General features: G+C 71.6%; 55 protein-coding genes and 1 pseudogene. 33 read left to right on the top strand and 23 right to left on the bottom strand.

The features are described from left to right. Positions 1-38 precede the first annotated feature (38 nt). A complete protein-coding gene (locus ACFV9T_RS14520) occupies positions 39-1,574 on the bottom strand; it encodes a DUF1996 domain-containing protein (protein WP_385439915.1) in 1,536 nt (511 codons plus the stop codon). A 20-nt stretch (positions 1,575-1,594) separates the two neighbouring features. Beyond that, positions 1,595-2,236 (bottom strand): DUF4142 domain-containing protein, encoded by a 642-nt coding sequence (locus tag ACFV9T_RS14515; protein WP_385439913.1) that lies wholly within the window; start codon positions 2,234-2,236, stop codon positions 1,595-1,597. 736 nt (positions 2,237-2,972) lie between these two features. Between ACFV9T_RS14515 and ACFV9T_RS14510 the strand changes: the two genes are divergently transcribed. The 8 genes from ACFV9T_RS14510 (at position 2,973) to ACFV9T_RS14475 (ending at position 11,898) form a co-directional block, all read left to right on the top strand. Further along, on the top strand, positions 2,973-3,575 hold the full coding sequence (locus tag ACFV9T_RS14510) for a hypothetical protein (protein ID WP_385439912.1): 603 nt from the start codon (positions 2,973-2,975) through the stop codon (positions 3,573-3,575). A gap of 95 nt (positions 3,576-3,670) precedes the next feature. Continuing rightward, complete coding sequence (locus ACFV9T_RS14505; RefSeq protein WP_385439909.1) at positions 3,671-4,756, top strand: LacI family DNA-binding transcriptional regulator; 1,086 nt, start codon at positions 3,671-3,673, stop codon at positions 4,754-4,756. A 120-nt stretch (positions 4,757-4,876) separates the two neighbouring features. Beyond that, positions 4,877-6,184, top strand: a complete 1,308-nt coding sequence (locus ACFV9T_RS14500) for an ABC transporter substrate-binding protein (protein WP_385439906.1) — start codon at positions 4,877-4,879, stop codon at positions 6,182-6,184. A 61-nt stretch (positions 6,185-6,245) separates the two neighbouring features. Further along, positions 6,246-7,208, top strand: a complete 963-nt coding sequence (locus tag ACFV9T_RS14495; RefSeq protein ID WP_385439903.1) for a carbohydrate ABC transporter permease — start codon at positions 6,246-6,248, stop codon at positions 7,206-7,208. Further along, entirely contained in the window at positions 7,205-8,092 is an 888-nt protein-coding gene (locus ACFV9T_RS14490; protein WP_385439901.1) for a carbohydrate ABC transporter permease, read from the top strand. Before ACFV9T_RS14495 ends, ACFV9T_RS14490 begins: the two co-directional genes overlap by 4 nt. A 65-nt stretch (positions 8,093-8,157) precedes the next feature. Continuing rightward, complete coding sequence (locus ACFV9T_RS14485) at positions 8,158-9,138, top strand: hydroxyacid dehydrogenase (protein WP_385439929.1); 981 nt, start codon at positions 8,158-8,160, stop codon at positions 9,136-9,138. Positions 9,139-9,193: 55 nt separating this feature from the next. After that, positions 9,194-11,143 (top strand): DUF2264 domain-containing protein, encoded by a 1,950-nt coding sequence (locus ACFV9T_RS14480; protein ID WP_385439898.1) that lies wholly within the window; start codon positions 9,194-9,196, stop codon positions 11,141-11,143. Continuing rightward, on the top strand, positions 11,140-11,898 hold the full coding sequence (locus ACFV9T_RS14475) for a sugar phosphate isomerase/epimerase family protein (RefSeq protein WP_385439897.1): 759 nt from the start codon (positions 11,140-11,142) through the stop codon (positions 11,896-11,898). The genes ACFV9T_RS14480 and ACFV9T_RS14475 overlap by 4 nt, the downstream gene beginning before the upstream one ends. 4 nt (positions 11,899-11,902) lie before the next feature. Here the strand turns inward: ACFV9T_RS14475 and ACFV9T_RS14470 are convergent, their stop codons facing one another. Next, positions 11,903-12,445 (bottom strand): hypothetical protein, encoded by a 543-nt coding sequence (locus ACFV9T_RS14470; RefSeq protein ID WP_385439895.1) that lies wholly within the window; start codon positions 12,443-12,445, stop codon positions 11,903-11,905. A 177-nt stretch (positions 12,446-12,622) separates the two neighbouring features. Here ACFV9T_RS14470 and ACFV9T_RS14465 point away from each other — a divergent pair, with 177 nt between their 5' ends. Beyond that, on the top strand, positions 12,623-13,609 hold the full coding sequence (locus ACFV9T_RS14465; RefSeq protein ID WP_385439893.1) for a pirin family protein: 987 nt from the start codon (positions 12,623-12,625) through the stop codon (positions 13,607-13,609). 59 nt (positions 13,610-13,668) lie between these two features. Here ACFV9T_RS14465 and ACFV9T_RS14460 read toward each other — a convergent pair whose 3' ends face one another. From ACFV9T_RS14460 to ACFV9T_RS14445, 4 genes are all read right to left on the bottom strand, one after another. After that, entirely contained in the window at positions 13,669-14,514 is an 846-nt protein-coding gene (locus ACFV9T_RS14460; RefSeq protein ID WP_385439891.1) for a lysophospholipid acyltransferase family protein, read from the bottom strand. An 8-nt stretch (positions 14,515-14,522) separates the two neighbouring features. Beyond that, a complete protein-coding gene (locus ACFV9T_RS14455) occupies positions 14,523-15,281 on the bottom strand; it encodes a GNAT family N-acetyltransferase (RefSeq protein ID WP_385439889.1) in 759 nt (252 codons plus the stop codon). Between the two features lie 140 nt (positions 15,282-15,421). Continuing rightward, on the bottom strand, positions 15,422-16,099 hold the full coding sequence (locus ACFV9T_RS14450) for a peptide deformylase (RefSeq protein ID WP_385439887.1): 678 nt from the start codon (positions 16,097-16,099) through the stop codon (positions 15,422-15,424). Positions 16,100-16,441: 342 nt separating this feature from the next. Further along, complete coding sequence (locus tag ACFV9T_RS14445; RefSeq protein ID WP_385439885.1) at positions 16,442-16,948, bottom strand: winged helix-turn-helix transcriptional regulator; 507 nt, start codon at positions 16,946-16,948, stop codon at positions 16,442-16,444. 93 nt (positions 16,949-17,041) lie between these two features. Here ACFV9T_RS14445 and ACFV9T_RS14440 point away from each other — a divergent pair, with 93 nt between their 5' ends. Genes ACFV9T_RS14440 through ACFV9T_RS14430 form a run of 3 tightly spaced genes read left to right on the top strand, consistent with a single transcriptional unit; the run spans position 17,042 to position 20,074 of the window. Further along, positions 17,042-17,821: a methyltransferase domain-containing protein gene (locus ACFV9T_RS14440; protein WP_385439882.1), complete on the top strand. Its 780-nt coding sequence runs from the start codon at positions 17,042-17,044 to the stop codon at positions 17,819-17,821. Positions 17,822-17,858: 37 nt separating this feature from the next. Beyond that, positions 17,859-18,341 carry an NUDIX domain-containing protein gene (locus ACFV9T_RS14435; RefSeq protein WP_385439880.1) on the top strand — a complete coding sequence of 161 codons (483 nt, stop codon included), beginning with the start codon at positions 17,859-17,861 and terminating at the stop codon, positions 18,339-18,341. Between the two features lie 20 nt (positions 18,342-18,361). Next, positions 18,362-20,074 carry a GAF domain-containing protein gene (locus tag ACFV9T_RS14430; RefSeq protein WP_385439877.1) on the top strand — a complete coding sequence of 571 codons (1,713 nt, stop codon included), beginning with the start codon at positions 18,362-18,364 and terminating at the stop codon, positions 20,072-20,074. On the opposite strand, the gene ACFV9T_RS14425 is transcribed toward ACFV9T_RS14430, so the two are convergent. Then, positions 20,013-20,975, bottom strand: coding sequence for a hypothetical protein (locus tag ACFV9T_RS14425; protein WP_385439876.1), 963 nt, complete (start codon positions 20,973-20,975; stop codon positions 20,013-20,015). The two genes, ACFV9T_RS14430 and ACFV9T_RS14425, sit on opposite strands and share 62 nt — an antisense overlap. 52 nt (positions 20,976-21,027) lie before the next feature. After that, complete coding sequence (locus ACFV9T_RS14420; RefSeq protein WP_385439874.1) at positions 21,028-21,759, bottom strand: response regulator; 732 nt, start codon at positions 21,757-21,759, stop codon at positions 21,028-21,030. A gap of 195 nt (positions 21,760-21,954) precedes the next feature. Between ACFV9T_RS14420 and ACFV9T_RS14415 the strand changes: the two genes are divergently transcribed. Further along, positions 21,955-22,536, top strand: coding sequence for a hypothetical protein (locus ACFV9T_RS14415; protein WP_385439872.1), 582 nt, complete (start codon positions 21,955-21,957; stop codon positions 22,534-22,536). Between the two features lie 63 nt (positions 22,537-22,599). On the opposite strand, the gene ACFV9T_RS14410 is transcribed toward ACFV9T_RS14415, so the two are convergent. The 5 genes from ACFV9T_RS14410 to ACFV9T_RS14390 form a co-directional block, all read right to left on the bottom strand. Beyond that, entirely contained in the window at positions 22,600-23,268 is a 669-nt protein-coding gene (locus ACFV9T_RS14410; protein WP_385439869.1) for a CBS domain-containing protein, read from the bottom strand. 26 nt (positions 23,269-23,294) lie between these two features. Next, the gene (locus tag ACFV9T_RS14405) at positions 23,295-23,996 is read right to left on the bottom strand and encodes a pyridoxamine 5'-phosphate oxidase family protein (RefSeq protein WP_385439867.1); all 702 of its coding nucleotides are present in this window, start codon (positions 23,994-23,996) and stop codon (positions 23,295-23,297) included. 6 nt (positions 23,997-24,002) lie between these two features. Next, on the bottom strand, positions 24,003-25,070 hold the full coding sequence (locus ACFV9T_RS14400; RefSeq protein WP_385439864.1) for an alcohol dehydrogenase catalytic domain-containing protein: 1,068 nt from the start codon (positions 25,068-25,070) through the stop codon (positions 24,003-24,005). A 292-nt stretch (positions 25,071-25,362) separates the two neighbouring features. Beyond that, entirely contained in the window at positions 25,363-26,274 is a 912-nt protein-coding gene (locus ACFV9T_RS14395; protein ID WP_385439862.1) for a universal stress protein, read from the bottom strand. Further along, positions 26,271-26,927, bottom strand: coding sequence for a CBS domain-containing protein (locus ACFV9T_RS14390; protein ID WP_385439861.1), 657 nt, complete (start codon positions 26,925-26,927; stop codon positions 26,271-26,273). The genes ACFV9T_RS14395 and ACFV9T_RS14390 overlap by 4 nt, the downstream gene beginning before the upstream one ends. 162 nt (positions 26,928-27,089) lie before the next feature. Here ACFV9T_RS14390 and ACFV9T_RS14385 point away from each other — a divergent pair, with 162 nt between their 5' ends. Further along, on the top strand, positions 27,090-29,474 hold the full coding sequence (locus ACFV9T_RS14385) for a phosphoketolase (protein WP_385439859.1): 2,385 nt from the start codon (positions 27,090-27,092) through the stop codon (positions 29,472-29,474). Positions 29,475-29,489: 15 nt separating this feature from the next. Here the strand turns inward: ACFV9T_RS14385 and ACFV9T_RS14380 are convergent, their stop codons facing one another. Further along, positions 29,490-30,779, bottom strand: coding sequence for an FAD-binding protein (locus tag ACFV9T_RS14380; RefSeq protein ID WP_385439856.1), 1,290 nt, complete (start codon positions 30,777-30,779; stop codon positions 29,490-29,492). Positions 30,780-31,002: 223 nt separating this feature from the next. Here ACFV9T_RS14380 and ACFV9T_RS14375 point away from each other — a divergent pair, with 223 nt between their 5' ends. From ACFV9T_RS14375 to ACFV9T_RS14315, 13 genes are all read left to right on the top strand, one after another. After that, a complete protein-coding gene (locus tag ACFV9T_RS14375; protein ID WP_385439853.1) occupies positions 31,003-31,875 on the top strand; it encodes an MIP/aquaporin family protein in 873 nt (290 codons plus the stop codon). A 10-nt stretch (positions 31,876-31,885) separates the two neighbouring features. Beyond that, positions 31,886-33,403 (top strand): glycerol kinase GlpK, encoded by a 1,518-nt coding sequence (gene glpK, locus ACFV9T_RS14370; protein WP_385439851.1) that lies wholly within the window; start codon positions 31,886-31,888, stop codon positions 33,401-33,403. 352 nt (positions 33,404-33,755) lie between these two features. Beyond that, positions 33,756-34,286: a hypothetical protein gene (locus tag ACFV9T_RS14365; protein ID WP_385439849.1), complete on the top strand. Its 531-nt coding sequence runs from the start codon at positions 33,756-33,758 to the stop codon at positions 34,284-34,286. Further along, complete coding sequence (locus ACFV9T_RS14360; RefSeq protein WP_385439847.1) at positions 34,286-35,182, top strand: SRPBCC family protein; 897 nt, start codon at positions 34,286-34,288, stop codon at positions 35,180-35,182. The genes ACFV9T_RS14365 and ACFV9T_RS14360 overlap by 1 nt, the downstream gene beginning before the upstream one ends. A 27-nt stretch (positions 35,183-35,209) precedes the next feature. Continuing rightward, a complete protein-coding gene (gvpJ, locus tag ACFV9T_RS14355; protein ID WP_385439845.1) occupies positions 35,210-35,695 on the top strand; it encodes a gas vesicle protein GvpJ in 486 nt (161 codons plus the stop codon). Continuing rightward, positions 35,695-36,501, top strand: a complete 807-nt coding sequence (locus tag ACFV9T_RS14350) for a GvpL/GvpF family gas vesicle protein (protein WP_385439844.1) — start codon at positions 35,695-35,697, stop codon at positions 36,499-36,501. Before gvpJ ends, ACFV9T_RS14350 begins: the two co-directional genes overlap by 1 nt. 2 nt (positions 36,502-36,503) lie before the next feature. Continuing rightward, positions 36,504-36,755, top strand: coding sequence for a gas vesicle protein GvpG (locus tag ACFV9T_RS14345; protein WP_385439842.1), 252 nt, complete (start codon positions 36,504-36,506; stop codon positions 36,753-36,755). A gap of 3 nt (positions 36,756-36,758) precedes the next feature. Continuing rightward, complete coding sequence (gene gvpO, locus ACFV9T_RS14340; protein ID WP_385439839.1) at positions 36,759-37,157, top strand: gas vesicle protein GvpO; 399 nt, start codon at positions 36,759-36,761, stop codon at positions 37,155-37,157. Beyond that, entirely contained in the window at positions 37,154-37,534 is a 381-nt protein-coding gene (locus ACFV9T_RS14335; protein WP_385439838.1) for a gas vesicle protein, read from the top strand. The genes gvpO and ACFV9T_RS14335 overlap by 4 nt, the downstream gene beginning before the upstream one ends. After that, a complete protein-coding gene (locus ACFV9T_RS14330; protein ID WP_385439837.1) occupies positions 37,531-38,331 on the top strand; it encodes a GvpL/GvpF family gas vesicle protein in 801 nt (266 codons plus the stop codon). Before ACFV9T_RS14335 ends, ACFV9T_RS14330 begins: the two co-directional genes overlap by 4 nt. Continuing rightward, on the top strand, positions 38,328-38,528 hold the full coding sequence (locus ACFV9T_RS14325) for a gas vesicle protein (RefSeq protein ID WP_361484548.1): 201 nt from the start codon (positions 38,328-38,330) through the stop codon (positions 38,526-38,528). The genes ACFV9T_RS14330 and ACFV9T_RS14325 overlap by 4 nt, the downstream gene beginning before the upstream one ends. After that, positions 38,506-38,820, top strand: coding sequence for a gas vesicle protein K (locus ACFV9T_RS14320; RefSeq protein ID WP_385439835.1), 315 nt, complete (start codon positions 38,506-38,508; stop codon positions 38,818-38,820). Before ACFV9T_RS14325 ends, ACFV9T_RS14320 begins: the two co-directional genes overlap by 23 nt. Positions 38,821-38,854: 34 nt before the next feature. Then, a complete protein-coding gene (locus tag ACFV9T_RS14315; protein ID WP_385439833.1) occupies positions 38,855-39,946 on the top strand; it encodes a DUF5937 family protein in 1,092 nt (363 codons plus the stop codon). A 23-nt stretch (positions 39,947-39,969) separates the two neighbouring features. On the opposite strand, the gene ACFV9T_RS14310 is transcribed toward ACFV9T_RS14315, so the two are convergent. From ACFV9T_RS14310 to ACFV9T_RS14285, 6 genes are all read right to left on the bottom strand, one after another. Then, positions 39,970-41,835: a CocE/NonD family hydrolase gene (locus ACFV9T_RS14310; protein WP_385439832.1), complete on the bottom strand. Its 1,866-nt coding sequence runs from the start codon at positions 41,833-41,835 to the stop codon at positions 39,970-39,972. An 11-nt stretch (positions 41,836-41,846) separates the two neighbouring features. Next, on the bottom strand, positions 41,847-42,794 hold the full coding sequence (locus tag ACFV9T_RS14305; protein ID WP_385439829.1) for a transporter substrate-binding domain-containing protein: 948 nt from the start codon (positions 42,792-42,794) through the stop codon (positions 41,847-41,849). Between the two features lie 70 nt (positions 42,795-42,864). Then, positions 42,865-44,118, bottom strand: coding sequence for a dipeptidase (locus ACFV9T_RS14300; RefSeq protein WP_385439827.1), 1,254 nt, complete (start codon positions 44,116-44,118; stop codon positions 42,865-42,867). Beyond that, positions 44,115-44,903: an amino acid ABC transporter ATP-binding protein gene (locus ACFV9T_RS14295; protein WP_385439826.1), complete on the bottom strand. Its 789-nt coding sequence runs from the start codon at positions 44,901-44,903 to the stop codon at positions 44,115-44,117. The genes ACFV9T_RS14300 and ACFV9T_RS14295 overlap by 4 nt, the downstream gene beginning before the upstream one ends. Further along, positions 44,900-45,808: an amino acid ABC transporter permease gene (locus ACFV9T_RS14290; protein WP_385439824.1), complete on the bottom strand. Its 909-nt coding sequence runs from the start codon at positions 45,806-45,808 to the stop codon at positions 44,900-44,902. The genes ACFV9T_RS14295 and ACFV9T_RS14290 overlap by 4 nt, the downstream gene beginning before the upstream one ends. Before the next feature lie 93 nt (positions 45,809-45,901). Further along, positions 45,902-47,476 (bottom strand): fatty acyl-CoA synthetase, encoded by a 1,575-nt coding sequence (locus tag ACFV9T_RS14285; RefSeq protein ID WP_385439928.1) that lies wholly within the window; start codon positions 47,474-47,476, stop codon positions 45,902-45,904. A 248-nt stretch (positions 47,477-47,724) separates the two neighbouring features. Here ACFV9T_RS14285 and ACFV9T_RS14280 point away from each other — a divergent pair, with 248 nt between their 5' ends. Together ACFV9T_RS14280 and ACFV9T_RS14275 are read left to right on the top strand one after the other, a co-directional pair. Then, positions 47,725-48,198 (top strand): hypothetical protein, encoded by a 474-nt coding sequence (locus ACFV9T_RS14280; protein WP_385439822.1) that lies wholly within the window; start codon positions 47,725-47,727, stop codon positions 48,196-48,198. Positions 48,199-48,255: 57 nt separating this feature from the next. Then, complete coding sequence (locus tag ACFV9T_RS14275) at positions 48,256-48,729, top strand: hypothetical protein (RefSeq protein ID WP_385439819.1); 474 nt, start codon at positions 48,256-48,258, stop codon at positions 48,727-48,729. Positions 48,730-48,788: 59 nt separating this feature from the next. Here ACFV9T_RS14275 and ACFV9T_RS14270 read toward each other — a convergent pair whose 3' ends face one another. Then, positions 48,789-51,398: a PA14 domain-containing protein gene (locus tag ACFV9T_RS14270; protein ID WP_385439817.1), complete on the bottom strand. Its 2,610-nt coding sequence runs from the start codon at positions 51,396-51,398 to the stop codon at positions 48,789-48,791. 178 nt (positions 51,399-51,576) lie between these two features. Between ACFV9T_RS14270 and ACFV9T_RS14265 the strand changes: the two genes are divergently transcribed. Continuing rightward, positions 51,577-52,320 (top strand): SDR family NAD(P)-dependent oxidoreductase, encoded by a 744-nt coding sequence (locus ACFV9T_RS14265; RefSeq protein ID WP_385439814.1) that lies wholly within the window; start codon positions 51,577-51,579, stop codon positions 52,318-52,320. A 232-nt stretch (positions 52,321-52,552) separates the two neighbouring features. Continuing rightward, a complete protein-coding gene (locus tag ACFV9T_RS14260) occupies positions 52,553-53,008 on the top strand; it encodes a lamin tail domain-containing protein (RefSeq protein WP_385439812.1) in 456 nt (151 codons plus the stop codon). 31 nt (positions 53,009-53,039) lie between these two features. On the opposite strand, the gene ACFV9T_RS14255 is transcribed toward ACFV9T_RS14260, so the two are convergent. Then, positions 53,040-54,296: an SLC13 family permease gene (locus tag ACFV9T_RS14255; protein ID WP_385439810.1), complete on the bottom strand. Its 1,257-nt coding sequence runs from the start codon at positions 54,294-54,296 to the stop codon at positions 53,040-53,042. Positions 54,297-54,480: 184 nt separating this feature from the next. Here ACFV9T_RS14255 and ACFV9T_RS14250 point away from each other — a divergent pair, with 184 nt between their 5' ends. After that, complete coding sequence (locus ACFV9T_RS14250; protein WP_385439808.1) at positions 54,481-55,191, top strand: FadR/GntR family transcriptional regulator; 711 nt, start codon at positions 54,481-54,483, stop codon at positions 55,189-55,191. A gap of 183 nt (positions 55,192-55,374) precedes the next feature. Then, a pseudogene (locus ACFV9T_RS14245) lies at positions 55,375-55,680 on the top strand (VCBS repeat-containing protein); the annotation flags it as partial.

Raw genomic sequence — 55,680 nt, 5'->3', positions numbered from 1 at the left:
GGCCTGGGGGCCGGCGCGCGCCTGGTGTTCGTCACCCATCAGGTGCACTGCTGGCCGTTGTTGATGCAGTCAACAGCCTTGCTCATCAGGTCATCCGGCATCACGTTGATGAAGTCATCGTGATCGGTGATGGGCTTGTGCAACTGCTCGGGGAAGCCGTCCACGGCGAACGGGGTGTCACCCGGGTTCTCGTAGCTGATGGTGTTCACCAGCTGCGGGATGGCCTTGAAGCCGTCCGGGCATGAACCGTCTTCGTTGGCGTTGGCCACGTGGTCACGGTGGTTGGCGCTGTCCGCGTTCTGGCCGTCCCAGCAGCCCTGGAAGTCGAAGACGCGCAGCAGGTCGCTGCCCTCGGGGCAGAGCGGGTACTTGTCCGTCAGCTGACGGTCCTCGAAGCCACTGCAGCTCCAGGCGGCGTTGGCGTTCGCATCACCGTTGGTGAAGGCCTTGGCGTCACCGGTGATGATCCGGAGAAACTTCGGCATCGCCTCGACCTTGCTCTGGGCGTTGCCCTTGAACTCGATCTTGGAGGCCTTGGGGGTCAGGATCGTGCCGACGTTGCCTTCCTGGCCACCGCCCAGCTCGTTGGCGTCCGCCTCGTCCTTGCCGTCCTGGAGACGGACCACGGGCCAGTAGTAGGTCGACTTGTCGCCGTTGGCGCAGGAGGTTCCGGCCTGCTCGAAGGTCTGGTTGTTGGCGAACGCGTCGTTGGCGTCGTTGCCCACGTAGTCGTGCATGTGGTGGGCGCCGTTGGTCACACCCGGGGCGACGATGACGTTGTCGCTGTTGCGCAGGCCCGCCTCGCCGACGCCGCACTCGGAGGTGAAGGTACCGGTCGAGCCGCCCTCCTGGGCCTGCGGCGCGTCCTGGACGTTCGGCTGCACCTGGGTGATGTCGACGAAGTCGTTCTGCGCCGGGCCGTTGCCCGCCTGGCCGCCGGCGTTGCCGGGCACCTCGTTGGCGCCCTCGCCACCGGCCTGCTCGCCGCCCTGGTCACCGCCCTGCTGCTGGTCGCCACCTTGCTGCTGGTCGCCACCTTGCTGCTGGTCACCGCCCTGCTGACCCTGCTGCTGGTCGCCCTGCTGGCCCTGCTGCTGACCGTCCTGCTGGCCCTGCTGGCCCGCCTGCTGCGCGACCGGCTGCATCTGGCACTCGGCCATGCCCTGCATCTGGTTCTGGCCGCCGCCCTGGCCCATCGCCTGGCTCATCTGATTGAGCGTCTGCTGGCGCTGGTCGTTGAGCTTGCTCAGCACGGCGTCGCCGGAAGCCTGGCCCTTGTTCATCTGCTGGTAGGCGGTGGCCACCTGGTTGTCCAGCTCTCCGAGGCCCTTGGCGACCTGGGCCTGGGAACCCTTCGGCACATCGCTCAGCTTCTGGCTCACGTCGGGGCAGCTGATCGTCCCGCCCGCTGATTTGGCTGATACGGCCCCATCTTGAGCGGAAGCGTTCTTGTCACCGCTGGCTGAGGCGTTGGCGGTAATGATCGCGGCCCCGCCGCCGCCCAGTGCCAGTGCGGCGACGATGGCGACCGTTTTGTTCTTGAACCGCCCGCGCTTGTGGGTCTGTTGCCTCATGAGATCACTTCACTTAGTCGTTAGAGGGCGTCGTAGTCGACAAGCCCGGTGTCCTCGAGGACCGTGATGTGGTCGAGAACGATGGTGTTGGCCCTGGTGGCCAGAGACCTGACCATGGAGTTCTTGCTCTGAGCCCGTACCTGCGCCACCAGATTGAACACCTTCCCGTGGGCACTGCGCAGGAATTGCGCGAACAAACGCTCGAATTCAGCGCTGCTCGGTGCCTGGGACATCTCGTTCAGCCAGCCCTGCTGCTGGTCGTTGGGCTGGGTGGGCAGGCTGACGCCCAGGGCCTGGGCGGTCTCGTTGGTACGGCGGTCGAGTTCGGTATGGCCGTCGATGAGGTGCTGGCCCGCGGTCTTGACGGCTGCTGTGGTGCCGCGCTCCTTGCCCATGCGTCCAGAGGGAAGTTCCCAGAGCCCGGCGAGTTTGACTTTGCGTACGAAGTCCCGGTCGGTCGGCGTGAGGGGTCCGTACTGCGTACTGACCGTTCCTCCGCCGTCGTCCGCGACGCCGTTGGGGAGTACCGCGGCGCTGCTCGAACTGAACAGGCTCACGGGGATGAGGATTGCCGCAAGCGTCACGGCGAGCGCACCAATGATGAGCCCGCTGCCCACAGTACGGCTGGATGCCTTGGATCTGCTCAGGATTGCTGATCGCACAGCGCCCTCCTTGCTTCGGAGTGACACCGGACGCTAGTGCCTGGTGTGGCACGGTCGTGGAGACCTCATCACTAGTGAATAAAGCCGGGACAGAGATCTCTTCTTGTTGCTACTCTCCGCGCCCGCGCGTTGGGGGCATCGGATTGCACCCGGATCGCGCCGAAATGGCCGGTAAATCCGTGCCGTTCAAAGTTTTTTTCCGCGGCGTTGAGTACAGCGCGGCGGCCGTACGTACGGCAGGGAGAACCCCTCGTCATCACCACGACAGGAAGGGCCCGAGCCGTGCGAGCGACCGCGATGAACCCGACGCCGGTGACCAGTGTTTCGCGGACCGTCCCGGGAAACCGTCCCGCGCGGACACCGCGGCCGCTGCCATCGGCCTGGGACCGGACCCCGGTGCGGCGGGAGCCCGCGCCCCACGAGCCCGCCGCGGAGGGGACGGGCGCCGCGGTGGTCCGGCTGCTCCCGGGCGGCCGGGGTCTGCCTCCGTACGGTGACGGCGAAGCGGGCCCTGCCCCGGGTTCTCTCCCCTCTCTGCGCCTCGTTTCCGGACCCAGTTCTGTCCCCTATATGGGGGCGAGCCGTTATAGGGGAGAGAACCGGGGCGGGCGGCCCCCCGGAGGACCTGACGCCGCGTAGTCCCGCGGTCTCCCTGACCTGCCGATACGGCCCACCCGTGGCGCAGGTAGCGTGGGCCGGGTCAGCCGGTCGTACAGGGCGCAGCAAGAGGTGGGACGTGGCCGCGGTGCGAGAGATGTTGTCGAAGCGGGTGGCCCAGGCGCGCCAGGAGTTGCCCGGCCACTACGCCCATCTCTTCGACGGGCGGGCCGAGGTGGACATCTGCGCCACCGAACTCCGCCCCGACCAGGCGGTCCAGCTGGCCACCGCGTACGGCTACCGCCACCAGCGCACCCGGGGCTCCAAGTCGCTCCGCTACCGCGTCTTCATACCGGACGAGGACGCCGGGGCGCGGCGCGAGGCGGTGCCGCCCGGCACCCCCTTCGAGGTGGCCGCCCGGCATCCGGCCTTCCACGGCCGCAGCGCCCGCGCCGCCCGGAACCATGCCGAGATGATCGAGCGGGAGCGCAACGTGGTCAGGCTGGTCCCGGCCATGGCGGTGGTGCCGTTCATCGCCATCTGGCTGGTGGTGCAGCTGATACTGACCGGCAAGCCCGTGCTGCTGGTGCCCGCCGTCTTCTTCGTCTTCCTGGAAGCGGCGCTGATCCTGATGGTCCGCTCCGGACGGCGCAAGCAACGCGTTCTGGAGGTGCAGGCCGAGTGGCTGATGCGCCGCTATCCCCCTGATGGCTTCCCCGACAACGCCCCGACCGGTGCGTGATGGCGCCGGTGTGCGGATGTCCCCGCTGCCACTGATCGAATGATCGCTACTATGGCGTTGTTCAGTGGATAACGAAAGCCGATCGGCGGTAGGACATGCGGGAGCCGGCGCGGAAGCGGCAGGCGCGGATCGCGGGCTTGGTGGAGTCCCGGGGGTCCGTGCGGATCACCGATCTCTCGGATGAGCTGGGGGTTTCCGTCGTCACCGTACGGCGGGACGTCGAGGAGCTGGCCCGCCGCGGCGAAGTGCGCCGCGGCCACGGGGTGGCGCGCTCGCTGCAGCCGATGGCCGAGGAGTCCACCGCCACCGGCGACACCGTCGGCATGGTCGTCCCGGAGCGCAACACCTATCTGACCGAGGCCGTGCAGGCGGCCCGGGAGGCCGCCGAGAAGGCCGGGCTGCGGCTCGCGCTGCACATCGCGGCCGACGAGTACGACGCCGAGCGCACCGCGGCGCGCTCGGCGCTGGAGGCCGGTGCGCGCGGACTGCTGCTCTCGCCGCACTGGCGCACGGCGGCCGAGGCGGCGCGGGACCACTCCTGGCTGCGCGCCCTGGACGTCCCTGTGGTGCTGCTGGAGCGCCGCCCCGAGCGCGGCAGCTCCCTCTACGGGCTGGACTGCGTGCGCTCGGACCACGCGTACGGGGTGCATCTGGCGCTCGGCCATCTGACCTCCCTCGGCCACCGGCGCATCGTGCTGGCCGCGCGCGACGACAGCCCGACGGCCCGGGTGATCCGGTCGGAGTTCGCCGCCCAGACGGGCGCCCGGGGGCTGGGCGAGGGCTGTACGGCCATCCTCAGCTCGCGCACCGCTGGCCCCGATCCGCGCGTCCCCGATCCGAGGGCGGTCGACCTGGCGGAGACGCTGCGCCGGACCGGGGCCACCGCGGCGCTCATCCACAGCGACATGGACGCGCTGGTGCTGATCCAGCGGCTGCGGGAGGCCGGGGTCGAGGTGCCGCGCGACTGTTCGGTGGTCGCGTACAACGACGTGGTGGCCGACATGGGCCAGATCGCGCTCACCGCCGTCGCCCCGCCCAAGGCGGAGGTCGGCCGGGCCGCCCTCGGGCTGCTGCTCCGGCAGCTCGACCACGCCCGGGAGGGCCGGTGGCCGGGCGCCGCGCGCCACCTGGAGCTGCTGCCCGGTCTGGTGATCAGGGATTCGACCACTCCCCTCTCCTGAGCGAGCCCGTCTGAGCGTTTGACCGCTTAGGTTTCTTCTGTTCGATGTATTGACGGTATTTCCGTCAAGCGATCAGGATTCCCCCTGACTCCACCGCTCCACCGCGCACAGGGGAGGACCATGCCCGGTCACAGACGAAAGACGGCACTGCTCACACTTCTCGCCCTCCTGCTGGCGGGCTGTTCCGGTGGCGGAGCGAACACCGCCAAGGACGGCCCCGTCCGCCTCACCTTCTGGTCCGCGCTGCGCGGCAGCCAGGAAGTGGTGGACGAGTTCAACCGCACCCACAAGGACATCAAGGTCGACTTCGCGCAGGTGCCCTCGGGGGAGCAGGGCGGCTGGGCCAAGCTCAGCAACGCCGCACGCGCGGGCAACGCCCCCGACGTCGCCACCATCGAATACCCCCAGCTGCCCGGCTTCACGATCGACGGGGTCCCCCGGGACATCAGCAAGCTGCTGCCCGACTCGGTGCGGAGCAAGATCCTGCCGCAGGCGCTGGACCTCACCACCTTCGACGGGCGCACCTACGCCGTACCGGTGGACATCGAGCCGATGGTGTTCCTGTACCGCAAGGACATCTTCACCAAGAACCACATCCCGGTCCCCAAGACCTGGGCGGAGTTCGAGAGTTCGGCCCGCAAGCTCAAGCAGGCCCAGCCCAAGTCCCGTATCGCCAGCCTCTTCACCACCGGCGGCACCCTCTACATGGCCGCGTACGCCTGGCAGGCCGGGGGCCAGTGGTACGACACCTCCGGCGACACCTGGCGCGTGTCCATGGACGACGCCCCCACCCGCAAGGTCGCGGACTACTGGCAGGGTCTGATGGACGACGACCTGGTGCGCGTGGAGCCCGGGTCCAGCCAGCAGTGGCGGGCCCATCTGCGCAGCGGTGAGACGGCCGGTTATCTGGCGGGCGCCTGGGCCGCGGGCTCGATGATGGCGTCCACCCCCGACGGCAAGGGCAAGTGGGCCATCGCGCCGGTGCCGCAGTGGGACGCGGCCAAGCCGAAGGTGAGCACCCAGGGCGGTTCGACCTTCATGGTCACGAAGGACAGCAACCATCCCAAGGAGGCCATGGAGTTCATCTCCTGGATGGTCACCAGCCCCGACGCCCTGCGCGCCAAGCTCTCCAGCGGTGTCAGCAGCGCCTTCCCGTCCGTGCCGAGTCTGCTCCCGGTGGCGCGTAAGGAGATGGACACCAGCTACTTCTCCGGGCAGGACATCTTCGGCCTCTTCGGTGAGCAGGCCAAGCTGATCTCGCCCACCTGGAAGTGGGGACCGCGGATGGTGTCGACGACCACCTCCGGTGACGACGGCCTCGCCAAGGCCGGTGTCGGCAGCGGCAGCGTCCTGGAGGCCCTGCGCGAGGCCCAGAGCAAGACGATGCCCGATCTGAAGAGCCTCGGCCTGTCGGTCACCGAGCGCTGAACCCCCCCTGTGACTCCGCGACGTCAGTGGCTTCCCCTTTCACCGTGAGCCGAGGTATCCCGTGAGTACCGTCATCTCCCCGAAACCGACGGCGCCGCCACCGGCGGCCGCCGCCGAACCACCCTCCAGAGCCGGACGGCGCCAGCAGCGGATCGCCGCCGCCGTCCTGCTGACCCCGTTCACGGCCCTGCTCGTCGCCGTGTTCCTGGTCCCCGTCGGCTACGCCATCTACCTCAGCTTCTTCGCCGAGGACCACGAAGGGCTCGGCTTCGGCGGCGGGCGTACCGTCTTCACCGGACTGCGCAGCTATCTCGCGGTGCTCCAGGACCCGAGCTTCCTCACCGGGTTCGGCACCATCGCCCTGTACTGCGTGATCTTCGTCCCCCTCGTGGTCCTCAGCGCGCTCGCGGTCGCCCTGCTGCTCGACTCGGGCCTGGTGCGGCTGCGGCGTACCGCGCAGATGCTGCTCTACTTGCCGCACGCCGTCCCCGGCATCATCGCGGCCATCCTCTGGCTGTACCTCTACACCCCCGGGCTCAGCCCGATCATCAAGCTCTTCGGCCAGGCCGACATCACCATCGACTTCCTCGGGCTGCACACCGTGCTCCCGTCGATCGTCAACATCGCCCTGTGGAGCGGCCTCGGCTACAACATGATCATCTTCTATGCGGCGCTCCAGGCGCTGCCGCGCGAGGTGCTCGAGGCCGCGACCATCGACGGAGCGGGCGGCATCCGCACCGCGCTCCAGGTCAAGGTGCCCATCATCCGGGGGTCCTTGGTGATGGTGTGCATGTTCTCCCTGATCGGCGCGTTGCAGCTGTTCACCGAGCCCATGCTGATGAACCAGGCCACCCCGATGGTCAACTCCCGCTTCACCCCCAACATGTACATCTATGACGCGGCCTTCCGCCGCAACAACTACGGACTCGCCTCCGCGGCCTCGGTCATCCTGCTCGTCGTCACCTGCGCCCTGTCGTACGCCGTGACGCGCTGGTCGGGCCGCCGGGAACGGAGCGCGCGATGACCACGACCACCCCGACCAGCCCCCTGCGCACTCCCAGATCCGGCGGCCGGTCCCGGCTGACCAGCCGCGGTGTGGCCAACGCCGTCGTCCTGATCGCGGCCCTCTACACCATGCTGCCCGCCCTGTGGCTGGTGCTGGCGTCCACCAAGAACGCCGACGCCCTCTTCGGCAGCGACATCCTCTCCTTCGGCGACTTCTCCCTCGCCAGCAATCTCTCCGACCTGTTCTCCATGGACGGCGGGCTGTACGGCGAGTGGTACGTCAACAGCCTGCTGTACGCGGTCGTCGGCGCCCTGACCGGTTCGCTGATCAGCGTCGCCGCGGGCTACGCGTTCGACAAGTACGAGTTCCGGCACAAGGAGAAGCTGTTCGCCCTCGTCCTCACGGGCGTCATGGTGCCGCCGACCGTCCTCGCCCTGCCGCTGTACCTGGTGGCCTCCGGCATCGGCATGGTGAACACCTTCTGGGCGGTCTTCATCCCCGTCCTCTTCAACCCCTTCGGCGTGTACCTGGCCCGCCTGCTCAGCAGCGGCTACGTACCGAACGAGGTGCTGGAGGCGTCCCGGGTCGACGGCGCGGGGGAGCTGCAGACCTATGTGCGGGTCAGCCTGCGCATGCTCGGCCCCGGCTTCGTGACCGTCTTCCTGTTCCAGCTCACGGCCATCTGGAACAACTTCTTCCTGCCCATGGTGATGCTGTCCGACCAGCACTTGTATCCGCTGAGCCTCGGCCTCTACACCTGGAACAGCTCCGCGACCGTCTCGCCCGAGTACTACCCGCTGGTCGTCATCGGCTCGCTGCTCGCCGTCGTACCGCTGATCGTGGCGTTCGTGATGCTGCAGCGCTACTGGAAGTCCGGACTGACCGCAGGGAGTGTCAAGTGATCGCACCGCAGCAACCCCCGCCGTCGCGGCCGCCGTCCGGCCCCCGCCCGCGCGCCGCCCTGGCCATGACGGAGCGCACCGCCCGCCAGGTGCTCGGCTCCGGCGCGCTGGACCGGCTCACCACGCTCCTCGACCTCGATCCGGACGTCGTCCTCGACGACTTCACCACCCCCGCCGCGCGCCGCGCCCTCGCCGACGCCGAACTCCTCGTCACCGGCTGGGGCTGCCCGCCGCTGGACGGCCGCGCCCTGGCCGCCGCGCCCCGGCTCCGCGCCGTCGTCCACACCGCCGGGACGGTACGCCACCACATCACCGACGCCTGCTGGGAGCGCGGCATCGCGGTCTCCTCGGCGGCCGCGGCCAACGCCGTACCCGTCGCGGAATTCACCCTCGCCATGATCCTGCTCTCCAACAAGCGCGTCCTCGACATGGCCCGCGACTACCGCGCCGAACGGAACGCCATCGACTGGAGCGCACGCTACCCGCGGGCGGGCAACTACCGCAGGACGATCGGCATCCTCAGCGCCTCGGAGATCGGCCGCCGGGTGATCGCGCTGCTGGAGCCGTACGACCTCGACGTCCAGCTGTACGACCCGTACGTCACGGCGCCGGACGCCCGGGACCTCGGCGTACGCCAGGTGGGCCTGCGGGAACTGTTCGCCACCAGCGACGTCGTCAGCGTGCACACCCCTCTGCTGCCCGCCACCCACGGCCTGGTCAGCCGGGAGCTGCTGGCCGCCATGCCGGACGGCGCCACCCTGATCAACACGGCGCGGGGCGCGGTGCTGGACCAGGCGGCGCTGACCGACGAGGTGGTGGCGGGCCGTATCCACGCGGTCCTCGACGTCACCGTGCCGGAGGTCCTGCCTGCCGAGTCGCCGCTGTACACCTGCGACAACGTGCTCCTCACGCCGCATATCGCCGGGTCGAAGAGCGGTGAGCTGCGGCGGCTGGCCGACCTCGCGATCGGCGAGGTCGAGAACTACGTGGCGGGCCGGGACTTCGCGCATCCCGTCCTCCACGAACGGCTGGACCGCTCCGCGTAACCGCCCCCGCGACACGGCCGCCCCGGACGCACCGGACAAGGAGACACACCCCCACATGTTCGTACTCGACCTCCCCGAAGACGACCGCTCCCTCAGCCCGCACACCGGATACACCCGCGCCCACTGGGAAGCCGCCGCCGACGGACTGCTGCGGGCCGCGCTCCGCTTCGCCACCCCCCACCACGCGCTGCTCGACCTGCCGGGGCCGCCGTCCCAGTCCGGGGTCCGCTCCGACGGGCTCGAAGGGTTCGCCCGCACCTTCCTGCTCGCCGCGTTCCGCGCGGCGGGCGACCACGGCAAGGACCCGCAGGGCTTCCTGGAGCGCTACACCGAGGGCATCGACCGCGGCACCCGCACCCCCGGGCGCGACGACGCCGAATCCTGGCCGCTGATCGGACACCACGGGGTGCAGGGCCAGCCCATGGTGGAGTCCGCCTCCATCGCGCTCGGGCTGCGCCTGACCGCGCCGTGGACCTGGGAGGCCCTGACCCCGGACGCCCGGGACCGCACCGAGGAGTGGCTGCGCGGCGCGCTGCGCCACGCGCCCGCGCCCAACAACTGGTACCTCTTCCAGCTCACCGTCGCCGGTTTCCTCGAATCCGCCGGCCGGGGCGACGCGGAGACGACCCGCGCCATCGACCGCGCGCTCGGCCTGCTCGACGGCTGGTACCAGGGGCAGGGCTGGTACTCCGACGGCGACGGACGCGCCTTCGACCACTACAACGGCTGGGCGCTGCACATGTATCCGCTGCTCCACGCCCACCTGGCCGGGGACCAAGCCCTGCTGGACCGGCTCGGCCCCCGGCTGGAGGAATTCCTCGACGGTTTCGGGCTGCTCTTCGACGCGAACGGCGCCCCCATCCACCACGGGCGCTCCCTCACCTACCGCTTCGCCGCCGGAGCCGCCGTGGCGCTCGGCGGGCTCACCGGCCACACCCCGTTCGCGCCCGGCACCACCCGCCGCCTGCTCAGTGGCGCGCTCCGCCACTTCCTCGACCGAGGCGCGCTCACGACGGATGGCATCCTCGGCCTCGGCTGGTACGGGCCGCACCTGCCGACCGTGCAGCGCTACTCCGGACCCGCCTCGCCCTACTGGGCGTCGAAGGGTTTCCTCGGCCTGCTGCTCCCGGCCGACCACCCCGTATGGACCGCCCCCGAGGAGGCCGCCCCGGCCGAGGGGCCCGACCGGGCGCTCGCGCTGCCCGCCCCCGGGCTGCTCGTCCAGACCACCGCGAGTGACGGGCTGGTGCGGCTGCACAACCACGGCAGCTGCAAGGTGCGCCCCTGGGAGGCGGAGCGGCCACCGGCCGAACCCCTCTACGGGCGGCTCGCCTACTCCACCCGCACCGGCCCCACCAGCGCCGACAACATCCCCGACAACCACATCGCGCTCCGGATGCGCGGTGTGCGCAGCGACCGGCTGCGCATCGAACCGCTCGCCTCGGGCCCCGGCTGGCTGGCCTCCTCGCACATCCCGCTCTTCCCGCCCGGCGGCCCCGTCCTGCCCGCGGCGCGCCTCGACAGCCTGACCCTGGTGCGCGGCAGGCTCGAACTGCGGGTCCACCGCACCGTCAACATCCCGGCCGGGACGGCGGTCCACCACACCGGCTGGGCCGTCGCGCTGCCCCCGGGCACGGCCACCGAGACCGACGCGACCGACGGCGCCCCCGAAGTCACCCTCGCCGGGGCGGAGGTCACCGGCCAGCTGCTCGCCCTGCACGGCTGGGACACCTCCCGTACGGTACGGGCGCCCCGGGGCACCGCGTACGGGACCTGGGCCCTGGTACCCGAGCTGACCGGCAGCGTCGGCGAGGGCCCGGACGGCACCCTCTTCGCCGCGCTCGCCTCGCTCACCGGCGAGCCCGGCCCGGCCCCGCTCACCGGGCTCGCCACCGCCGAGGCCGCCGGATACACCGTCACCGTGCGCTGGCCGGACGGCGCACGGACCGTCGTGGACTTCGGCGACGCGAGCACCGCTCCCACCGTGACGGAGGAGACCGCGTGAGCCGGTTGGGCATCTGCTCGGTCACCCTTCGCCACCTCGACCCGGCGGGTGTGATCTCCGCCGTGGCGGGGGCGGGTCTGGAGTGCGTCGAGTGGGGCGGCGACGTCCATGTGCCCCCAGGCGATACGACCGTGGCGCGGGCGGTGCGCGAGGCCACCGTGGACGCGGGGCTCGCGGTCGCCTCGTACGGCTCGTACTACCGCGCCGGGCACACCGACCCGGGGGAGTTCGACGCCGTGCTGCGCTCGGCCGTGGCCCTCGGCGCGCCCCGGGTGCGGATCTGGGCGGGCGTCACGGGCACCGACGCGACACCGCCGGAACAGCGCCGGGTGGTGGTCGAGGACACCCGGCGCGCTGCGGCGCTCGCGGCGGACGCGGGCGTGGAACTCGCCTACGAGTTCCACCGCAACACGCTCACCGACGGCGCCGCCCACACCCTCCGCCTGCTCGACGAGGTGGACCGCCCCGGGGTGCGCACCTACTGGCAGCCGCCGGTCGACCTGCCCGACGCGGAGGCGCTGACCGGGCTCGATGTGCTCGGTGGCTGGGTCGCCGCCGTCCACGCCTTCTCCTGGTGGCCGGGCACCACCCGGCTGCCGCTGACCGCGCGCGCCCCGCTGTGGCGCCGCGCGTTCGAGCGGCTGAGCACCGAGGGCGCGGCGCCGCTGGACGTGCTGCTGGAGTTCGTCCCCGGGGACGACGAACGGCTGCTGCCGAGGGAGGCGGCGACGCTCCGGGCGCTCGCCGCCGTGTGAGCGGTTAGCCGGTGCCGGGCGAGGACGGTGCCGCACCCGATGAGGAGGCGGCGCCCGGGGAGGAGCCGAACGCGCCGCTCTCCTCGATGGTGCCGCCGAACTCGCCCCGGAGCGTCTTCATGTTCTTCGTCGGGGACGAGGACAGCGCCCAGCGGTTGCCGACCAGATAGACCCCGCCGTACATCTGCGCGGTCTCCAGCCAGTCGCGCTGCGCCTTCATGCTGATGAAGTCGAGGAAGAGGAACTTCCCCTTGGAGTTCGTGCAGACCGCCTGCCGGTAGTCGTCCACCTCGGTCGTGAACTCCGGTTTACAGCCAGCCGATTTCGCCAGCTGCTCCACCCGCGCGGGCTTGGGCGCGGCGCTCGACTCGCCGCCGCCCGGCCGCGCCGTCGCACCTTTGCCGCCCTTGCCGCCCGCGTTGGCGTCCGCAGAACCGCCGCTGCCGCCGCAGCCGGTGGCCAGCAGCACGCTCGCCACCGCCAGCACCGGCGCCATGCGCCGCCCGGGGCGGCGCCGCGTTCTGACCGGGTGGGGTGAAGCTTCCATCAGGCTCCCTCTCGCTTCCGGTGCGTACCTCACCCCCAGGGGTACGGACGAGCGGAAGCGGTTGTTCAGCGCCTTCCCGGTCATTGCCCGGATGCGGGAATGCGACCGAATGGTTTAGCGTTCAACAAGACATCGGTGGCCGACCGGCCGCCGAGCACCCGCAGGGAGGAGAGCGCCATGCCCGCCGTCACCGTCGAGAGCACCGTGCGGCTGCCCCACGTCCCCGCCCCCGATCCGCAGACCGCGCCGCCGCGCCCGGTCCGCTCGGTGACGGGCGCCCCGCGCGGCTTCGAGGGGGAGGGCTTCCCGGTCCACCGGGCCTTCGCCGGGGCCTCGCTGCGCGATCTCGACCCGTTCATCCACATGGACCAGATGGGCGAGGTGGAGTACGCGCCGGGCGAGCCCAAGGGCACCCCCTGGCATCCGCACCGCGGCTTCGAGACCGTCACCTACATCATCGACGGCCAGATGGAACACCAGGACTCCAACGGCGGGGGAGGGCTGATCGCCGACGGTGCCACCCAGTGGATGACCGCCGGTGGCGGCATCCTGCACATCGAGACGCCCCCGGAGCACCTGGTGGTCTCCGGTGGCCTCTTCCACGGCATCCAGCTGTGGGTGAACCTGCCCCGCGCCAACAAGTGGAACCCGCCGCAGTACCAGTCCATCGAGGGTCCTGAGGCCGCGTTGCTCTCCTCGCCGGACGGCGGGGCGCTGGTGCGCGTCATCGCCGGTGACGTGGCCGGACACCAGGGGCCGGGCGGCACCTTCACCCCGATCACCATGATCCACGCCACCCTCGGCCCGGGCGCCCGGCTCGATCTGCCCTGGCGCCCCGACTTCAACGCGCTCGTCTACTCCCTGTCCGGACGCGGCACGGTCGGCGCGGAACAGCGCCCGCTGGACGCGCACGAGCTGGCCGTCTTCGGCCAGGGCGGCTCCCTGAGCGTCGCCGCCACCGAGCGGCCGGACAACCGCACGCCCAACCTCGACGTGCTGATCCTCGGCGGCCAGCCGATCCGTGAACCCGTCGCGCACTACGGCCCGTTCGTGATGAACACCAAGGCCGAGATCGCCCAGGCGGTCGAGGACTTCCAGAGCGGCCGCCTCGGCGTGATCCCCGCCGAGCGGATCCCGCACACCGAGGGCACGGAGCGGAACTGAGTACGTACGGTGTCCGGCGCGGGGCCGGACACCGTACGTCATCTGTCAGCTGATACCTGTCATCTGTCAGCTGTTATCTGTTCTTCGTGAACGGACAGCCGCGCACCGCACACCGTCGCCTGCGCCCGGGCGGCCAGGGCGCGCCGGTCGTCGGTCCCGGGCGCGGGGCGCAGCGGCCGGTGCGTACGTACCCGCACCGTGAGCCCGGTGGCGCTGGCCACCCGGCGCAGCGAGCTGCTGAAGTCGTCCTCGCCGACGAAGGCGGCCACCGTGGTCGGTGCGCCGTGCTGGACGTAGTCCAGCGACACCGGCCGCACCGGGGCGCCCGCGTCGAGCGCCGCCTGGAAGGTGGCCCGCCGGAAGCTGCCGCCCGTCCCGGCGCACCAGGTGACGCCCTGCGGGAAGACCATCACCGACTGACCGGACCGCAGCAGGTCCGCCATCTCCCCTACGCTGTGGGGGAGTTGGCGCAGGGAGCCGCGGTCGATGAACATCGTGCCCGCCCGCTTCGCCAGCGGACCGACCACCGGCCAGGCGCCCACCTCCCGCTTGGCCAGCATGACCACCGGCTCGACGGCGAGCAGCGCGATGATGTCGAGCCAGGAGATGTGGTTCGCCACCACCAGCGTGCCGGTCCCGCCCGATGCGCTGAGGGTGCGGTCGCCCGCCACGTCCAGCCGGATGTCCAGCGCGTCCAGCATCGCCGCGGCGGTCGAACGCAGCGCCTCCGGGTCGGCGATGCGCTCGCCCCGGAGGAGCGCGCCCATGATCGCCCGGCTGAACGCCGCGTAACGGCGGGCGATCCGGGTGGTGGGCAGCCGTTCCGCCGCGTGCGACACACAGCTGGGGGAGCAGGGGGACCAGGCCGCCCACGCGTGCGCCGGAACGTTCGCGTTGACGCTCACCGGCAGGGTCACTGGGAATCGCCGAGGAAGTAGCGGCGGTAGCGGTCGTTCATCCGCTCCGTGTCCAGCAGGACGAAGAAGTCGGCGTCGTTGAAGGCGCGGTCGTGCTGCGGGGAGCCGCACATCCAGGCGCCGACCCGCAGATAGCCGCGGAGCAGCGGCGGCAGTTCGGAGTAGCCGGGCTGGGCGTCCAGGGTCTGCGTCGGAACCCACGGGTCGAGCGGGTGGACCCGCAGCTCGGGCGGGGCGGCGTGCTTGCTGGTGCCCAGCAGCCAGGCGTTCGCCGCGGCCTGCTCGCCCTCGCCGAGCGGGACCGAGGCGCAGCCCGCGAGGTAGCGGTGGCCGGACAGCAGGACGTAGCGGGCGAGACCGGCCCACATCAGGTTGATGACCGCGCCGGAGCGGTGGTCGGGGTGCACACAGGCGCGCCCCGCCTCGACCATCGAGGAGCGCACCTCCTCGGGGAGCCCCCGCAGATCGAACTCGGTGTCCGAGTAGAGCCGCTCGCTGCGCCCGGGAGGCAGCAGCCGGTAGGTGCCGACCACGGTGTCCGTCGCGGTGTCGGTGACGATCAGGTGGTCCATGACGTCGTCGAACTCGTCCACGTCACGGCCGGGGAAGGGGGTGTTCAGCACCCCTCCCCGCTCTTCGCCGAACACCTGGTAGCGCAGTCGCTGCGCGGCGTGGATCTGCTCCTCGGTATGGGCGATGGAGGTGACGTACGAGCTCGTGGAGGCCGCAGCCGGGGACGTCGTGAGCACGGACATTCCTGTTCTCCGTTCAGGGGACCGTCAGGAGCGGTGATGCCACCACTGTTGCTCCGGCTCCGAACGGCACAGTGTCCGCGTGGTGATTCGACGACTGCCAGCCGATGACGAAAACATGCCACAGGTCGGTCGGCGAGGTGTTATGGGGCGCTGTGGGGGTGCTGGCGTCCATGAGGCCCCTGGTCCCCGGGGAGCGGGAAGCCCAGTGCCCGGGCCGCGGCGGCCGGGGTGGGCTGTGACCAGTGGTCGGCGACGGCCTGTGCGGACGAGAGGGAGCGGGTTTCGGCCAGATCCAGATAGAGCACACCGTCCAGATGGTCCGTCTCGTGCTGGACGATCCGGGCGGGCCATCCGGTGAACTCCTCGTCCAGTTCACGCCCCGTCTCGTCCTGCCCGCGCAGCCGGATCCGCTCGGGGCGGCTGACCACGGCCTGCCAGCCGGGGACGCTCAGACACCCCTCGAAGAACCCGGCCCGGGCGTCGCCGACCGGTTCGTACGACGGATTCACCAGCACCCGGTACGGCTGCGGCACCCGGCCGCGCGCCTCGCGCACCTCGGCCGCCACCTCGGCCGGGTCCTCGATCACGGCGAGCCGCAGCGGCACGCCGATCTGCGGAGCGGCCAGCCCCACGCCCGGCGCGTTGTGCATCGTCTCGCGCATCGCCGTCAGCAGCCGGTCCAGCTGGCCGCCGGACAGCTGGCCGTCGTAGGGGAGCGCGGCCTGCCGCAGGACGGGGAGACCGGCGGAGACGATGGGGAGTGGGCGGCAGCCGTCGAGCAACTCTTCGACCAGCTCGGACAGGGAGGTGGTGGGCATGGGGACAGCCTGGCAAGGAGGCCGGGCCGGGGCAATCCGTCCGGCGTGCGGCAGTGCGCGGAACGGGAACTTCCGCTTGATGCTCACGATCGGACAATGAGTGAACGCGGCGCGGGCGCGCTCCGTACCCGCCCCTGAGCCGCCGGGGAATCCCACGCCTCCGCGGCTCGTCCGGGTCCTCCCGAGACTCGGTTCGCTGCCGCTCCGCGGTGTCTCTCCCCGGTTGTACGCGGCGGAGCGGCAGCCCCAGGTCGGCCCCCGGTCAGCTCCCGGCCGGAGGCGGACCACCGGCGGCCGCGGAGTCCCGGACCCCGTGGCCGCCGGTGCGCCGCCCCCGGACCGTCACTCCGGTTCGCGGGAGGCGAGCAGCGGGCCCAGGACCCGGGTGCCGGGGCCGGTGCGGCCGCCGGGGCCCGGCAGCTGGGTGGTGTTGTCGACGGTCAGCGGATCGCCGCAGTGCGCGCACGCGGTGACGGGCGTGGTGTCCCGGCCGCAGGTCAGATGGCGGACGCGGGCCGGTACCCCGTCCGTACCCGCGCACCAGCGGTCGCCCCAGGCCATCAGCGCCAGCAGCACCGGGTACAGCTCCTCGCCCTTCCCGGTCGCGCGGTAGTGCTCGCGCGGCGGCCGCTCCTGATAGCGCTCCTTGACCAGAACGCCCTCCTCGACGAGCCGGGACAGCCGGGCCGCCAGCACCTTGCGGGAGATGCCGAGGTCATGGGCGAGGTCGTCGAACCGGCTGACCCCGGACAGCACGTCCCGCATGATCAGCGCGGTCCACGCGTCGCCGAACAGATCGGTGGCGCGGGCGATCGAGCAGGCCACATCGGCGAGCGGAGTACGGGTCATGCCCCGACCCTACCCGCGTTCCCTCGGGGAACCCGGAGTGTTAAGTTTCCTCAGGGAACTCACCATCGCCCGCGCCTGCGACGGAGGAAGACCATGGCAGCCACCCCGCGCACCCCGCGCATCGAGCTGGACGCACCCTCGCCCGAGGCCGTCGACGGCCGCCAGATCAGGGCCGTCGCCTTCCAGAAGTGCCGCATGGACTACGTCCGCACCACCCTCACCGCCCTCGGCCGCACCCCGGCGGGGCGCCGGGCCCTGGCGGTCGGCAGCGGCCGGGGGCTGCTGGCGAGCGGTCTGGCCGGGCTCGGCTTCGGCGTCACCGCCGTCGACCCGTCCGCCACCGCCACCCGCATCGCCCGCGAGACCCACCCGCACGGCCACCCCGCCGTCGACTACCGGACCGCGCCCGCCGGGGAACTGGGCCTTAACGACGCCTCGTTCGACCTCGCCTACTACGCCGACACCTTCGAGATCACCCCCGATCTCGACCGGGTGCTCGCGGAGGCCGCCCGCCTGCTGCGCCCCGGCGGCGTCCTCGTCTACGACACGGTCAACCGCACCCCGCTGTCCCGGCTCGTCTACCTCGGCGCCTTCCAGCGCCTCCCGCTCACCCGGATCATGCCCCCGGGCCGCTACACCGCCGCCCGGCTGCGCACCCCCGCCGAGCTGACCGCCGCGCTCGACCGGCACGGCCTGCGCAACGACGACATCTGCGACTTCCGCCCCCGCGACCCGCGCGGCCTCATCACGGCCACCGTCGCCCGCCGCCGAGGCCGCATCACCGACGAGCGGATCCCGCCGCTGGCCGGGTTCGTCCTGGCCCCGGACGCCCGGCCACGGGTGACCTACCTCGGATACGCCGTCAAGCGCTGAACGCGGCAGCCCGCGCGTTCCGGCGCACACTGGCACTGTGACGGGTAAACGCAGCGCCGGGATCCTGCTGTACCGCGGGACGGGCCCGGACACCGAGGTTCTGCTGGGCCATATGGGCGGGCCGTTCTGGGCCGCCCGGGACGAGCACGCGTGGTCCGTACCCAAGGGCGAGTACGAGGGGGACGAGCTGCCCGAGACCGCCGCGCGGCGCGAGTTCCAGGAGGAACTGGGGCTGCCGCCGCCCCCGGGCGACCTCCGCCCGCTGGGCACCGTACGGCAGACCGGCGGCAAGCTGGTCACGGTATGGGCCCTGGCGGGCGACCTCGACCCGGAACGGATCACCCCCGGCACGTTCGCCATGGAGTGGCCGCGCGGATCCGGCCGCACCCGGGAGTTCCCGGAGCTGGACCGGGTCGCCTGGCTGGACCTCGACCGGGCCCGTACGAAGATCGTCGCGAAGCAGCAGCTCTTCCTCGACCGGCTCGGCGAACTGCTCGGCGGGGCGCCCGGGCCACGCTGACGGGAAACACGGTGGTGGGCATGGAGAACGTACGAGGTTCCGAGTACCTGCCCCGGCTGCGCCTGGACGAGCTGCTGGAGGAGCTGCAGGTGCGCATCGACGCCGTGCGCGGCACCCAGGACCGGCTGCACAACCTGCTCGAAGCGGTCCTCTCGGTCGGCCGCGAGCTGGATCTGCGCCAGGTGCTGCGGCGGATCGTCGAGGCCGCGGTGGTGCTGGTGGACGCCGAGTACGGGGCCCTGGGCGTCGTCGGCGACGACCAGCGGCTGGCCGAGTTCCTGCCGGTGGGCGTCAGCCAGGAGCAGCGCGAGGCGATCGGCTCGCTCCCGGCCGGGCACGGCATCCTCGGCGAGCTGATCCGCCACCCCGAGCCGCTGCGGCTGGCCGAGCTGTCCGAGCACCCCGCCTCGTACGGATTCCCGCCCGGCCATCCGCCGATGCACTCCTTCCTGGGCGTGCCCATCCGGGTGCGGGACGAGGTGTTCGGGAACCTCTACCTCACCGAGAAGCGCGGGGGTAAGGAGTTCGACGGCGAGGACGAGACGGTGCTGTCCACCCTCGCCGTGGCCGCCGGGGTCGCCATCGAGAACGCCCGGCTGTACGACGAGGCCCGGCACCGCCAGCACTGGCTGGAGGCGAACGCCGAGGTCACCAACAACCTGCTGTCCGGCATGGACGAGACCGGGGTGCTGGAGCTGATCGTCGACCACGCCCGCCGCATCCTCTCCGCCGACCTGGGCGTGCTGATGCTGCCCGTCACCGGCTCTGACTCCCTCCAGGTCGCGCTGGCGTCCGGCACCGACGCCGAGGCGCACCGAGGTCTGGTGCTGCCCCGCGAGGGCACGTTCGCCGGAGCCGCCTTCACCGCCTCCGAGCCGGTCACCAGCACCGACGTCGCGAACGACCCCCGGATCACGGTCGGCCCCCGGCGCTGGAACGGCCTCGGCCCGGCCGTCGCGGTCCCCATGCGCACCAGCGACGGGGTCGGCGGCGTCCTCTCCCTGGCCCGTACGGAGGGCAGCCCCGCCTTCACCCAGATCGAGACGGACACCCTGCTCGGCTTCGCGGGCCAGGCGGCGATCGCCATGAAGCTGGCCGAGCGGCGGCGCGACGCCGAACAGCTCGCCCTGCTGGAGGACCGCGACCGCATCGCCCGCGATCTGCACGACCTGGCCATCCAGCGGCTGTTCGCGGCCGGGATGACGCTCCAGTCCACTCTGCGCTTCGTCCAGCACCCGGAGGGCTCCGAACGGCTGCTGCGGGTGGTGGACGACCTCGACGACACCATCAAGATCATCCGCTCCACGATCTTCGGGCTGCGCTCCCACGAGGCGGGTCCGGCGGTGCAGGGGCTGCGCGTCCGTACCGCCAAGACCATCGAGGAGGCGGTGCCCGCGCTCGGCTTCACCCCGGCGCTGCGCACCGAGGGCCTGGTCGACACCGATGTGCCGCGGCCGGTCGCGGACGACATGGTCGCGGTGCTCGCCGAAGCGCTGTCCAACGTGGCCCGGCACGCCCGGGCGCACACCGCCGAGGTGACGCTGATCGTACGGGGCGCACGGCTCGCCCTGACCGTGACGGACGACGGCGTCGGCATCCCGGACGGCGGCCGCCGCAGCGGTCTGCGCAACCTCGCGGAGCGCGCCGAGAAGCTGGGCGGGCGGCTGGACCTCAGCGCACCCCGGGACGGTGGCACCCGGCTGGTGTGGGACGTGCCCCTTCCGGACCGCTGACGCCCACGTCCGCAGCGCTGGTTTCCGGAGCGCTGACGCCTCCCAGCCGGATCAGCATCTGGACATGGCCGGGCGCGCGCCGCCCGTCGCTCAGCGCCCAGCGCAGATCGGACCACTCCAGCGCCTGGTGCAGCAGCGAGGCCCGGATGCCGTGCGCCGTCGCCAGCAGCAGGACGTGCTCCAGCGCCTGACCGGCCCGCAGCCAGTCGGCGCGCCGGTCGTGGGCCGTGGTGAGCACGGCGATCGTCGGCCTGCTCTCGACGAGCGCGGTCACCGGCAGGCCCTTGGAAATGCCGTACGGACCGCTGTCGCGCCCCCGGCAGCCGTCCGCCCCCGGCCCGTGGTGGTCATCGGCGCTGCGCCGCTCGGCCTCCGCGGTCAGCTCCAGCAGCCGCGCGGTCTCCTCGGGGCCCGCCGGATAGAGCGACGCCCCGTCCAGGCGCGCGGCCTCGGTGAACGCGCCCAGCTCCCGTGGCGGCAGCCTGCGCCCCGGGAACGGGAACCGGCCGCCGGGCCGCCGCCAGATCATGTCGTACAGGGTGGTGGGGTGGGCGCCGTCGGGGTGCGGGGCGGGGACGCCGTGCGGGGCCATGGTCAGCCGTACGGTGGCCAGCAGGTCCGGCTGGGAGCGGTGCGGCAGCAGCCGTACCACCGGCTCCCAGCCGAAGTGGGCCACGGCCACGCGCAGATTGCACACCGCGGCCCCGGCGGAGACGCACAGCGCCCGCCCCATGGGGTCGGCCTGCCGCAGCCCGCGCTCCGGGGCGGCCCGGACCTCCAGGGCGACGGTGTCCGGGTTCAGCCGGTACCGCCACGGCTGGGCGTGGAGCATCGACGGAGCGGCGACGGCGGCGGAGATCAGCTTCTCCAGCGTCGCCGCGTCCAGTACTGCGGGCTGCATGGTCTTCTCCTCGCCGGGGGCGGGCCGATGGTCGGAGCGGGGACGGGCAGGGTCAGCGGGGCGGGGCAGGACGGGCGTCGGGAGCCTGCGCCGGGGGCGGGGACGGGGGCGTGTGGCTGGCCAGGACGGCGGCCTGGATACGGCGTTCGACGCCGAGCTTGGCCAGCAGCCGTGAGATGTGGTTCTTGACCGTCTTCTCGGACAGGAAGAGCCGCTTGCCGATCTGCCGGTTGGTCAGTCCCTCGCCGATCAGCGCCAGGATCTCCCCCTCGCGCGGCGACAGCCCGGCCAGCGCCTCGTCCCGGGGCTCCTGCGGGGCGGTGTCGCCGCGCAGGCTCCTCATCAGCCGGGCCGTGGTGGCCGGGTCCAGCATCGACTGGCCGGACGCGACGGTCCGTACGGCGGAAACCAGGTCGGACCCCTTGATCTGCTTGAGCACATAGCCCGCGGCCCCGGCCATGATCGCGTCCAGCAGCGCATCGTCGTCGTCGAACGAGGTGAGCATCAGACAGGCCAGCCCCGGCATGCGGGAGCGCAGTTCCCGGCAGACCGTGATGCCGTCCCCGTCCGGCAGCCGGACGTCCAGGATGGCCACGTCGGGCCGCAGCGCGGGGCCCCGGGCCAGCGCGTGGTCCACCGTGCCCGCGTCGCCGACGACCTCGATGTCCGGCTCGGCGTCCAGCAGATCGTGCAGCCCGCGCCGTACCACCTCGTGGTCGTCGAGCAGGAACACCCTGATGGGCGCCGGTGGTGTCGCCCGTGTCCCGGCCCAGGTCTCGGTCATGGCGCCCTCGCCGTCGTTCCGCTACGTACGTACGTACGTCCGTCCGGCCCCCGGTAGTCGAGCGTGGCGCATCCGCCCCGCGCCGCACCAGGGCCGAACGGGCCCCCGCACGGCCGCGACGGGACCGAAAGGCCCCCGGTGGAGAGGGCTGCACGGCCCTCGTCTCACCTCCGTACGCGTGCCACGGTCTGAATCATGGGCACGAACGTGCGGGGGCGGTGGTTGTGGCGATGGCGGCGCAATCCCCTCAAACGCCGCTCGGACGTGGTGGAAGCCTGGGTGGTCCTGGTGACCGGCCTGGTGATGGTGGTCGGCGGCCCGGCGGCGGGCGTCGCGACCGGCGACGCCGTCGCGGACGGCCTGCGGCAGGAGCGCGCGGACCGGCACCGGGTGCCCGCGGTGCTGCTGGAGAACGCGCCCGCCGCGCTGCCCGCCGCCGACGGCACGGACACCGCGCGGGTGCGCGCCGAGGTGCGGTGGACCGGGCCCGACGGCGTCGTGCACACCGGCACGGCGCGGGTCGACGAGGGCAGGCGCGCCGGTACGGCCACCACGGTCTGGACCGATGACCGCGGCCGTCTCGTCACCGACCCGCCCACGGAGCGGCAGGCCGCGACCCGGGCCACGCTGGCCGGGGCATCGGCGTCGGCGGGGGTGTGCCTGGTGTCGCTGGTGGGCCGTGGGGTGGTGCGGTGGCGGCTGGACCGGGGCCGGGAGCGTGAGTGGGAGCGGGCGTGGGCCGAGGTCGGACCCCGCTGGACGCGCCGCCTGAGGTAGCCGCGTCATCCGTCACCCTGCATGTGTTCTCAGGCTGCGTGTGTTCTCAGGCTGCATGTGTTCTCAGGCCGGTGGCCCCGCCGTCAGATGCGTCGTGGTCAGCTGGTTGTCGAAGTCCACGACGCCCTCGACCGCCCGGATCAGCCGGGCCGCGGCCGGGATCAGCACGGCGTCCCGGACATGTCCGGTGAGGGTGACCACGCCCTCGCTCACCCGTACCTCGACCGCCTGACCCGGCGCCGGGAAGAGATGCGCCACCACCTCGCGGCGCACCTCGTCCTCGATCTCCTCGTCCGGCCGCAGGAACACCTTCAGCAGATCGGCGCGGCTGACGATGCCCTCCAGCCGTCCCTCGCCGTCGACCACCGGAAGCCGCTTGACCCGCCGATGGGTCATGATCCGGGCCGCCTCGGCGAGCGTCGCGTTCGCGTGCACGGTGATGGCCGGGCTCGTCATCAGCTCACCGGCGCTCACCGCGCCCGCCTTGGCGATGCCCGGGAGGTCGCGCAGCTGGGACAGGCGCGCCGGATCGCTGTCCCGGAACTCCTCCTTGGGCAGCAGATCTGCCTCGGACACCACCCCGATGACCCGTCCCTCGCCCGCCAGCACCGGCAGGGCGCTCACCTTCCACTGCTCCAGCGTCCTGACGATCTCCTTGAACGGCGCCTCGCGGCCGACGGCGACGACGGTATGGGTCATCACATCGCTCACGATGCGCGCGGTCCGGGACACGGAATCCTCCTGCTCTCAGCGCTCTGTCACCCCGGGCCGCCCAGCACCCGGATCCGGCGGCCGGTGACGCGCTCGGGCTCGATGCGCAGCCACAGGTCGCGGCCGCCGCCGGGCCAGGGCGGGGTGTACGCCGCGTCGTCCAGCCGACGTACCGCCGCCGGGTCGGTGACCCGCCGGGCGCGGCCCACCACGAGCACGCTCCAGCCCTCGCTGAGCGCCTCGTCGATGTGGTCCACCTCGAAGGCCACCTCGGCGCCCGCCGCGGCCGCCGGTGTGGCGTCGGGCGCGGTCCGGAACACCACGGCGTCGTCCACGACGCTGTAGTTGACGGGCACGATGGCAGGGCCCGGCGCGGTGGAGACCGAGACCCGGCCCACGCCGTGCGTGGCGAGCAGGTCCCGGCATTCCCGTGGGCTCAGCTCCAGCAGATCGGCGTCGTGCCCGGCGCGGCCGAGGCCGGGCGGGGACATGGCGGTGCCGCCGTGCAGTTCGGCCGCGCTGGTCTCCAGGGCCGCGGCGAGCCGGAGCAGGACTCCGGCGCCCGGATCGGCGGGGTACTCCTCCACGTAGCGCACATAGCCCGGCGAGGTGCCCGCCCGCGCGGCCAGGGCCGCCCGGGAAAGGCCGAGCTGTTCGCGTCGCAGCGCCACCCGGCGGCCGAGGTCGCCGCCGCCTCCGGCGCCGATCGGCCGGGTGTCCGCGTGAGCCGTCCTCGATGCTTCGGCCATCGCCGTTCACTTCCCTCGGGTGACCAGGGGTGGATGGTGTCCGCCGATCGCCACCTTGAGCGCGCCGGTGTCGGCGGACCCGGCGAACACGTCGTACGCCTCCTCCATCTGGTCGAGTTCGAACAGGTGGGTGATGAGCGAGGACGCGGGCAGTCGGCCCGCGGCCAGCATCGACAGCAGCGTGGGCGTGGAGTACGTGTCGACCAGCCCGGTCGTGATCGTGATGTTCTTCTTCCACAGCTCTTCGAGGTGCAGCGTCGCGGGCCGGGCGTGTACGCCGACGTTGGCGATCCGTCCGCCCGGACGCACCATGCGGGTGCAGATCTCGAAGCTCCGCGGCGTCCCCACCGCCTCGATCACCACATCGGCGCCCAGCCCCTCGGTGAGGTCGTCGATCAGCCGCTCGGGCTCCTCGGCGGCGTCCGCCACCGCGTCGGCCCCGACCTGCTTGGCCGCGTCGAGCCGGGACGGGGCGAGGTCGACGGCGATGATCCGGCCGGGGGAGAAGTACTCGGCGGTGGCGATCGCGGCGAGCCCCACCGGGCCCGCGCCGACCACCGCCACCGTGTCGCCCGGCGCGACCCGGCCGTTGAGCACGCCCACCTCGTAGGCGGTGGGGAACACGTCCGCCAGCAGCACCGCGTACTGGGCGTCCGCCGCGGCGGGCAGCGGATGCGTGGACAGATCGGCGAACGGCACCCGGACGTACTCGGCCTGCGTGCCGTGTATCGAACGCCCCAGGACCCAGCCCCCGCCACCACGGCACTGCCCGTACGCGCGCTCCCGGCAGAACCGGCAGTGGCCGCAGGCCGAGATGCACGACACCAGCACCCGGTCCCCGGGGCGTACGCTCCGCACCTCGCGGCCGGTCTCGACCACCTCGCCGACGGCCTCGTGGCCGAGGACCGTACCGGGCCTGACGTCGGGCACCTCGCCCTTGAGGATGTGCAGATCGGTGCCGCAGACGGTGACCGTGTCGACGCGGACGATGGCGTCGGTGGCGTCCTCGATGCCGGGGTCGGGCACGTCCTGCCAGGAGGACAGCCCTTGCCCCTGGAAGACGAGTGCTTTCATGGCCACTTCCTCTCGTGCGGGGCGTTGGCGCTGGCGTCGCGGCGCCGGGGGCCGCCCGCTTCTCGTGGGCCCGGATTGCGCGGTGCGCGGTACGCGGTGAGTGCTTGCCGGTCCGCTTCTCCGCGTCGTGTCGAATGCCCCCGGTGCCGGTTCCAGCCGACCACGAGGCCCCCACCCCCCGCCTAGGGCCAACCGGCCCCACCCCAGGTCAACCGGCCCAACCACCCCCGGCCAGGCCGCCGGGGCCCCGCCGCCCCGGCCCCTGACCGCTGGCCCCTCGGCGGGGTGGGGGTTAGCCCACCGGGACCAGGACCACCGGGCAGTGGGCGTGGTGGAGGACCGCGTGGGTCACCGGGCCCAGCTGCATGCCCAGGCGGGCCGTTCGGCGTTGCACCGCCAGGACCAGGACGTCCGCCGCTCGCGACGCCTCCACCAGGGCCTGGGCCGGGGCGGTGTGGGTCGTGTGTTCCTGCACGCGCACCTGGCCGAACTCCTCGCGCAGCGCGGCCACCACGCGGTACGTGACCTCCTGGTCCCGCTCGGCCCGCAGGGCCACGGCCTCGCGGGAGGGGAGGGCGTGGTCGCCCGCGAAGAGGCGGGGGCGGGCCCAGGCGTACAGCACGCGCAGGCGGGCGCGGCGTCGTATCGCGTCCTCGAAGCCGTACCGGGCGGCCGCCTCGTCCGCGCCGCTCTCCACGCCGACCAGCACCTTGCCGTGGCCCTCGGGCCCGTACGCGGGGGCCGGGGTGTCGCCCCGTACGACCAGCAGCGGGCGGTGGGTGTGGGCGGCCAGCCGCAGGCCGACCGAGCCCAGCAGCAGCCCGGTGAAGCCGCCCAGCCCCCGGGTGCCGATGACGATGAGCGAGGCGCGTTCGCCGATCCGCAGCAGTTCGGGCACCGCGTCCTGCGGGGTGAGGGTGGGGACGATCCGCAGGCCCGGGTCCTGCTCGGCGGCCCGCGACATGGCCAGCCGCAGCACGGTCCGGGCGACCTCGACCGGGGGCCGCTGCGGCTCGGTGTCCGCGTCGAAGGCGAGCGGATCGGTCCGCGCCCAGGGCCAGGCGTGCACGATCTCCAGCGTGGCGCCGCGCCGCCGCGCCTCGCCGACCGCCCGGTCCAGGGCGTGCCAGGCGCTGTCGGAGCCGTCCAGGCCGACCACGACCCGGCCGCCGTTGCGCGACGTCGGCCGTACGGGCTCCGTCATGACGCACCGCCCGAGGGGGCCGCCGTACGGGAGTCGTCGACGCGGTAGGTGAGGCGGTCCACGACCGCCACCACCCCGTCCACCTGCGCGGCCATCCGCACCGCGATCGGGATCTCGCTGTGCCGGTCCAGCTCCCCTTCCAGCCGTACGACACCGTCGGTGACGGTCACCCCGACGGCGTGCGGCCCGAGCCACAGGGACCGCACCAGCACCTCGTCGATGACCTCCGCGCGGATCTCGTCGTCCGGGCGGAGGAAGACGCGGAGCAGATCGCGGCGGGTGACGATGCCGATCAGCCGGTCCTCCTCGTCGACGACGGGCAGCCGCTCCACCCGGTGGCGCGCCATGGAGCGCGCGGCGTCGACGATGGTGTCCTGCGGGCGCACGGTGACGGCGGGGCGGGACATCAGCTGCCCGGCCGTCGCGGGACCGCCCATCGCGGGATCGGCCGTCGCGCGGTCGGGGTGGGCGGGATCGGAGTGGGCCAGATTGGTGCCCGTGATCACGCCCACGACCTTGTCGTCCTCGTCCACTACCGGCAGCCCGCCGATCCGGTGCCGGGCGAGCAGCGCCCCGGCCTCCTCGGACGAGGCCCCGTGGCCGATCCGGACGACGTCGTCGGTCATCACGTTGCCGATTTTGCGATGCTTCATCCCCGCCTCCTCGCGGACCAGCCTCCACCGGCCGCGCGCCCGGCCACTTGGGCTGCCCGGGGTCGGGTCAGGGCCGAACGGCCCGGGTCCGACCGTGACCCGACCGGCAAAAGGGGTACGCATCACTCAAAGCAGGTCGAGGACGAGGTGAGAGAGAGGCTCATGTCCGACGCGGCGACCACGGCCCCCACCGAGCACGAACTGCGCGCCCTGCACGCCCACTGGCGCGCCGCGAACTACCTCGCGGCCGGCCAGATCTATCTGCTGGCCAACCCCCTGCTGGCCGAGCCCCTGCGCCCCGAGCACATCAAGCCGCGGCTGCTCGGCCACTGGGGCACCTCACCCGGGCTGAACCTCGTCCACACCCACCTCGGCCGGGTCATCAAGGCCCGTGACCTGGACGCGATCTGCGTCTGGGGCCCGGGCCACGGCGGGCCCGCGGTGCTCGCCGGGTCCTGGCTGGACGGCAGCTACGCCGACGTCTACCCGGATGTGAGCCGGGACGCGGCGGGCATGGCCCGGCTCTTCCGGCAGTTCTCCTTCCCCGGCGGGGTGCCCAGCCATGTCGCCCCGGAGACCCCCGGCTCGATCCACGAGGGCGGTGAGCTGGGCTACTCCCTGGCGCACGCGTACGGCGCGGCGCTCGACAACCCCGGTCTGCTGGCCGTCTGCGTCATCGGCGACGGGGAGGCCGAGACCGGGCCGCTGGCCGCCTCCTGGCACGCCAACAAGTTCCTCGACCCGGTGCACGACGGCGCCGTGCTGCCGATCCTCCACCTCAACGGCTACAAGATCGCCAACCCGGCGGTGCTGGCCCGGCTCCCCGGCCCCGAGCTGGACGATCTGCTGCGCGGATACGGCCACGAGCCGATCCACGTCGCCGCGCGCCCCGGGGACGATCCGCTGCGGACGCACCGGGCGCTGGCCCACGCCATGGACCAGGCCCTCGACCGGATCGCCCTCCTCCAGCGCACCGCCCGCGAGGAGGACGCCGTCGAGCGCCCGCGCTGGCCGGTGATCGTGCTCCGTACGCCCAAGGGCTGGACCGGACCGGCCGAGGTCGACGGCGTGCCCGTCGAGGACACCTGGCGCGCCCACCAGGTGCCGCTGCCCGCCGTCCGGGAGAACCCGGAGCATCTGCGGCAGCTGGAGCGGTGGCTGCGCTCGTACCGCCCCGAGGAGCTGTTCGACGGCCAGGGGCGCCCGCGCCCCGACGTCCTCGCCACCGTCCCCGAGGGCGACCGGCGGCTCGGCGCCAATCCGCACGCCAACGGCGGACTGCTGCTGCGCGATCTGCCCATGCCCGACCTCGCCCGGTACGCGGTGCCCGTCGACAAGCCCGGCGTCACCCTGCACGAGCCGACCCGGGTCCTCGGCGGGCTGCTGGAGCAGATCATGGAGGACACCGCCGACCGCCGCGACTTCCGCCTCGTCGGCCCGGACGAGACGTCCTCCAACCGGCTCGACGCCGTCTACCGGGCCACCGGCAATGCGTGGCAGGAGGATGTCTTCCCCACCGACGAGCATCTGAACCGGCACGGCCGGGTCATGGAGGTCCTCTCAGAACACCTCTGCCAGGGCTGGCTGGAGGGCTATCTGCTCACCGGACGGCACGGCCTGTTCTCCTGCTACGAGGCGTTCGTGCACATCGTCGACTCCATGGTCAACCAGCACATCAAGTGGCTGAAGGTGGCCCGCGACCTGCCCTGGCGGCGCCCCATCGCCTCCCTCAACTACCTGCTGACCTCCCATGTGTGGCGGCAGGACCACAACGGCTTCTCGCACCAGGACCCCGGCTTCGTGGACCATGTGCTCAACAAGAGCCCCCAGGCCGTACGGGTGTATCTGCCGCCGGACGCGAACACCCTGCTGTGCGTGGCCGACCACGTCCTGCGCAGCCGCGACTACGTCAACGTCGTCGTCGCGGGCAAACAGCCCTGCTTCGACTGGCTCGACCTCGACCAGGCCCGGGTCCACTGCGCTCGCGGCGCCGGAAGCTGGGACTGGGCGGGTACGGAGAGCGGCGCGGGCGAGCCCGATGTGGTGCTGGCCGCCGCGGGCGACGTGCCCACCCAGGAGGTGCTGGCGGCCGCCGGGATCCTCCGCCGCCATCTGCCCGATGTGGCCGTGCGCGTGGTCAACGTCGTCGACATGACCCGGCTGCTGCCACGGGACGCGCATCCGCACGGGATGCCGGACGCCGAGTTCGACGCCCTGTTCACCCGCGACCGGCCGGTCATCTTCGCCTACCACGGCTACCCGTGGCTGGTGCACCGGCTGGCCTACCGGCGCGCCGTCCACCCGCGTCTGCATGTGCGCGGCTACCAGGAGTCGGGCACCACCACCACACCGTTCGACATGGTGGTCCGCAACAACCTGGACCGCTACCGCCTGGTCATGGACGTCATCGACCGCACCCCGGGCCTCGCGGTGCGCGCCGTGTCCGTACGCCAGCGGATGCAGGACGCCCGCGCCCGCCACCACCAGTGGATCCGCGACCACGGCACCGATATGCCCGAGGTCGCGGAGTGGTCCTGGACCGGCTAGCGGGCGGTTCACCGGTTACCGGGTGGCGCGCCAGGAGTCCGCCGGGAAGTATCCGTTCAGGAAGGCGTTGCGGAACTTCCCCGCGGGGTCGTGGTCGGCCAGCAGCCGTCCGAAGTCGGCGGCCCGCTCGTACGAGGCGACGATCCGCTCCGGCGAGGCCGCCGTGAGCTTGCCCCAGTGCGGCCGCGCCCCCAGCGGCAGCAGCAGTTCCTCCATCGCGGCCACCACCTCGATGACCGCGGCGTGGTCCGGCACCCAGGTGAAGTGGAGGGCCACACAGTCGCGGCCGTACGCGGGGCTCAGCCACAGCTCGTCCGCCGCCACCGTGCGCACCTCGGAGACCTGGACCACGGGCGCGATGCGGTCCCCGAGGCCGCGCAGCGCCGCGAAGGCCTCGGTGGCGGCGGTGCGCGGCAGGATCAGCTCCGACTGCAGCTCGTCGCCGTTGCTCGGGGTGAAGTCCGGCCGGAAGTGCGGCAGCCGCTCATGCCACGGCCCGGGCGAGCCCAGCTGTTCGGTGCAGTGCAGCGGTGGCATCGCGGGCACCGGGTGGTGGTGGCGGTCGGCCGGGTGGCCGCCCAGCCACGGCTGGCCCGGCTCCGGCGGGCCCGGCAGATCCGTACGGCACTTCAGCCACACCACGCCCTCGTCCGCGTGCCAGTCGGTGAAGACACTGACGCTGTACGCGGCGGCGAAGATCTCGTCGAAGCTGTCGCCCAGCCGGTCCAGCGGCAGCCCGGTCCACACCCACTGCGCCACCTCGTACGCGGGCTCGATGTCCAGCGTCATCGAGGTGACGACACCGAGGCCGCCGAGCCCGACCACCGCGCCGGAGAGCCGGTCGGTTCCGGTGTCCCGGCGCAGCTCGGACACATCGCCCTCGGGGCCCACGATCTCCAGGCCCGCCACCGACGCGGCCAGACAGCGCTGTACGTTGCCGGAGCCATGGGTGGCGGTGGCGCAGGCGCCCGCGACCGTGATGTGCGGCAGCGAGGCGAGGTTCGCCAGGGCGTAGCCCGCCAGGTGCAGTTCCTCGGCCACCTGGGCGTAGCGCATGCCCGCGGCGATGGTGGCCGTCGCGCCGCCGGGGTCGATCTCGACCCGTTGTGGCATCCGTTCCAGGGACACCAGATCGCCGTCGGTGTCGGCGATGCGGTTGAAGGAGTGGCCGGTGCCCAGCACCCGGACCTGGTCGGCGGAGCCGACGATCCGCCGCAGTTCGGCGAGCGAGTCCGGGCGGTGCAGGCGGGCCGCGCCGAAGGTGATGTTCCGTGCCCAGTTGGTGGTGGCTCCGGTGGTCAGCATCCGCGCTCCTGCTTCTCGCTGGGGGCCGGGCCCGCTCCGGGCCTGGGGGGACGTGGCAAGGACCTTGGTACAGGCCCGCCCCCTGATCCGTACAGACCGCCGTGTGCACCGCCCGATGTGACCCGTACGGAGCAGCAGGACGGGCCACCGGACCGGGGCCGCGCACACGATGGTGCGAACGCGATCGGTACCGCCGCTCGCACACCGCTGGAGAGGGGCGGCCATGGCGGAGGAGAAGAACGCGGGGGAGAAGAACACCGGCACCCGTGGCGGCATGCTCGGCGAACTCTGCGCCGAGTTCGCCGGAACCATGATTCTGATCCTCTTCGGCTGTGGTGTGGTGGCCCAGGTGGTGGCGGGCGGGGCGCTCACCAAGCCGGTCGGCGCGCTCGGCGACCACGACTCCATCGCCTGGGCCTGGGGGCTCGGCGTCACCCTCGGCGTGTACGTGGCGGCGCGGCTCAGCGGCGCCCACATCAACCCGGCGGTCACGGTCTCGCTGGCGGCGTTCAAGGGCTTCCCGTGGCGCAAGGTGGGCCCGTACGTGGTGGCGCAGACGCTCGGCGCGTTCGTCGCGGCGCTGCTGGTGCGCTGGAACTACACCGAGGTGCTGGGCCACGCCGACCCCGGACACACCTTCAAGACCCAGTTCGTGTTCTCCACCCTCCCCGGCAACGGGTCGCTGCCGGTCAGCGAGTGGGGCGCGCTGCGCGACCAGATCATCGGCACCGCGATCCTGGTGCTGCTGATCTTCGCCGTCACCGATCTGCTGAACCAGCCCCCGAAGGCCAACCTGGCGCCGTTCATCATCGGCCTGATCGTGGTCGCGATCGGCATGGCGTGGGGCGCCGACGCGGGATACGCCATCAACCCGGCCCGTGACTTCGGCCCCCGGCTCGCCAGCTTCCTCACCGGCTACCACAGCGCCTGGCGGGACCAGTACGGAAACCTCTACTTCTGGGTGCCCATCGTCGGCCCGCTGATCGGCGGCCTGGTCGGCGCCGCCCTCTACAAGTTCCTGATCAGCCGGTTCCTCCCGGCGGCCGGACCGCAGGAGGTGGGCCGCACCCCGGCCCCCGAGGGTCCCGAGAGCTGAAGGAGTGGGCATGCCGGACTTCGTCGGTGCCGTGGACCAGGGGACCACCAGCAGCCGCTTCATGATCTTCAACCACGACAGCGGCGAGGTGGCGAGGTACCAGCTCGAACACCACCAGCTGCTGCCCCGTGCGGGCTGGGTCGAGCACGATCCGGTGGAGATCTGGGAGCGCACCAACTCCGTCATGCAGAACGCGCTGCGCTCCGGTGGCCTCTCACCCGCCGACCTGGCCGCGATCGGCATCACCAACCAGCGCGAGACGACCGTCATCTGGGACCCGCGCAACGGGCAGCCGTACTACAACGCCATCGTGTGGCAGGACACCCGCACCGACACCATCGCCTCCGCCCTCGAACGCGACGGCCACGGCGAGACCATCCGCCGCAAGGCGGGCCTGCCGCCCGCCACCTACTTCTCCGGCGGCAAGATCAAGTGGATTCTGGAGAACGTCGACGGGGTCCGGGAGGCCGCCGAAGCGGGCCACGCCCTGTTCGGGAACACCGACGCCTGGGTGCTGTGGAACCTCACCGGCGGGCCCTCCGGCGGCATCCACGCCACCGACGTCACCAACGCCAGCCGCACCATGCTGATGAACCTGGAGACCCTCGACTGGGACGACGAGCTGCTGGACATCTTCGGCATCCCGCGCGCCATGCTCCCCGTCATCAACCCCTCCTCCCACCCCGAGGCCTACGGCCAGGCCCGCACCTCCCGCCCGCTGCGTAACCCCACCCCCATCACCGGTGTCCTCGGGGACCAGCAGGCGGCCACCGTCGGGCAGGTGTGCTTCGCCCCCGGCGAGGCCAAGAACACCTACGGCACCGGAAACTTCCTGCTCCTGAACACCGGCTCCGAGCTGGTCCGCTCCACCAGCGGGCTGCTCACCACCGTGGCGTACCAGTTCGGCGACAGCCCCGCCGTGTACGCCCTGGAGGGCTCGATGGCCGTCACCGGCTCGGCCGTCCAGTGGCTGCGGGACCAGATGAAGGTCATCGACGACGCCCCGGGCAGCGAACGGCTCGCCCGCACCGTCGAGGACAACGGCGGGGTGTACTTCGTCCCCGCCTTCTCCGGCCTCTTCGCCCCGTACTGGCGCTCCGACGCCCGTGGCGCCATCGTCGGGCTCACCCGCTACAACACCAACGGCCATCTGGCGCGCGCCACCCTGGAGGCCATCTGCTACCAGAGCCGGGACGTCGTGGAGGCCATGGAGCGCGACTCCGGTATCCACCTCGACGTCCTCCGCGTGGACGGCGGTGTCACCGACAACGAGCTGTGCATGCAGATCCAGGCCGATGTCCTCGGCGTCCCGGTCAGCCGCCCCGCCATCGCCGAGACCACCGCCCTGGGCGCCGCCTACGCCGCGGGCCTGGCCACCGGCTTCTGGCGGGACACCGATGAGCTGCGCTCGCACTGGAGCGAATCGCGGCGCTGGGAGCCGCAGTGGAGCGAGGACCAGCGCGCGGAGGGCTACGCGGGCTGGAAGAAGGCCGTGGAGCGCACCCTGAACTGGGTCCCGGTCGACTGACGCCGGACTCCGGACCCCGGTGGATTCACCCCACCCCGCCCCTTCCCGAAACTGGGGGACACCCCCAGCCCCCCGGGCCCGCCGCGGGGTGTCGGGGCCCGGCTGCGGGCGGGTCCGGCCCTGGGCCGGGTCCGCCGTTCGACAAGCGGGTCGAGGGCTACACCAAGGTGGTCCTGCACCCGGCGCTGGCGGCCCGAGTCCGCCGCGTCAGGCATCCCGGGTGCGGTCGCGGGCCCGGGAAGTCCCGCGTCGGACCCCCGCATCCCCTGATGGCCGAATGGGTGAAATGCACCATAATTGGAAAATGAGCCCATATGGGCGTATCGCTTCCATGGTGAGAGGAGGAGCGATCATGAAGGGCAGCCAGGCGGCACTCGCCTTCACCGGCGGCTATCTCTTCGGGCGCGGCCACAAGGTGGGCTTGGCGCTCACCCTCGCCGGGATGGCGGCGGGCCGACGCCTCGCGTCCGGACACCTCCCGGGCGGTATGCAGGAGCTGGCGTCCTCCGAGATCGGGCGGCTGCGCGGCCAGCTGGTGTCCGCTGGGCGGTCGGCCGCGCTGTCGGCGGCCAGCCACCGCATGGACGCGCTGAGCGACCGGCTGGAGCAGCGCGCCACGTCACTGCGCCCGAACGGCCACGGTCCTGACGGGCACAAGGCCGACGACGAGCAGGAGCACGACGAGCGGCGCGGGGGCGGCGGCCGGTCGCGCGGTGAGACATCGCGAGGCGGTTCGTCCCGTGGTGAGTCCTCGCGAGGAGACCGTACGCGCCCCTCGGGCGACCGTCCGGACCGGCCCCGGAAGCGGACCGCGTCCGGGGGAGGCCGCGGCGGCGAGACCAGAAGCAGCAGGGGAGACAAGGGCGACAAGGGTGATCGGTGATGGCTGAGGGACCGGACGACGGGCGCACGGGCGCCCTCGGCACGCTCGCCAAGGAGCTGCCCACCGAGCGGCTGATGAAGGAAGCGCAGAACCTGGTCACCGCACTCGGCGAGAAGGCGCTGACCACGGTGACCCATCTCGGCGACGGAGGCCCAGGACTCCCGGTGAAGCCACTGGTCAAGGCCGGACTGCACCAGCTCAAGGAACAGACCGTGGACAAGGCCAAGGAAGCCATCCCGGGCCTCGGCGGGGGCGAGAACGGCGGCAAGGACGGCGACAAGGACAAGAAGCTCAAGGTCACCAACATCGTCGAGGAGATCGATGTCGGCGCCCCGATCGACCTCACCTACGACCTGTGGACCCAGTTCGAGGACTTCCCCACCTTCATGAAGAAGGTCGAGGACGTCCAGCAGGAGTCCGAGACCGAGATGGAGTGGAAGGCCCAGGTCTTCTGGTCGCACCGCAAGTGGCGTGCCGAGATCGTCGAGCAGGTGCCCGAGAAGCGGATCGTCTGGACGTCGCGCGCCGAGAAGGGGCACGTCAACGGCGCGATCACCTTCCATGAGCTGGCTCCCGAGCTGACCCGGATCATGGTCGTCCTCCAGTACTACCCCCAGGGCTTCTTCGAACGGACCGGGAACATCTGGCGCGCCCAGGGCCGTCGGGTGCGCCTGGAGCTGAAGCACTTCCGCCGCCATCTGATGGCCGAGGTGCTGCTGCACCCCGACGAGATCGAGGGCTGGCGCGGGGAGATCCGCGAGGGCGAGGTCGTGGAAGGCGAAGCGGCCGAAGAGGAAGAGCCCGAAGAGGGACCCGAGGACGAATACGGCGACGAGGACGCCTACGAGGGGGAGTACGAGGAGGACGAGGAGCGGGCGCAGCCTTCGCGGCGCTGACGGGCCCCGTCCCCGGAACAGGTGAGCGTGGTGACCGTAGCAAGCCAGCAGAGCCAGTATCTCGACCGGGCCAGTTCGAGCGCCCTGGTCGACGTGGTCGACCTGATCCTGGACAAGGGACTGGTCATCGACGTGTACGTCCGGGTGTCCCTGGTGGGCATCGAGATCCTGACCATCGACGCCCGCATCGTCGTCGCCAGCGTCGACACCTATCTGCGGTTCGCCGAGGCGACGAACCGTCTCGACCTCGCCCGCAGCGGCACCGAGACCAAGGGGCTGCCCGGCCTCATGGACGAGATCCAGGAGGGCGGCGGGCGGAAGAAGACCAAGGGCGCGCTGGAAGGCGTCAAGGACACCGTCTCCGATCTGCTCCAGGGCGACGACCAGGCCGACGAGGCCGACAGGAGCGACGAGTTCGGGGACGGGGCGGCGGAGCGCGAGGAAGCGCCACGGCGGGAATCCGGTGACCGGCCCCGGCACCGGCGGAGTTCGAGCAGGGAGCGCGAGCGGTGATGGCCGAGGACGGACGTGCCTGCTACGTATACGGGGTCGTCCCGGGCGACCGGAGCGACGACGCCGTCAGGGACCTGGGCGCCGTGGGCGATCCGGACGCCGCGGTGACCCTGGTGCGCCACGGCGGCCAGGCCGCCGTGGTCAGCGAGGTGCCCGTGGACAAGCCGCTGGGCACCCCCGAGGATCTGCGCGCCCACGCCCGGGTGCTGGACTCCCTGGCGGCCAGGTCATCCCCGGTGCTGCCGTTCCGCTTCGGCACGGTGGTGCGCGACACCACCGCGGTCACCGGTGAACTGCTCCCCGAGGGACACGAGGACTTCCAGCGCGCCCTCGACCGGCTGCGCGGCCGCTCCCAGTTCACCCTGCGCGCCCGCTACGTCCAGGACGCGGTGCTGCGTGAGGTGCTGACCGAGCAGCCCGAGGCCGTACGGCTCCGCGAGGAGCTTCAGGGGCTGCCCGAGGAGGCCGGGTACGACCAGCGCATCCAGCTGGGCCAGCTGGTCATGGACGCCATCGCCGCCAAGCGGGCGGTGGACGTGCTGGAGGTGGACCGCAGGCTGGGCCCGTGCGTGCTCGCCTCGAGAGTTACGGAACCGTCCTCCGCCGAAGGGCTGGTGACCGCGTCCTTCCTGGTCGAGGACGACCGCCGGACCGCCTTCGAGCAGGCCGCCGAGGAGCTGGCCAAGCACTGGGACGGCCGGGTCAGGATCCGGCTGCTCGGCCCCTTGGCCCCGTACGACTTCGTGGCCGACGCGATGAGCCCGGCCAAGGAAACGGTCGAGGAAACGGTCGAGGAAGGCGCATAGCCATGGGACTGTTCAGCGGACTGGTCACCTGGCCGCGGGCCCCGGTGCGCGGCGTCGTCTGGATCGCCGAGCAGCTCCACGACGAGGCCCACCGGCAGCTGTACGACCCCGGGGTGATCCAGCAGCGCCTGGAAGAGGTCGCGGAGCAGCGGGAATCCGGGGAGCTGACCGAGGAGGAGGCGGCCCGGCAGGAGGACGAACTCGTCCGGCGGCTGATGGCGGGCGGCCCGCCCGGCGGGGGCCTGGAGGTGTGAGCCGTGGTCCCTGAGGAACGGGACGGACGCGACCACGGCGAGGAGCGGGAGCGGCCCCGCCGCGCTCGCCGCCCAGCGCCCGAATCCAAGCGCCCCGCGCCCGCGAACCGGCGCGCCCCCGCCGAGACGCGCCGCCCCGCGACCACCGCCCGGTCGGCCGCCCGCAGCGCCGCCCGCCAGCTGCGGGACCTGACCGGACACGACCCGGAGAGCGTCACCTCGGTGGAGCGCCAGAGGGACGGCGGCTGGCTCATCGGCGTCGAAGTGCTGGAGACCCACCGCATCCCGGACTCCACCGACATCCTCGCCGAGTACCGGGTCGAGGTCGACGACGACGGCGAACTCGTCTCGTACCGCCGCGCCCGGCGCTACTACCGCGGCAGGTCGGAGGAGCGGACATGAGCCAGGGCGCCGACTGGAACGTGCCGAGCAGGCGCATGGGCGGCCCGCCAGAACCGGCCCGCCGGGAGTCGTCGAGCCTGGCCGACATCCTGGAGCGGGTGCTCGACAAGGGCATCGTCATCGCCGGGGACATCCAGATCAACCTGCTGGACATCGAGCTGCTGACCATCAAGATCCGGCTGCTGGTCGCCTCCGTCGACCGGGCCAAGGAGATGGGCATCGACTGGTGGGAGCACGACCCCACGCTCTCCTCCGGCGCCCGCGACGTCCTGGACGAGAACGAGCGGCTGCGGCGGCGCGTCGGCGAGCTGGAGTCCGGCCGCGACACGGAGCGCCACGCCGATGAACAGGGGCGCGGACGGGAGGACGAACCGTGACCGAGGAGGCCCGTGCCACCTGGCTGTACGCGGTGACCACCGCGACCCGCGACGCGGGCGGCGGCACCCCGCCCGGGCTCACCGGAGTGGCCGGTGAACCGGTGCGCCTGGTCGAGAACGCCGGGCTGGCCGCCGTCGTCGGATCCGTACCGCTGGCCGACTTCGGCGAGGAGCCGCTCCGCGCCCACCTGGAGGATCTGCCGTGGCTGGAGCGGGCGGCCAGGGCCCACCACCGGGTCATCGGCCGGGCGGCCGGATACGGCCAGGTCATTCCGCTGCGCTTCGCCACGATCTACCACGACGACGGCCGGGTCCGCACGATGCTCCGGGAGCGGCGGGACGACCTCACGGACACCCTCGCCCGGGTGGCCGGACGGACCGAGTGGGGCGTCAAGGCGTACGTCGATCCGCGCGCCTTCCTGCCCGACCCGGGCGACGAGGAGGGCTCCGGCGGCGACACCCCAGGCACCGCGTATCTGCTGCGCCGCCGCGCCCAGCGGGACGACAAGGAGACCGCCCATCTGCGGGCCACCGAGCGGGCGGAGGAGATCCACACCGCCCTCACCGCGCTGGCCGCGGCGAGCGCCGCCCATCCGCCGCAGGACGCGCGGCTGGCCGCGTACGAGGGCTGGATGGTGCTGAACAACTCCTATCTGGTGCCGGACGACCGGACGGAGCAGTTCACCGCCGCCGTGACCGAGCTGGGGGAGCGGTACCCGGACGTCGACCTGGAGCTGAGCGGGCCGTGGCCGCCGTACTCGTTCACCGCGCCGCCCGAGCGTGAGGAGGCGTCGTGACCCACGCGATCGAACGCCGCGAAGTGGCCCTGGTCGATCTGCTCGACCGGGTGCTGGCCGGGGGCGTGGTGATCGCCGGGGAGATCACGCTGAGCATCGCCGACATCGATCTGGTGCGCATATCCCTTCGCGCGCTGATCGCTTCTGTACGGATAGAAGACATGGAAGACGCAGATGAGCATCGAGCGCCGCCCTGACGACCATACCCCTGGCCAGCACCGTCGGCTCGAAGTGGACGAGGAGTCGGTCCGCAAGAGCCTGGCCGGTCTGGTGCTGACCATCGTGGAGCTGCTGCGCCAGCTCATGGAGCGGCAGGCGCTGCGCCGCGTCGACCAGGGAGGCGTCAGCGACGAGCAGATCGAGAAGCTCGGGCTCACGCTGATGGCGCTGGAGAAGAACATGGAGGAGCTGCGGGAACACTTCGGGCTCACCGAGGATGACCTGAACCTCGACCTCGGCCCGCTCGGCCCCCTCCTTCCCCGCGACTGATCCCCCGGCCCGCGTCCGGCGGTACGCTGCGCGGGTGGGGATCACGCTCAACCTCCGGTCAGCGCGAGCGGCCGACGTCCACGTCGGGCGCTCGCCGCTCGCCGAGCTCATGTCGGTGCTGCACATCCTGGCCGAGCCCGACCACCACCCCGAGGCCCAGCGCTGGACGCGCCGCCTGGGCACGACGTTCGACGTGCCGCTCACCCAGGAGATGAGCGCCCTGTCGCCGCTGTGGGCGCGGCTGCGCTGCCGCCTGCTGTTCCCGCTGGCGCTGCCGCTGGACCAGTCCTTCGAGGACGAGCTGCGGCTGCTGGAGAAGCTGCCGCTGGAGGAGTTCACGGAGCTGTGCGCCCAGGGCGTGCTGGGCTTCCGGGAGCGGGTGCCCGACGCCCACAGCCTGCTCAACGACCCGGAGGCCGCGTGCCGCTTCATCACCCAGTGCGAGCGGCGTTCGTTCCGGCGCGGTGAGCTGGCGCATGAGCTGATGGCCTCGCCGGAGGGGATGCGGGCCCGGCTGATCGACTTCCTGGAGCGCTGCGGCACCGCGTTCTTCGCGGCCGAGTGGCGTGCGGTGCACGACCGGCTGGAGGCGGCCGTGGTGCGGTTCCGCACCGACATCCGCCGAAGCGGTCTGGCCGAGGTGCTGGCCGGGCTCAGTCCCACCGCGGTCGTCTCCCAGGGCGGTACGCGGGTGCGCTACGACAAGCTGGCCGTCGCCGAGATCGACATCGGCCCGCGCCCGCTCTTCCTGATCCCGTCCGTCCATGTCTGGCCGCATCTGACCGTCAAGGACGAGGAGTCCCATCCCGTCGTGCTGCAGTTCGCCGCCCTGGAGGGGCAGGCCGACGGCCAGCTCACCCAGCGGGAGCTGCGGGAGAGGATGTCCGCGCTGGCCTCGCTGGGCCGGATGGAGCTGTGCCGCCATCTGCTGGGCGAGCCGATCACCACCTCCGAACTGGCGCAGCGGCTCGGCCTGGACGATACGCAGGTCTCGCGCACCCTGCGGCAGCTGCGGGACGCCGGGCTGGTGGAGTCGGAGCGTGAGGGCAAGTACGTGTACCACCGGCTGGCCACCGGCACCCTGCTCCGGCTGGGACAGGACGTACTGGCCACCATCATGCGCTGAATGCGCTCATACGCCGAGGCCGGTCAGCCGGGCCGCGTCCACAGCAGCACCGCCGAGGGGTGGCTGGCGTCCATGTGGACGCGGTTGGTGGCGACCACCTTGCGCCGGGTGACGGCCTCGGCCTCACCGGTGCCCGAGTTGACGTCGAAGCGCGGGAAGTTGCTCGACGAGATGTCCACCCGCAGCCGGTGTCCGGCCCCGAAGCGGTTGGCGGTGTCCGGCGCCGGGATCTCGATCTCGTACACCTCGCCCGCCACCAGCGGCTCGGGCCGCTCGAACGACGCGTGGAAGCGGCACCGGAAGATGCCCTCGGTGAGGTTCATGGCGAACCCGTGCGGATAGTCCTCGTTCGGCGGGTGCACATCGACCAGCTTCACCGTGAAGTCGGTGTCCGGCGCGGTCGAGGAGATGAACAGCCGGGCGGTGACCGGGCCCGCCACCTCCAGCGGCTCCGCCAGCGGCGGGGTGACCAGCGAGATCACATCGGGCCGTGAGTTCAGCGGCAGATACGGTGCGCGGGCGCCGTAGAAGCGCTCGTCCGGCACCTGGTCGAAGGCGCCCCCGACCATCACCGGCTCGCCCGAGGTCACCTGACCGCCGAGGGTGGGCACCGGGTCGCCCGGATCGAAGTCGTACTCGACCCACGCGTCCGTGCCCCCGGGTCTCTCCCGGCTCAGCTCCCCCGAGGTGTGGCAGTAGAACGCCGTCTCCCGGGTCCCGGTCGGCGGCCACTGGGTGTCGGTGTGCCACCGGCCGCCGTGCCGCATCCGCCCGGCCGCGTCGCGGAGGCCGTCGCCCCCGCCCATCAGGAAGTAGCGCACCCGGGGGAACTCCTCGGGATCACCGCCGCGCAGCACCGTGTCGAACCAGCGCTGCCGGAAGGCCAGATACGAGGTGTCCACGTTGTCGCTGAACGTCGCGGCGGGCCCGAAGTCCACATCACCGGCGAAGGTGACACAGCGCGCGCCGTGCGTCCACGGACCCATCACCAGATACGCCGGGGACGTCTTGAGCCGCCCCATGGCCGTGAAGTTCTCGATCGTGGAGCGCACATACGGGTCGTACCAGCTCGCCATGTGCAGCGTCGGCACGTCCGGGAAGCGGTCGTAGTGGCCCCGCCCGTAGATCGCGGGCTGCCGCCAGTACGCGCCGAACGCGTCGTGCCGCCACTGGTCCAGCAGATACCGCTCGTACTGGCCGACCTGCGCGAGCGGGGAGACGCCGGTGCGCCACGGCAGCACGGTGAACCAGTCCCGCAGATCGGTACCGGCGAACGCCTTGCGCACCAGCGGGTCCCGCTCCGCCTCCGGGCTCTCCTCACCGTGCCGGAACGCCCAGGTGATCTGCTTGAGTTCGAAGGCGCCGCCCATCCGCATGCCCGCCTCGTACGCGCTCGCGAAGCCGCCGGAGTCCATGAACATCGCGGCCAGCGGGGCAGGGGACTCGGCCGCGGCCGCCGTCTGGGCGTGCGCCGAGTAGGACACCCCCATCATCGCGACCCGCCCGTCGCACCAGGGCTGTCCGGCGATCCAGTCGAGGGTGTCCGCGCCGTCCGGCCCCTCGCCCAGGTACTTCACGAAGGTGCCCTCGGAGTCGCCCCGGCCCCGGCAGTCCTGCCGCACCACGTGGTATCCGGCGCGGACGAAGAAGGCGGACGTCTCCTCGGGGGCCGGCACCGGCTCGTCATGGCGGCAGCGGTCCGACTCGCGGATGTCGCGGCGGCCGTACGGGGTGCGCTCCAGGATCACCGGGCGCGGACCGGGCCGCTCCTCGGCCGCGTACAGATCCGCGGCGAGGACCACGCCGTCCCGAAGGGGTACGCGCACAAGGCGGCGCCACAGTCCTCCGCCGAGGTGTTCCGCGGCCTCGGTCCGCCCGGTCGGTGCCATGGGGGAGCCGCTCATTTTGTCTGGGACTGCTTCGAGCCGTTGAGCAGCATCTCCGACCGGGTGACGGTGGACAGCGGCATCCCCCAGCCGCCGAACAGCTTCGCGTAGGTGCCCGACTCCTGCATCTCCCGCAGCCCCTTGACGATCACGGCGGCGAGGCCGGTGCCCTTCTTGGCCTGGATGCCGTAGATCGCCGTCGCCGCGGGGAGGGTGAGCAAGTCCTTCAGCTCCAGCGTCTCGAACTTGTCGTCCGAGGCCTCGCTGACGGTGGTGTTGGAGGCGCTGGGCGCCACGACCGCGTCGATCCGCTTGCTCTGCAGCGCCAGGCTCGCGGCGGCCAGGTCCCCGTACGCCTGCGGCTGCACGGCCTTCTTGCCCTGCTTGGCGCACCGCTTGCTCAGCCCCGCGAGCACGTTCTCGGTGCCCGCGCCCTTCTCGACGCCGACCTTGTGCCCGCAGATCCCGATGCCGGACTCCGGGCGGAAGCCGCTTTCCTTGTTCACCATCACGGTCACCTGGCTCTGCGCGAAGTCGGCGAAGTCGACCTCCTTCTGGCGCTCGACGAAGTCACCGGAGGGCGCGCTGAGGTCGATCCGGCCGGACTTCAGCCCCGGGATCACCGCGTCGAACGGCGTCCGCGTCACCTTGATCTTGATGTCCAGCTGGGAGGCGAGCTGCTTGGTGAGGTCCGGGACCAGACCGGTGATCTTCCCGTCGGAGCCGATGGTCACATATGGGTCGTACTCGCTGACCCCCATGACCAGGGTCTTCTTCTTGTACTCCGCGGGCACCTGGGCGGCCAGCTCGTCGTCCTTCGGCTCCAGGGCGAGGGTCGGCGTGGGCACGGCCTCCTTGGACTTGCCCTTGTCGTCCGGAGTGTCGTCGACCGAACAGGCGGTGAGGGTGAGCGCGAGGGACACGAGCAGGGCGCACCCGGCGGCGCTGGGACGGTGGCGCATGGGCTGTGCTCCATTTCGGGAGATCCGGCTGATCCGGATGAGAGGGCGTGGGGGGTTACGGGCCTTAAGGTCAGCGGCCCCAGACGGTCTCGGCGACGCGCCGCACATTGCCCCCGGCGAGCTTGGCCACGTCGTCCTCGGAGTAGCCGTGGTCGAACAGCCAGCGGATCATGTTGCCGACGGCCTCCGCGGGGTTCTCACAGCCGTGGACGTAGTCGACCGGCTCGTGCGGCGGCGGTCCGGAACTCTGGCCGTCGTGCGCGTCGTCCTTGCCGAAGAGCGGGGCGAACGTGCGGTGCCAGGCGGTGTGATCGCCGAAGTTGGTGTCCGGGCCGAAGGCCACGTGGTCGATGCCGACCAGGTCAAGGCAGCGCTCCACGTGTTCCATCACCGACTCCAGGCTGTGCCGGGGGTGCCGGGTGGTGATGGTCGTGTGCGGGGCCGCCTCGACGCCGATGAACCCGCCGGAGCCCGCGCACGCCCGGATCACATCGTCGGGCTTCATCCGCGGCGTCGGCCACAGCGCCCGCGACCCGGCGTGGGTGATCACCACGGGATGGGTCGAGCGGCGCACCGCGTCCAGCGCCGTCGCGTCCCCGGAGTGGGATACGTCGACGATGACGCCGAGGTCGTTCATCCGCCGCAGGGCGCGGCGGCCGAGCACGGTCAGTCCGGTGTCGCCGGTGTCCGCGAGCCCCGAGCCGAGCTGGTTGCTCTCGCTGTAGACCAGCCCGAGCAGCCGTACGCCCAGCCCGTACAGCAGATCGAGCCGGTCGACGTCGTTCCCGATGGGGGACGCGGACTCCAGGGTCAGCACCACGCCCACCTGGTTCCCGGCCCGGGCCCGCTCCGCGTCCTCCAGGGTGCGGACCGGGGCCACCAGGCGCTGGTGGGCGAAGTCGGCCTGCCGCATGGCCAGATCGCTCACCGCGTCGTCCCAGTCCCAGGGGGTGTGCGAGCGGATCATGCTGACGGCGGCCGGGCCGCCGTCGAAGAACAGGTCCACGCCCGAGTGCGCCATGCCCTCGTACGGGATCGCCTCCCGGCCCTGGCGGCGGAACGCGGCGAAGTCCGCCGGGTCAGAAGGCCGCAGCGACAGATGGTCGTGCGCGGAGATCACCAGATGGCGTTCCTCGAAGTCCCGCGCCCGGGTCTCGACGTCCTCGCTCCACACCGGCCCCGATCCGGGCACCCGGCCCACCGCGGGCACCAGCGGGAAGTCCTGGAAGTCCGCGCCCGGCTCCAGGTAGTGGTACGAGCGGTAGCCGTCCCACAGGTCCAGCCGGGCGCGGGTCTTGGCGGGCAGGGGACGTCCGGTGCTCATGCGCTGACCTTCGACAGGAACGTACGGGTGCGCTCATGGGAGGGGGAGCCGAACAGCCGGTCCGGCGGGCCCTCCTCGACGATCCGCCCGTCGTCCATGAACACGACGCGGTCGGCGACCTCGGCGGCGAAGCGCATCTCATGCGTGACGACCACCAGGGTCATCCCCTCCCGGGCCAGGTCCCGGATGACGCTCAGCACCTCCTGGACCATCTCGGGGTCCAGGGCGGAGGTCGGCTCGTCGAACAGCATCACCTTCGGCCGCATCGCCAGCGCCCGGGCGATGGCCACGCGCTGCTGCTGGCCGCCGGACAGCTGCTCGGGGTAGCTGTCGAGCTTGTGGCCGAGCCCCACCCGGCGCATCAGCTCCTCGGCGCGGGCGTCGGCCTTCGCCTTCGACAGACCGAGGACCCGGCGCGGCGCCTCCACGATGTTCTCGCGGGCGGTGAGGTGGGGGAACAGGTTGAAGCTCTGGAAGACCATGCCCATGGCCGAGCGCTGCGCGGCCAGTTCGCGGGCGCCCAGCTCATGCAGGGAGGTGCCGCGCAGCCGGTAGCCGATGACGCTGCCGTCGACCACGACCATGCCGTCGTCCGGGACCTCCAGGTGGTTGACGCAGCGCAGCAGCGTGCTCTTGCCCGATCCGGACGGGCCGATGACACAGACCGTCTCACCCCGGTGGATATCCAGGGAAATGCCGTGCAGCACCTCCGTGGAGCGGAACGACTTGACGATCCCGCGCAGGGAGACGATGGGCTGCGCTCCCCTTTCCGATGCCACGGTCATACCGAGTGCTCGATCCTCTTCACTTTGCCGACCTTTTCGGCCGGTATCAGCGTGTGTCGCCCCAGACGTCGCTCCAGGCGCTGCTGCACGAGGGTGATGACGCCGGTGATGATCATGTACCAGATCGCGGCCACAATCAACAGGGGAACGGTCTGGAAGTTCTTGGAATAAATGAGCTGCACCGAGTAGAGCAGATCCGCAAGGGAGATCACGCTGACCAGAGATGTCGCCTTGAGGAGAGATATCAGCTCATTTCCCATCGGCGGCACGATCACGCGCAGCGCCTGGGGGAGAGTGATGCGGAAGAAGATCTGAGTCGGCGTCAAACCGAGCGCGGCGGCCGCCTGGCGCTGCCCCTCCGGTACGGAGAGCAGACCGGAACGGATCAGTTCCGCCACGTAGGCCGTCTCATGCAGGGTCAATCCGATGACCGCGGCAGTAAGCGGACCCAGCAGGGAATTCGCGTCGAAGGTGACGAAACTTGGGCCCCAGGGGATTCCGAGGGACAGCGTGGGAAACAGCGCCGCCAGGTTGTACCAGAAAAGCAGCTGCACCAGCATGGGAATTGAGCGGAACACCCAGATAAACGTGCCCGCGGCCGCCGACATCAGCCGCGAGGAACCCATCCGCATGAGCGCTACAACGGTCCCCAGTACCAGGGCGAATGCCATGGTCACGCCGGTCATTCCCAGGCTGACCCCGATACCCTTCATGATCCGGATCTCGAAGAAGTATTTCGCGACGGTGTCCCACTCGAAGCGCGGGTTGGTGAATATCGTGGTCACCGCCATCGCGGCGAACACCAGCACCACGGCATTGGCCACCCAGAGCCCTGGCCGCCGTCTCTTCACGCGTTTGAGCTTGGATGGCTCGGGTAGAGCGTCAAGATTCAGGACTTTGCTCATCAAGGGCCCTCGGGCGGTTCGTCGGCACGGCAGGGGAATACCGCATCTTAAAACCCCTTTCCAGGGCCCTCTCGAACAGTTGACACAGAACCGTCAACCGTCGGTGCCGAGGTGTCCGTAGGTGTCGCGCAGCTCCCGTTTGAGGATCTTGCCGCTGGGGTTCTTCGGCAGGGCCGCGGCCACCACCACGTACTTGGGCACCTTGAACCCGGCCAGCCGCTCCCCGCAGTGCGCCGTGATCTCCTCGGCCGACACCCGCTCCCCGGGCCTGGCCACCACGACCGCCGTCACCGCCTCGATCCAGTACGGATGCGGCACGCCGAACACCGCGGCCTCCGCCACCGCCGGGTGGGCGTGCAGAATCTCCTCCACCTCGCGCCCGGACACGTTCTCCCCGCCGCTGTTGACCATGTCCTTCTTGCGGTCGACGACGGTCAGATAGCCCTCCTCGTCCATCACCCCGAGATCGCCGCTGTGGAACCAGCCGCCCCGGAACGCCTCAGCGGTGCGCTCGGGATCCCGCCAGTAGCCGAGCATGGTGTGCGGGCCGCGGTGCACGATCTCCCCGACCGTGCCCGGCGGCACGGGCCGGTCCTCCTCGTCCACCACCAGCGTCTCGACGTTGAGCGCGGCCCGCCCCGCCGACCCGGCCTTGCGCTCCTGGTCGGCCGGGCCCAGGACGGTCGCGATCGGCGACATCTCGGTCTGCCCGTAGAGGTTGTAGAACGCGATCCCCGGCAGCCGCCGCCGCAGCTCGGCCAGCACGGCGACCGGCATGGCCGCGGCGCCGTAGTACCCCTTCCGCAGCGACGACAGATCGCGCCGCCCGAACTCCGCATGCCGCAGCAGCGCGATCCACACGGTGGGCGGCGCGAACAGCTTGGTCACCCGCTCCTCCTCGATCGTCGCCAGCAGCGCCGCCGGGTCCGGGCCGGGCAGGATGATCGAGGTGGCGCCCAGGTGGACGTCCGGGGTGAGGAAGGCGTGCAACTGGCCGCAGTGGTACAGCGGCAGCGCGTGGACCTCGACGTCGTCGGCCGTCATCCCGCCGTCCACGATCGTCGTCAGATACTGCGAGATGAGACAGCGGCTCGTCATGATCGCGCCCTTGGGTCGCGACTCCGTCCCCGAGGTGTACATGAGCTGGACCGGATCGTCGTCCTCCAGCGCCGGGTCGGGCACCGGATGGCCGTACTCCGCGCCCAGCGCCGCGAAGTCCTCCCAGCCGTCCCGCTCCTGCTGCCCCTGCCGCCCCTCCGCGCCGATGGCCGCGCGCAGCACGAGACGCTCCGGCGCCGCCTCGGCCAGCGCCGCGTCGGCCGCCTCCAGCAGACCGTCCCCCGCGATGACACCGACCGCGCCCGAGTGGGCGAGGAGATACGCGACCTCCGGCGGCCGCAGCATGAAGTTGACCGGCACCGACACCGCGCCCAGCCGGGCCAGCGCGAAGTACGCCACCACATAGCCGTGCGAGTTGCGCGCGAACAGCACCACCCGGTCGCCCTTGGCGACACCGCGCGCCGCCAGCGCGCCCGCCGTACGGCTCACCAGGGCGTCCAGCTCCGCGTACGTCTGCCGCAGCGCGCCGAACACCACGGCCGTCTTGCCGGGCAGCCGGGCGGCGCTGCGCGCCAGCAGATCGGCGATGCCGTGGCGCCGGGCGCGCATGATGTCCACGGGCAGGGAGGGGGATGCGGTCACCAGTGTCTCCCGAATGGTCGGACGGGCCGGACGGTTCGTCACGCTGACACGGCGCGCGGCGGCGTTCAAGACCGCGCGCGGCCCGGGCGATGCATCTGACCGGGTGGCACATCGGTCCGCTTGTGCGGGCCGCCTTGCCCCAAAGTGATCATTTACATGGAATGACCGGTCAGGGCTCCGGGAGGTCCGGGGCATCCCGCGAGCCTGGAGGCTCCATGATCAGTCCAGCCGTCCGTGGCGTCGTCACCACCACCGCTCTGACCACCGTCTGTGTGCTGCTCCCCGCCTCCGCCGCAGGGGCGGACGCGGGCGACAAGGACATCGAGAAGGTCACGGTGACCGGTGTGACGGTGGCGGACAACAGGCCCGACGGCGTCCGGGCCGGTGACTCCTGGACGACGTACCTGAAGCTCTACACCCCCAAGCGGAAGCGCGCCGGTGACGGCACCTCCCAGTGCACCGCCGTCGAGGTCACCGCCCGCAAACGGCTTGTCCAGTGCACCCGCGTGCTGCGCCTCAAGAAGGGCTCGCTGGTCCTCGCCGACCTGATCACCCATCAGGGCCGCGCGGCGGTCACCGCCAGGACCGCCATCCTCGGCGGCACCGGCCACTACAACGACGCCGAGGGCCAGGGCACCGTCACCGTGCGGCGGGACCGGATCCGCTTCTCCCTCGCCGTCGACGACTGACCTCACGTCCGCTACGCCGCCCGCCGGTCACACCCCACCCCTGAGCCTGGAGGTTCCATGATTCCGTCAGCTGTCCGTGGCATCGTCACCACCGCCGCCCTGGCCACCGCCCTGACCCTGCTCCCGCCGTCCGTCGCGGGGGCCGCCGCGGGCGGGGACATCGAGAAGGTCGATCTGCTCGGCGTCACCGTGGTCAGCACCAAGCCCCACCGGGTCGAGCCCGGCGACAGCTGGAAGACCCGGCTCAAGCTCTACACCGAGAAGGGCAAGAAGTACGCCGGTAACGGCACCTCGCGGTGCGACACCGTCAGAGTCACCGCCAGCAAACTCGTCGTCCAGTGCACCCGGGTGCTGCGGCTGAAGAAGGGCTCGCTGGTGCTCAGCGACCAGGTCACCCACAAGGGCCGTGCGACGGTCACCGCCAAGACGGCGATCGTCGGCGGCACCGGCAGTTACCACTCCGCCTACGGCCAGGGCACCCTCACCCTCGCGGGCCCGCTCCTCCACTTCAAGCTCAGGGTCGACGAGTAGACCCGGTAGGGCGCCCCGCCCGGCAAACCACCGGGCGGGGCGCCACCGCTCCTCGCGGTCTAGCCGGTGCACTCCATCGACGCCGGGTCCTCCGCCGCGCGGATCAGGGACCGGTGCGCCTCGCGCAGCCGTTCCACATCGGGTTTGACCTCTCTGCGGTCATAGGTGATGAGCCCGTTCAGCTCGCCCTCCACATCCGTGATCTGGGTGTAGACCGCGCCGCTGTTCCCATGGCACGCGACCTGTTGCCGCACCTTGTCGAGCAGCTTCAGATATTCGGCCGTGTACTGCTCCTGGTCCACGCCCACATAGGTGTGCTGCACCGGCCAGGCGTGCCCCGGTACGGCCAGGCCGAGACCGCCGTACTCGCCGATGACGCCCGCCCGCTTCGCGTCGGGGCGGGGCTCGCCGGGGCCGGGGTAGGCGTGGATGTCGGCGAGGTCGCCGTTGCCGGTGTCGTTCCAGCCGCTGGCGCCGTCGATGAGCCGGGTGGGGTCCCAGCCCTTGGCGAGCGCGGGCACCTTGGGTCCGCCGTACTGGCCCCAGCTCTCGTTGAAGGTGACCCAGATGCCGATCGACGGGCTGCTGATGTGCTGGTCGATCATGGCCTTCAGCTCACGCTCGTACTGGCCCTGCGCCTTCTCCGAGGGCGCGATGGTGTTCATGGACGGCATGTCCTGCCACACCAGCAGCCCGAGCCGGTCCGCCCAGTAGTACCAGCGGTCGGGTTCGACCTTGATGTGCTTGCGCACGGAGTTGAACCCCATCCGCTTGTGCGCCTTCAGGTCGTACGCCAGGGCCTCGTCCGTCGGCGCGGTGTGCAGGCCGTCCGGCCAGAAGCCCTGGTCCAGGGTGGCCATCGAGAAGAACGGCTTCCCGTTGAGCACGATGCGCTTCTTGCCGTCGACCTCCTCGACCGCGATGGCGCGCATGCCGAAGTAGCTCTCGGTCCGATCGGCCCGCGCGCCCCGCCCGACGGTCACCTTCAGCCGGTACAGATGCGGATCGTCGGGGGACCACAGCCGGGACGAGGGCACCGGGACGGTCAGGGCCGAGCCGGTGCGCCCGCTCGCCGTGCCGACCGCGCGCTTCCCGTCGTACGCGGTCGCGGTGACCGGCACGCCGTCCCGTACGCCGCGGACCTCAGCGGTGACTGCCTCGCCCGGCACGTCCGGGGTCAGCTTGAGGCTGTCGGCGTGGTCGGCGGCCACCGGCTCCATCCAGACCGGCTGCCAGATGCCGGAGGAGGGGGTGTAGAAGATGCCGCTGGGATCCAGCCGCTGCTTGCCCATCGGCGGGTTCTCGCCGTCCTTGGCGTCGGTCGGGTCGTACACGCCGACCAGCAGCTCCTGGGTGCGGCCGGGACGCAGGGCGTCGGTGACGTCGGCGCTGAACCGGTCGTAGCCGCCGCGGTGTTCGGCGACCCGGGTGCCGTTGACGTAGACCTCGGCCTGCCAGTCCACGGCGTCGAAGTTCAGCTTCAGCCGCTGTCCGTCGCCGACGTTCCAGTTCTCGGGGACGGTGAAGGTGCGCCGGTACCACATGCGGTCCTCGTGGCGCTCCAGCCCGGACAGCTTGGACTCCACCGGGTACGGCACCAGGACGCGTTCCCTCAGCCGCTGCCCGAACGGCGGCGCCTGGCCCTGTGTCGCGGCGGCGAACTGCCAGGTGCCGTTGAGGTTCTTCCACCGCTCGCGGGTCAGCTGCGGGCGCGGGTACTCGGGGTGGGCGTTGTCCGGGCCGACGTCCTTGGCCCAGGGAGTGCTGAGCTGATATGTCGACTTGTTGCCGCCGAAGGCGAGGAACTGATCGACGGTTCCCTGATCGTTCTCCAGGCCGCCCTCGCCGTCGTAGCGCACGATCGCCTCGCCGCCGCGGCCCACCACCGGCTCCTTGAGCGCGAGCAGCAGCCGCGAGGGGTCGGCCGGGTCCAGCCGGGCCCGGCCCAGCGGCCAGGCCGCGCCGCCGATGACGGCGGTGAGGTGGCCGGTCAGCCCGGCCGGGGGAGCGGTGAGCGGGCGGGTGAAGTCCATCAGCAGCGTCCGGCCGTCCGGCTGCACGGCACTGCTCACCGGACCCTCGTAGCCGAAGTCCGGGGGCAGCCGGAACGCCGACGCCGGTACCGGCTCCTTGGCCTGGCCGGGCGGGGTCCAGGCGAGATGGAAGTTGGAGCCGCCGTAGTGCTCGAAGTACTCGACCTTGATGTCGTACGAGCGGCCCTCGGTCAGCTCGACCGGCCCGGACACCTGTTCCTTGTCCCAGTCGTCGACCCAGTGGTCGATGACGGGCTTGCCGTCGATCCACAGCCGGAAGCCGTTGTCGCCGGTGATGGAGAACGTATGCGCCCCGGAGCGCTCGGGGACGAGGCTCCCGGTCCACCGGACGCTGACGTCGTCGGACCGCCCGGTGGCGGTCTGCAGCCGCGGCTCCAGATTGTCGAAGTCGAGGGACGGATCGAGAGTGGTCGCCTTGAGTTCATGGAAGTCGAAGGCGCCCGGGGCGGACTGGAGGTAGTAGTCGCCGCGCAGGCCGTTGATGACGGGACCGGGTTCGCGGTCGTCCGCTGCGGCGGCCGCGACGGGGCCGGGGCCGGTCAGCAGGCCGAGTACGCCGAGCGCCAGGACGAGGGCCGCGACAACGGGTCTGGTGAGAGCCGAACGTAAACGCACAGGTCCTCCTTGCCGGAACAGCTGTTGGAACAAGGTGGGGCGCCGATCATTCGGCCATTCGCGACAGAACCTGTCAATACTGAACGCAAGCCAACACCCTTGACGGGAAAGCGCTTTCTGCTTAGCGTCAATTCACGCATATGATCGAGATTCAATGATTTGCACGATGGAGGCCGTAATGGGGCGACGGATCGTGGTGTCGGGCGGCGGTACGGGCATCGGTCTGGCGACCGCGGAGTCCTTCGCGGCGGACGGCGACCGGGTCGTCATCGTGGGACGCCGCACCGAAGTGCTGCGCGCGGCGGCCGAGAAGCTGAACGCCGCCCACGGGGACGGCCTGGTCACCTGGACCGGCGCCGACCTGAGCGACCCCGGGCAGACCCGGCGCGCCGCCGGCGAAATCGCCGCCGACGGCCCCGTCGACGTGATCGTCACCAACGCGGGCGGCAATGTCGCACCCGGCAATGACGGCACCCTGGAAGGCATCGCCGACCAGTACCAGCGCAACTTCGAGGCCAACGTCCTCACCGCCGTGCTGTTGACCGAAGCCCTCATTCCGCATATCGCCCGCCCCGGTGGCCGGATCGTGCACCTTTCCTCGGTGGCGGCGCTGCGCGGCCCCGGTTCGTACGGCGGCACCAAGGCCGCTCTGCACACCTACACCTTCGACCTGGCCAAGCGGCTGGGCGCGGAGGGCGTCACCGCCAACGCGGTGGCCCCGGGCTATGTCGAGGACACCGAGTTCTTCGGCGAGCGCGGCACTCCCGAGTTCATCGCCCAGCAGATCGGGCAGACGCTCACCGGACAGCCGGGCACGCCCGCCGAGATAGCCGCCGCCATCCGCTATCTGGCCTCCCCGGAGGCGGCGTACGTCACCGGGCAGGTGCTGCACATCAACGGCGGGGCGCAGTACGGACGCTGACGCGCCCCCGCACCAACTCTCACCCCGCGCAAGGGCCGGACGGACCCCTGATCAGGGGCCGCGCAGCCCTGCCGCCACGGAGCCCCGCGGTCCACTCTGGTTGCCCACACAGGTGGGGGAAGACGGACGGACGGCCGCACCGAGGGAGTCACCTCGTGACTCCCAAACCATCTCGGGCGCGGCCGTCCGTCCGTCTGTGTGCGCACCACCGCGACACCAGGGGAGAGACGTCATGTTCCGTACGACCGCCAGGGTCAGTGCCGCCATCGCGGCGGGCTGTGCCATCGCGCTGCTGTATCCCGCGACGCCCGCCGGGGCCGCGGGCTCCGTGCATCTGCACAAGATCTACTACGACTCTCCCGGTTCGGACACCCGGAGCACCAAGAGCCTCAACGCCGAGTATGTGCAGATCAAGAACTCCACCTCGCGCGGAGTGAGCCTCAAGGGGTGGGTGGTCGTGGACGCGAGCCGCCACGCGTACACCTTCCCCTCGTACACCCTCGGCGCGGGCAAGACCGTGACGGTGCGGACCGGCACCGGCTCGGACACCTCCGCCACCAAGTACCAGGACCGCCGCGCCTACGTCTGGAACAACACCAGCGACAAGGCCACGCTCCGCAAGAGCGGCGGCAGCACGGTCGACACCTGCTCGTACAACAGCAGCCGGGCCGACTACAAGATGTGCTGAGCCCGGGGTCCCGGGCCGGGGCGGACTCTGTTCAGCCGAGGCCCGGGACCACCATCGTCAGCCACACGGCGGCGGGGACGACGACCACCATGATGCCCCCGTAGATCATCAGTTGGCGGAAGAACCGGTCCCGGTCGACATCCGGCGCCGCCGCCAGCACCAGCGCGCCGTTCGTCGAGAACGGGCTGACGTCGACGACCGTGGCCGAGACCGTGAGCGCCGCGATCATGCCCACCGCGCCGATGTCCCCCTGGGCGAGAAAGGGGACGGCGAGCGGGATGAGCGCGCCCATGATGCCCACGGAGGAGGCGAAGGCGGAGATGATCGCCCCGATGTAGCACAGCAGCAGCGCCGCGAGCAGCGGGACGCCGATGTCGGTGACCGCGTTGCCCGCGTAGGTGATGGTGCCCATCTCGTCCAGCACTCCGACATAGGTGAGCACACCGCAGATCAGCAGCACGGTCGGCCAGGTGACCTCGTTGACCGCCCGCTTGCCGTGGTCCGGCCAGACGACGCTGAGCGCGACCGCGAGGGTGATCGCGGTGAGCCCGGCGTCCTGGTCGAAGACGAGGACCGCGACCACCAGCGCCACCAGCGCGACCAGGGTCGCGGCACGGGCCGGGGTGAGCCGGGTGTCCGCGTCCGGCGCCGCGTCCTCCTTCGCATCGGCCGCGGTGTCCGTGCGGGGCAGCTTCAGCCCGCCGCAGACGACGAACACGACGGCCGCGATGAGCAGATTGACGACCAGGCTGGCCAGGAACAGGGTCACCTCGTTGCCCGGCAGCTTCTCCCGCTCCACGATCCCGTTGACGATCGAGCCGTAGATGCTGATGGGGGAGAAGCCGCCGCCCTGGGCGCCGTGCACCACCATGGCGCCCATCAGCAGCGGGCTGATCGCGTAGCGCGCCGCGAAGCTGAGCGCGAGGGGCGCCACGATCGCGACCGCCGCGGGGCTCACCGCACCGATCGCGGTCAGTACGCCGCTGATCGCGAACATCACCCAGGGGATCAGCGCGACCCGCCCGCCCACCAGCCGGATCGCCGCGTGCACCAGCCAGTCGGTGGTCCCGTTGGCCCGCGCGAGCGCGAACAGATACGTCACGCCCACCAGCACCACGAACAGATCGCCCGGGAAACCGGCGAAGATCTGGTCCGCGTCGAAGCCCGCGACCAGCTCCCCCACGCCGAAGGCGGCGGCGAAGGAGAGCGCGCCCATGTTGATCGATCTGGTGGTGGCGATCACGAAGACCACCACCAGCACGAGTATCGAGATCAGTTCGTCGGACATCGAGCGCGCTCCCGTCGCAAGTGGCCCAGCCGCGACTCACGTTGCGGGCGCGGTGGTGCGACAGTCAATACATGCGTGACACATTGGCTCAGCCACTCGACCACTCCTCCAGTAGCCCGATGCTACGCTGCGGATCGGAGCCGTCACCAACCGCAGCGGCCGGCTGCAGCAGGGGGAAGCTCGGATGGCCGATGACGCACTGCGCCCGATGAACCGTCAGCGCCTTTACGAGCAGGTGCTGGAGCGGCTGCGGGTCTACGTCGAGGAGGGCGGGCTGCGCGCGGGCGACAAGCTGCCCACCGAGCGGGAACTCGCCGAGCGGCTGGGTATCAGCCGCGCCTCCGTCAAGCAGGCCATCGTCGTCCTGGAGGTGCAGGGCCTGGTCGAGGTGCGCCAGGGCGGCGGGATGCGGCTGCTCCGCGACAGCCTCGACACCGAGCCCGTGGAGCGGCTGATGGAGCGCCGTCGCCGGCTGCCCGATGTGCTGGACGCCCGTGAGGCGCTGGAGACCAAGCTCGCCGAACTCGCCGCCGAGCGCCGCACCGACGACGACCTCGCGGCCCTGGAGCAGGCGCTCAACTGGATGGAGGACGAGATCGCGACCGGCCGCCCCGGCGTCGAGGGCGACCGCCGCTTCCACGCCGCGGTCACCGCGGCCGCCCACAGCCCGCTGCTGGCCGAGTTCATGCGCTCCATCGCCGAGCAGATCGGCGAGAGCCGGGAGGAGTCGCTGCGTCAGCCGGGCCGCCCCAAGCGGTCGTTCGCCCAGCACCGGAAGATCCTGGACGCCATCGCCGAGGGCCGCTCCCGGGCCGCGGCCGCGGCCATGCGCCGCCACGTCCGCACCGTCGCCCAGGTGCGGCTGCTCAACTGGGACCCGGACGGCCCCTCCTGAGCGCGGGCGCCGGGGGCGGCCGTCTTCACATGGCGCCCGCAGCGCCTCCCCGACCGGAATCGGTCGCTCAGCCGTGCTTTCCGGCCTATGGCGCATCACGCGGCGCGCTCGGCACAACAGTCGCCCATAGCATCAACCCGGCTCTCGGGAGCCCCCGAGGGCATGAGGCAGGGAGACGTTTCTATGCGCGTCAAGAGAGCCATTGGTGTCGTCGCCCCCGCACTACTGGGCATGATCCTCGCCTTCCCCGCAAGCGCGTCCGCCGCCGACTCCGGCGTGCGCGCCAATTTCAGCGGGTTCGTCCTGCAGACCGGCACACCCCTCCATGAAACCGACGACACGTTCGCGAGCCTGGTCGCCGACTGGGACCGTGACGGCCGTCCGGACCTCATCGAGGTCAAGAAGAGCGCCACGGGTACGAACTCGACCGAGGTCCACATCCTTTCGGGCGCCAGCAACTTCCAGCGGTTTGTGTTGCAGACGGGTACG

Origin of the sequence: Streptomyces sp. NPDC059850 (assembly GCF_042731515.1) — a bacterium.
Taxonomy (GTDB): domain Bacteria; phylum Actinomycetota; class Actinomycetes; order Streptomycetales; family Streptomycetaceae; genus Streptomyces.
The sequence above is the reverse complement of the archived record's forward strand: the minus strand, read 5'-3'. Positions and strand labels throughout refer to the sequence as shown.

What these genes read in the sequence shown, in the direction of transcription:
- ACFV9T_RS14310 (WP_385439832.1), bottom strand. Translation starts at nt 41,835, where the DNA reads ATGGCACCGACCGGGCGGACCGAGGCCGCGGAACACCTCGGCGGAGGA.
- ACFV9T_RS14415 (WP_385439872.1), top strand. Translation starts at nt 21,955, where the DNA reads ATGGGCACGAACGTGCGGGGGCGGTGGTTGTGGCGATGGCGGCGCAAT.
- ACFV9T_RS14450 (WP_385439887.1), bottom strand. Translation starts at nt 16,099, where the DNA reads ATGCCCACCACCTCCCTGTCCGAGCTGGTCGAAGAGTTGCTCGACGGC.
- ACFV9T_RS14520 (WP_385439915.1), bottom strand. Translation starts at nt 1,574, where the DNA reads ATGAGGCAACAGACCCACAAGCGCGGGCGGTTCAAGAACAAAACGGTC.
- ACFV9T_RS14350 (WP_385439844.1), top strand. Translation starts at nt 35,695, where the DNA reads ATGGCCGAGGACGGACGTGCCTGCTACGTATACGGGGTCGTCCCGGGC.
- ACFV9T_RS14265 (WP_385439814.1), top strand. Translation starts at nt 51,577, where the DNA reads ATGGGGCGACGGATCGTGGTGTCGGGCGGCGGTACGGGCATCGGTCTG.
- ACFV9T_RS14250 (WP_385439808.1), top strand. Translation starts at nt 54,481, where the DNA reads ATGGCCGATGACGCACTGCGCCCGATGAACCGTCAGCGCCTTTACGAG.
- ACFV9T_RS14465 (WP_385439893.1), top strand. Translation starts at nt 12,623, where the DNA reads ATGCCCGCCGTCACCGTCGAGAGCACCGTGCGGCTGCCCCACGTCCCC.
- ACFV9T_RS14285 (WP_385439928.1), bottom strand. Translation starts at nt 47,476, where the DNA reads ATGCGCGCCCGGCGCCACGGCATCGCCGATCTGCTGGCGCGCAGCGCC.
- ACFV9T_RS14445 (WP_385439885.1), bottom strand. Translation starts at nt 16,948, where the DNA reads ATGACCCGTACTCCGCTCGCCGATGTGGCCTGCTCGATCGCCCGCGCC.
- ACFV9T_RS14375 (WP_385439853.1), top strand. Translation starts at nt 31,003, where the DNA reads ATGGCGGAGGAGAAGAACGCGGGGGAGAAGAACACCGGCACCCGTGGC.
- ACFV9T_RS14290 (WP_385439824.1), bottom strand. Translation starts at nt 45,808, where the DNA reads ATGAGCAAAGTCCTGAATCTTGACGCTCTACCCGAGCCATCCAAGCTC.
- ACFV9T_RS14420 (WP_385439874.1), bottom strand. Translation starts at nt 21,759, where the DNA reads ATGACCGAGACCTGGGCCGGGACACGGGCGACACCACCGGCGCCCATC.
- ACFV9T_RS14360 (WP_385439847.1), top strand. Translation starts at nt 34,286, where the DNA reads ATGGCTGAGGGACCGGACGACGGGCGCACGGGCGCCCTCGGCACGCTC.
- ACFV9T_RS14400 (WP_385439864.1), bottom strand. Translation starts at nt 25,070, where the DNA reads ATGAAAGCACTCGTCTTCCAGGGGCAAGGGCTGTCCTCCTGGCAGGAC.
- ACFV9T_RS14455 (WP_385439889.1), bottom strand. Translation starts at nt 15,281, where the DNA reads ATGTCCGTGCTCACGACGTCCCCGGCTGCGGCCTCCACGAGCTCGTAC.
- ACFV9T_RS14485 (WP_385439929.1), top strand. Translation starts at nt 8,158, where the DNA reads ATGACGGAGCGCACCGCCCGCCAGGTGCTCGGCTCCGGCGCGCTGGAC.
- ACFV9T_RS14500 (WP_385439906.1), top strand. Translation starts at nt 4,877, where the DNA reads ATGCCCGGTCACAGACGAAAGACGGCACTGCTCACACTTCTCGCCCTC.
- ACFV9T_RS14365 (WP_385439849.1), top strand. Translation starts at nt 33,756, where the DNA reads ATGAAGGGCAGCCAGGCGGCACTCGCCTTCACCGGCGGCTATCTCTTC.
- ACFV9T_RS14295 (WP_385439826.1), bottom strand. Translation starts at nt 44,903, where the DNA reads ATGACCGTGGCATCGGAAAGGGGAGCGCAGCCCATCGTCTCCCTGCGC.
- ACFV9T_RS14320 (WP_385439835.1), top strand. Translation starts at nt 38,506, where the DNA reads ATGAGCATCGAGCGCCGCCCTGACGACCATACCCCTGGCCAGCACCGT.
- ACFV9T_RS14405 (WP_385439867.1), bottom strand. Translation starts at nt 23,996, where the DNA reads ATGGCCGAAGCATCGAGGACGGCTCACGCGGACACCCGGCCGATCGGC.
- ACFV9T_RS14440 (WP_385439882.1), top strand. Translation starts at nt 17,042, where the DNA reads ATGGCAGCCACCCCGCGCACCCCGCGCATCGAGCTGGACGCACCCTCG.
- ACFV9T_RS14260 (WP_385439812.1), top strand. Translation starts at nt 52,553, where the DNA reads ATGTTCCGTACGACCGCCAGGGTCAGTGCCGCCATCGCGGCGGGCTGT.
- ACFV9T_RS14395 (WP_385439862.1), bottom strand. Translation starts at nt 26,274, where the DNA reads ATGACGGAGCCCGTACGGCCGACGTCGCGCAACGGCGGCCGGGTCGTG.
- ACFV9T_RS14255 (WP_385439810.1), bottom strand. Translation starts at nt 54,296, where the DNA reads ATGTCCGACGAACTGATCTCGATACTCGTGCTGGTGGTGGTCTTCGTG.
- glpK (WP_385439851.1), top strand. Translation starts at nt 31,886, where the DNA reads ATGCCGGACTTCGTCGGTGCCGTGGACCAGGGGACCACCAGCAGCCGC.
- ACFV9T_RS14280 (WP_385439822.1), top strand. Translation starts at nt 47,725, where the DNA reads ATGATCAGTCCAGCCGTCCGTGGCGTCGTCACCACCACCGCTCTGACC.
- ACFV9T_RS14390 (WP_385439861.1), bottom strand. Translation starts at nt 26,927, where the DNA reads ATGAAGCATCGCAAAATCGGCAACGTGATGACCGACGACGTCGTCCGG.
- ACFV9T_RS14430 (WP_385439877.1), top strand. Translation starts at nt 18,362, where the DNA reads ATGGAGAACGTACGAGGTTCCGAGTACCTGCCCCGGCTGCGCCTGGAC.
- ACFV9T_RS14275 (WP_385439819.1), top strand. Translation starts at nt 48,256, where the DNA reads ATGATTCCGTCAGCTGTCCGTGGCATCGTCACCACCGCCGCCCTGGCC.
- ACFV9T_RS14385 (WP_385439859.1), top strand. Translation starts at nt 27,090, where the DNA reads ATGTCCGACGCGGCGACCACGGCCCCCACCGAGCACGAACTGCGCGCC.
- ACFV9T_RS14335 (WP_385439838.1), top strand. Translation starts at nt 37,154, where the DNA reads ATGAGCCAGGGCGCCGACTGGAACGTGCCGAGCAGGCGCATGGGCGGC.
- ACFV9T_RS14505 (WP_385439909.1), top strand. Translation starts at nt 3,671, where the DNA reads ATGCGGGAGCCGGCGCGGAAGCGGCAGGCGCGGATCGCGGGCTTGGTG.
- ACFV9T_RS14490 (WP_385439901.1), top strand. Translation starts at nt 7,205, where the DNA reads ATGACCACGACCACCCCGACCAGCCCCCTGCGCACTCCCAGATCCGGC.
- ACFV9T_RS14480 (WP_385439898.1), top strand. Translation starts at nt 9,194, where the DNA reads ATGTTCGTACTCGACCTCCCCGAAGACGACCGCTCCCTCAGCCCGCAC.
- ACFV9T_RS14470 (WP_385439895.1), bottom strand. Translation starts at nt 12,445, where the DNA reads ATGGAAGCTTCACCCCACCCGGTCAGAACGCGGCGCCGCCCCGGGCGG.
- ACFV9T_RS14300 (WP_385439827.1), bottom strand. Translation starts at nt 44,118, where the DNA reads ATGAGCACCGGACGTCCCCTGCCCGCCAAGACCCGCGCCCGGCTGGAC.
- ACFV9T_RS14380 (WP_385439856.1), bottom strand. Translation starts at nt 30,779, where the DNA reads ATGCTGACCACCGGAGCCACCACCAACTGGGCACGGAACATCACCTTC.
- ACFV9T_RS14305 (WP_385439829.1), bottom strand. Translation starts at nt 42,794, where the DNA reads ATGCGCCACCGTCCCAGCGCCGCCGGGTGCGCCCTGCTCGTGTCCCTC.
- ACFV9T_RS14345 (WP_385439842.1), top strand. Translation starts at nt 36,504, where the DNA reads ATGGGACTGTTCAGCGGACTGGTCACCTGGCCGCGGGCCCCGGTGCGC.
- ACFV9T_RS14425 (WP_385439876.1), bottom strand. Translation starts at nt 20,975, where the DNA reads ATGCAGCCCGCAGTACTGGACGCGGCGACGCTGGAGAAGCTGATCTCC.